Raw genomic sequence first — 57671 nt, 5'->3', positions numbered from 1 at the left:
AAAAATATCAAAAATTAAAAAAATGCTGCCACCTTTGGCCAATAAATTATTGCGCCAATAGCAACGGCCGCCATTGCTGCAAAAAACACAGCGCCGGAGGCAATATCTTTTATAAACCCTATTTTAGGATTAAAGTCGGGATGAATGAAGTCACAAATTTTTTCTACGGCAGTATTTGCGCCCTCTATAGCCATTACCAGGCCAATAGCCAGTATTTGCAGCATCCATTCGGTAGCCGAAATATCAAAATAAAATCCGGCTATGGTTACGGCTACTCCTAAAGAAAACTGCACCATAATGCTGTGCTCGCTGGTAAGCAGTTTCCAGGCCCCAATAACCGAATAGGTAACGCTTTTAATCCTGCCTTTTACAAACCTGTTGTCTTTCATTTACTTACGTAACTATTACAGGGCCGCAAGGGCATTATCATAATTAGGCTCGTCTTTAATATCGGCCACCTGCTCTGTGTAGGTAATGGTACCTTCTTGGTTTATAACCACAACAGCCCTTGAGTTAAGGCCTGCCAAAGGTCCGTCGGTAATATTAAGGCCGTAGCTGTCACCAAAACTTCCGTCTTTAAAATCAGAAAGTGTAACAACATTGGTTAAACCTTCGGCACCACAAAAACGGTTTTGAGCGAATGGAAGGTCGCGTGAAATACAAAGCACTTTAGTATTCTCTAAAGAAGATGCTTTTTGATTAAACGCACGTACTGATGCAGCACACGTACCGGTGTCTACACTTGGGAATATATTAAGGATTAGTTTACTGCCTTTAAAATCTGACAATGATACTGTAGATAAATCGCCTTTTACAAGAGTAAAATCCGGTGCTGTTGTGCCTGTTTGAGGCAGTTCGCCCGTTGTATGTACAGGGTTGCCCCCTAATAAGATATTAGCCATTATTTTGTGTTTTGTTATAAATAGCAAAAGTAACAAAATATATGGTATAGCATAGGGGGCAGTGGCTTTTTATAGGTACATAAACAGCATGGCAATGCTCATGGCAATCATAAGGCCATCTTCTATAATAGTTACAGTGCTCATAGGCAGGTTAAACACCGCGCCAAGGCATGCACACTGAATTTTCTTTTTGTTTAAAACGCTTTGTAAAACTCCAAGAAGGCTAACAAACATAAGTACTGCAGTAAAGGCATTTATAAATACGGGTTCAAAATTTAAGGCAAAACCAAGCCCCAGGGCTAACTCTAAAAAAGCATAGATGTAACCCCAAAACGGTAGTTTTTTAGCAACAACATCGTACATGGCATAGCTGTTGGCAAAACCTTTAAGGTCGAGCATTTTAAAGAACGAAAAAGTTAAGAAAAACCCTGCCATAAATATGCGCATAAACGTCATGCTGCTAAAGCCGCCGTTATATAAAGCTTCGATTGAAGAGATAACGGTTATGTACCCGAATATTAATAGTATAGGTTTGTAATTTTCAGCCCAACTTTTAGTAACTTCAGCGGTATTGCCAAATACATCTGCACCCGGTGCCGGGGTATGTGCATTATGCGAATGCTCTTCAGTCAGCTGATATTTAGGATAGTCTTTAAGTGCCTGTTGCAGGGCAGGGGTAGCTACGTGGCTATCCATAGTAACATCGGCCTGACCTTTCTCAAGGTTTATGGCAACATCGGTTACTTGTGGCAGTTGTTTTAGCAGGTAGCTTACTTTGGCTACACAACCCTCGCAGGTCATTCCGGTAATATTATAGGTGTGGGTCATAAAATTTGTTTCAGGTTTAAGGTTTCAGGTTTTTTTTTGACCATTCTGTATGTTTAGCAGCGGTGCTTCCTCTGTTTGTAAATTGTTATTTGGAATTTACAATGCAAAGTTCGCTAATTAAACCCTTTTAAGCCTTATGCAATTTTTAGAAATACCTATAACTTTTACAGTTCGTCTATATTACGGCGTTTGGTTTCTTTAATAGATTTGTAAAAAGTAGGGGTAAGGCCGGTTACTTTTTTAAACTGGCTGGATAGGTAGGCCGCGCTGCTGTAGCCCAGCATATTGGCTATTTGTGCCAAAGAAAGCTCATCATACACCAAAAGCTCTTTTACCTTTTCTATGCGCTGGACAATGTAATACTTCTCTATCGTGGTGCCTTCAACTTCCGAAAATAAATTGCTCAAATACGTATAATCATACTGTAGCTTATCAGCCAGTAAAAACGACAGGCTGGTGTTTAACACATCGCCACTATGATGCACTAAATAAACAATCTCATTTTTAACCTGTTCTATAATACGGCTCTTGCGATCTTCGATGAGTTCAAGACCCAGTTTTTTTAGAGATGCACCTATAGTTTTTAATTGATCGGCAGTTGGTTCAGTAATAATTTCGGCTTCACCCAAGTTTACTTCGCCTACGCTGTGCCCAAGTTGGGTAAGCTCGTTTCTAACAGCGGTAACGCAGCGGTTGCAAACCATGTTTTTTATATAGAGGTGCATTGTTTGTGTAGTATAATATATGGTTATTTATAACTTTCAAATATAAACAATAAAAAAAACGCCCCCTGTTAAGGAGGCGTAATTTAAACCATCGTAAAGATCTTAGTTTTTATCTATGGCACCAAGAACACGCATCATAAAAGTATTAAGTGCTGTTTTCTTGTCCATACCGTCTTTTATCATCTTGTTAACCTCAAGCGCGCCATACATGTTAGAGATAAGTTCGCCCACAACATCAAGCTCTTCGTCTTTTAAAGACGGAACTTCGGTTAGCGCCTCCAATACCTCAAGGGCCTCAATAACATAGTCCTGGTCATTATCCTCAATAAACTGAGTTAAATGCTTAATTACTGGTAACTTCATTTACAAGGTCGGTTAAAATTTCTACTTTATTTGTTTGAACCTGGTTAACCAGGATTCCGTTTCTAAATGTTGCAAAAGTGGGCAGGTTATTAACGTTGGCCAGCTTTCTCGATTCAGGGAAATTTTCTGCATCGGCAAGAATAAAGGTAATATTTTCATTCTCAGCAGCCATTTTTTTAAATTTAGGCTTCATGATCCTGCAATTACCGCACCATCCGGCCGAATACTGTACTACCACAACCGGCTCACCGGATACGATCTCTGCCAAATTATCTTTTTCAAGTTCCTGTAACATGATAAGGTGTGTGTTTAGTTGTTAATTAGTTTGTAGCTAAGTAAGAAGCTACACCGTTTCTGTCGGCAGTCATTGCTTCTTTACCTTCTTCCCAGTTAGCAGGGCAAACTTCGCCTTTAACCTGTACGTGAGTGTAAGCATCAACAAGCCTTAAATACTCGTTTACGTTACGGCCAAGAGGCATATCGTTAACACTTTCGTGGAAAATTTTACCATCTTCATCTACTAAAAATGTAGCCCTGTAGGTAACGTTAGAACCTTCTAAAATAACAGAATCGGTCTCGTCATCATAAACTGAAGACTGGATGTCTAAAATATCAAGAATATTAGCAAGGTTTCTGTTCGTATCGGCAAGGATAGGGTAGGTTACACCTTCTATACCACCTTTATCTTTTGGTGTGTTAAGCCATGCAAAGTGTACTTCGTTAGTATCGCAAGAAGCACCAATTACAATAGTATTTCTTTTTTCGAACTCACCAAGTGCAGCCTGGAAAGCGTGAAGTTCTGTAGGGCATACAAAAGTAAAATCTTTTGGGTACCAGAATAATAATACTTTCTTTTTATTGTTAACCGCTTCTTCGTAAATATTTATTTTAAGATTATCGCCCATTTCAGATATGGCGTCTACTGCAATGCTTGGAAATTTTTTACCTACTAATGACATAGTTATTAATTTATTGTGTTTATGAATTTTATTATTAATGCAAAAATACACACAAACTCAATTATTAAATTATGATAACTATCATAAATCTCTATTAAAGTATAGGGAAATTCTATATAACTTAATTTAAGATTTATTTATGAATTATCCAAATCAGTGGCACTATTTTAATTTACTTTTTTATATTTGTTAGCTACACGACTAAGCAAACTATAATGGCATTAAAGGATCTTTTCAGGAAGAAAAACGTTCAGGATATTTTAAACCAGGTTGAATTAAATAATGCCGATGGCCATGGCGCCTTAGGCAGGCACTTGGGGGTTAGAGATTTAGCCGCCTTTGGTATTGCCGCAATTATTGGTGCCGGTATTTTTAGTACCATTGGCAAAGCCAGTGCCGATGGTGGCCCTGCTGTAATTTTCCTTTTCCTGTTTACTGCCCTTGCCTGTAGTTTTGCCGCTTTTGCCTATGCCGAATTTGCCAGTATGGTACCGGTTTCGGGTAGTGCATACACCTATAGTTATGTAGCTTTTGGCGAGCTAATAGCCTGGATAATAGGGTGGGCGCTTATAATGGAATATGCTATTGGCAATATTACCGTTGCCATTTCCTGGAGCGATTATTTTACCGGCCTGTTAGATAGTGGCGGCATACACCTGCCACAATGGGTACAAATGGATTACCTTACTGCCTCTAACGGCTTTACCGAAGCTACTGCGCTTATGCAGGGTGGCAAAACCTTTGAGAATTTAGATGCAGGCCTGCAGGCTGCTTATACCGCCTGGACAACATCGCCTACGCTTGGGGCGTTTCATTTTGTAGCCGATTTACCGGCGCTGTTAATCATTATAATTATTACTGCCCTTGTTTACAGGGGTATGAAAGAGTCGCGCAATGCCAGCAACCTTATGGTTGTGGTTAAGCTGTGCATTATATTATTAGTAATAGCAGTTGGTGTATTTTATGTAGATACTGCCAACTGGGACCCGTTTGCGCCTAACGGAGCTGCCGGGGTGCTTAAAGGGGTGTCGGCGGTTTTCTTTGCCTACATTGGATTTGATGCTATTTCTACCACTGCCGAAGAGTGCAAGAACCCCCAACGCGACCTGCCAAGGGGTATGATGTGGGCTATTATTATATGTACCGTGCTTTATGTAATTATTGCTTTGGTGCTAACGGGAATGGTTAATTACAGCGAGCTTAACGTGGGCGATCCGCTGGCGTTTGTGTTCGAAAAACTCGACCTTAAATGGATGAGCGGTATTATAGCCGTGAGTGCTGTTATTGCTATGGCAAGTGTACTATTAGTGTTCCAGATGGGGCAGCCGCGTATTTGGATGAGCATGAGCCGCGACGGCCTGCTACCTAAGCGTTTTTCTAAAGTGCACCCTAAGTTTAAAACGCCATCGTACGCAACAATTGTAACGGGTTTTGTAGTCGCTGTACCGGCCCTGTTTTTAAACCTTACTATGGTAACCGACCTATGTAGTATTGGTACCCTGTTTGCCTTTGTATTAGTATGTGCGGGCGTATTGGTGCTGCAAAACAAACCTAATATACCGCGCGGCAAGTTTAAAACGCCGTACGTCAATGCCAAATTTATTATGCCTATAGGGCTTGTTTTGGGTGTTTTATTATGTGTTATGTATAATAAAGATGCTACGGTAGATTTTCTTACCAACGCCAAAGAGTTTAACAGCCCTAATACTATTGTTACATCTTTAACTAAAGAGCAAACTACCGAAGTTTACAACTCTTTACTGGCACGCGATGTTGCTACCGGAAGCCAGGATTTAGAGCACATATTAAGCAGCTACGAAAGCGAGCCTGCACAATACGAGCGTTTGGTAGCAGAACTGCCAATTGCTGATGATCTAAAATACGAGTCGGGTTTCCAATTGTTTAAGCATAAAATACCTATGTGGATATTTTTAATATCGCTGGTATTGCTATCAATTTGGGCATTCCGTAAAAACCTGTCGCTTATACCTTTGTTAGGCCTTATTTGCTGCCTTTATATGATGGCGCAGTTAAGTGTATGGAACTGGATTTACTTTTTTGTATGGCTGCTTATTGGCTTGCTTATTTATTTTGGCTTTAGCCGAAAAAACAGCAAACTGAATTTAAGCAGGCTGTAGTTTATAATGCTACAGATTGGTGTAAAAAAGAAAGCCCCGTTAACCTAATAGGGTAACGGGACTTAACAAACCAACCAACCAATTATTAACAAACCTCAAAATAAATCCTGAGATTCACAATACATATACAATAACAAGATGCGTGCCAAACTCTGTTTGTAATGTAATTTTATTTATTACAATTGGTTCTATTTCGTTGTAGTTTTAAATTTATTTTCGTGCTGCCAAAATCAATGTCTTATTTTGAAGCAAAGATGGCAGTGTCATATAAAATTTGTTCCAAAATTTTCCATTTAATATAAACGGACATTTTTAATTGGTTACTAATAAAGTTGTAAGTACTATGAGTAGTACTTCTACTATTATATAACTGCGGCTCTCTGTCACATTCCCATCTATTTTAAACTTGCGCCATTTCATAATATTATAGTATAGTGGCGCAAGTATAAAAAGTATGACGAATATTGCATACAACACATAGTCGGCAACAGAATAGTGCTCTGTATGTACCGATCCTTTCCCTGTAAAAAACAAGTATGCAACAAATACTACAAGTATGCCAGTACAATAAAGTAGTTCGATAATAAAAATGTTCCAGGTGTGCAGCAGGTTTATTTTCATGAAATGTGTGGCCTAATTTATAATAGAGTTATAAAAAAGGCTAAAAGATAATGATATCACATACATCTTTTAGCCCTGTTATCTTACAACTGACAACTTTTAACGTGTACCAATTTCAATTACCGAACTGCCATAAATTTTAATTGTCGATTTTATAAAGTCTTCTTCGTTAGCTTTATAAATGTTCTCCACGTATTTTTGAGGGTTACGGTCTATGTACGGAAACCATGTGCTGTGTATCTGTATCATAATACGGTGGCCTTTTTTAAAGGTATGTAAAATATCCTGTAATGGCACATTAACGCGGGTTACCTGATTTGGCGTAAAAGGCTCCGGCTTCTCAAAACTGTTCCTGAAACGGCCTCTAAACACTTCAGATCGTACCAATTGCTGGTAACCACCCATAATAATGTTTTTTGGATTGCCTTCATAATTAGGTTCATCATCAGGATAAACATCAATAATTTTAACCACAAAGTCGGCATCAGTACCCGTCATCGATACATCCAGTTTAGCAAGTATTTCTCCTGCAAGGGTCATATCCTCGGTTAATACATCGGTATCAAACGTAAGCACATCGGGCCTGCGCGATGCATTGCGCTGATCGTCGCTCATAAAATTACGGGGCGTAAAGGTTAGCCCTTCGGTTTGCGATGTATACGGAACCGGCTTGGCAGGGTCGCTAACATACTCAAAAGCTGCCTTATCGTTTAATGGAGTATTAACCGATAGCTTTTCTTTTTCGCCAAGGTATAATTTTACCTGAGGGTCTTTAGGTGGCCAAACGTCAAAAGTTTTCCATGATTTTTTGCCGGTATCAAACATATACGCTTCCGGCAGTTTTGGGTCGGCGCCATCTTTAAGAAAGTGCGAAAAGAATTTACGCTCTATAGTGCGCTGGTAAAAGGTAGCAATGCTATCGCCAAAGTAAATATGGTTATGGGTAGATTTTCCGCCCTCGTGTGCCCAAGCACCGTGCGACCACGGCCCCATAACTATGGTGTTATACGCTTTCGGTGTGCTTTTTTCGATAGCTTTATAAATGTTTAGCGGCCCGTAAAGGTCTTCGGCATCAAACCAGCCGCCAACCGTCATTACCGCAGGGGTAATCTTTTTAAGATGCGGCAGAATGCTGCGCTTTTGCCAAAAGGCATCGTAATTGGGATGGTCTGTTATTTCTTTCCAAAAAAAGTTATCGTAATGATACTTAGTGGTTATGTTTTTTAGCGGACCCATATCCAAATAAAATTGGTAACCATCGGGCACTTGCCTTGGTTTAAAGCGTTGCATCTCGTCAGAAAACCAACTTTCGTTGGTAAGCTTATTTTTTTGGTAGCCAAACAGCGCAAATACGGGTGTATAACTTTCTAAGTATGCCCCCTGATGGTGAAAATCATCAAAAAAGAAATCTGAAATAGGTGCCTGTGGCGAAACCGCTTTTAAGGCAGGGTGGGCATCGGGCAGGGCGGCAGCACTGTAAAAACCAGGGTACGAAACACCATAAATACCGGCTTTACCGTTGTTGCCTTTTACGTTTTTAAGAAGCCATTCGATAGTATCAAACGTATCAGAACTTTCGTCTATAGCGGTTTTGTTCTTAACATCGTTACCGGGAATATTAGGCGTCATGGTAGTAAACACACCTTCAGACATGTATCTGCCCCTTACATCCTGATACACCAGTATGTACTTGTCCTGAATAAGGTATTTAGAAGGGTAGTCGTAATTATCAAAACCCACGCTATTAGAGGCATTATAGCAGGTACGGTTAATAAGAAACGGGTATTTTACCGATTTATCTTTGGGTGTATAAACAACGGTAAACAATTTGGTGCCATCGCGCATGGGTATGCGGTACTGGGCCTCATCGTAGTTATTACGCAAAAAGAGCGAATCGGCGTTTTTTTGCTGCGCCCATGCGGTGGCCGATAGAAACAGCAATACAAGCAATAGTTGTAGTTTTTTCATTATGTTTATTTAGGTACTATAGTTGTGCTAATTTAACAAAACTTTGGGTGGTATTGAGTGCTGACTGAAAATCTTATTACAAACGGGTGCCTGCAACAACTATTAGTACAATAAAAAACAGCAGGAATACTACAAACATAATTACCGAAGCTTTGCTAAGCGATTCTTCATTACTGTTTGCGGTGGGTTTTATGGTTATGTAATCGGTTTGTTTGTTAAGCAGGGTTACTTTCTCGGTAAACCGAACATCTCCATTGGCCAGCTTTTTAAGTTTGATGTACAGGCTGGCTTTTAAGCTGCCCTCTAAAAAGATGCAGCATGTTAAAATCTCGTCGATAATAAGGTTGTTGGTGGCTATGTCCTGCACGCGGATGAGGAACCCGATAGTATCGTCGGTAAGCAAATCGTCTACTACTTTAAAGAGGTTGTTCTTGTCTACGTTGCCATTGGCATGCAGCACTTTGTCTTTAATGCGCTTAAACAGCAGGAGGTAGGTAATAGGCGTCGGCTTACCGGCCTCTATATTTTGCCCACGGTAGTTTTTTTGATGGCCGGCGGTATAATCGTAAGCGTTTCTTTTGGCAAAATCGCCAAGGATGATGTAGGATTCTGAAATCTCTTTAAACCGGTCTTCGCTTGCCTTGTCGCCGTTGTTTTTATCGGGGTGATAGGCAACAGCCAGCAGCCGGTATGCTTTTTTTATCTCGGCCTGCGAGGCACTGTGCTTTACCCCAAGTATTTTATAGTAGTCTTTCATTCATAAAATTGGAAAAGGCAATTTAAACAATTTTTCTTTTAGAAATTAAAGCAACAATAATTCCAAAAACTATTGTTGGTAGCCAGAATATAAACGAATACATTCCGATTTTGCTGATAATAGGGTTAACTTTTCCTGTAAATGAAAACATATACACAGCAAAGAAAAACATTACGATACCTAAGATAATTATTACGAGTCCGGTTTTACGATAGATGGTCATTATTGACATTTTTAATATAAGAATTTCGATTATAGAATATTATCCGTTCTCCCAATAATTAGCAGTATTTCCTGAGCCGATCGATGGTCTTCATCTTGATTAGCAAGTTCTAAATAGTGCCTGGCAGTTTTAATGGATTTTTCTACAACTTCTCCTTCTAAGTATAGCATTCCAAGCATATAATTGGCTTCATCTACTTCATATTGATTGTTTTGAGGAAATGTAATATTGTTTAATATATCAATGGCCTTACACTTATCTTTTTCAGTTCCAATTCCGTAATAATAGCATTTTGCTATTGTAAAATCTTCCGATTCGGAATTTATTGTTTTCGCTTTCTGATAATATCTGAAAGCACTCTCAAATTCTTGTTTGTTTCTGTGTTCTATTCCTAAATTAAATGTTGCTATGCTACAGCCTAATTTTGCACCTTTTTCATATAGCTGAATTGCTAACTCTAAGTTTTTTTCGCCATTATAGCCTGAACTTAAATAATCCGCATATCGAACCAGTGCATCTAAATTACCGTTTTCGTAAGCAATTTTTGTCCACTTAAAATCCTGCGCTGCATCTTTCTTTACAATTTCAAATCCGTTAATTTCAACTCCGTTTTCAAAGAGCACAGCCACTTCAAGCTGCAATAGATTGCTGCCGTTTTCAGCTTCAGTTAAAAGCTTTTTCCAGTCTTCTATATTGGATATTATAGTGGTCATATTATTATACTAACTTATTTAAGGGCTTAGAAACCTATAGATTTCTTTTCGATATTAAATAAAATATTTAATTCTTTCAGCAACTTATTAAATTCATCGCCACTAATTACATTGATTTTTTTTAGCCACTGTAAATTGTAAAATTGCGATTCGTAATCCATATTTTTATTTATAAATAGATATGTTTCTCTTAGATATCTCTCTCTTTGTGCAAAAAGATGGTCAATAAAATCATTTACCACTTCTTCGCTTGGGTCTTTTTTGTTGATAAAGATATAAGTACCTTTTTGAAGTTGGATTTTCCATACTTTTTCTTCAACCATTAACTGATATGCCAAAAGAAACACAAGTGCAATAGCAAATGGTATCCAGAGATTCTCCAAATAATCTACAAAATGCCTTATAAGAAGCGATGCTGCCATTAAAATATATAGCACTCGAAAGTATATCCTAATATGTTTAACCTGAGTAGTATGGTTTTCTTTAAAGGCTTTTAATTCCTCATAGGGAACGCTTACCTCGTTTCCATCTTTTAATGGTTGAACAACCAGTTTTGTATCATGAATTGTTATCTTTCTTTTGTAAAAAAGTCCTTTTTGAGAAAGTTCTGCTATCATTTTTTTGAGAAGGTTGATTATAGCAAATTAATGTAATTAATTGATAACAAAAAAGCGGAGCAAGAAACTAATCTTACTCCGCTTATAAATGTATATAATTTTTTGAATGCTTTGACAAGCATTGAACGACTAACCAGTTGCTCATCATTAATATGAAGATTTTTGAGATTACTCAACTCCGCTGCGCCTACCTACCGGCAGGCTTCGTTAGCAATGGAACTGCTCACAACACATATGAGTGATGCTCCCATCAACCAACAACCAACAACCCGCAACAACCAACTCTACAGCTTATCCCTCAAATACTCTCCTGTTACCGATTTGGGGTTTTTAGCCACTTCTTCGGGAGTGCCAAAGGCTACTAAATGCCCACCGTGCTCGCCACCTTCGGGGCCAATGTCTATAATATAGTCGGCGCACTTAATCATGTCCAGGTTGTGCTCTATAACAATAATGGAGTGGCCTTTTTCTATAAGGGCCTCAAACGATGCCAACAGCTTTTTAATGTCGTGAAAATGCAGCCCGGTTGTAGGCTCATCAAACACAAACAAGGCTTTTTCTTTAGTAGCGCCTTTTACAAGAAACGATGCCAGCTTGATACGCTGCGCCTCGCCACCTGAAAGGGTAGAAGAGCTCTGGCCCAGCTGTACATAGCCCAAACCAACATCCTGAAGCGGTTGCAGCTTGGTCATTATCTTGGTTTGCTTATGCTCGGTAAAAAAGGCAACGGCATCATCTACCGTCATGGTTAGCACATCGTCTATGTTCTTACCTTCAAAAGTAACCTCAAGTATCTCTTTTTTAAAGCGTTTGCCGTTACAGGTTTCGCACTCCAGGTGCACATCGGCCATAAATTGCATTTCTATGGTAACCTCGCCTTCGCCTTTGCAGGTTTCGCAACGGCCGCCATCTACGTTAAACGAGAAATGCTTGGTTTGGTAACCGCGAATGCCTGATAGTTTTTGCTTGGCAAAAAGGTCGCGGATATCATCATACGCTTTTATATATGTAACCGGATTAGAACGCGAGCTGCGCCCAATAGGGTTCTGGTCTACGTATTCTATATGTTTAATGTGTCCGTAACTGCCTTTAAGCTCAGTAAACTGGCCGGGTTTTTCGCCCACGCCCTCCAGTTGCTTTTGCATAGCGGGGAAGAGTATCTTTTTAACCAGCGTGCTCTTGCCGCTACCCGAAACGCCCGTTATTACCGTAAGGCAATCTAACGGAAAGGTAACGTCTATATTTTTAAGGTTATTCTCTCGTGCGCCAACAACATCTATATGGTTTTTAAACTTGCGGCGCTTTTTAGGCACACTGATTTCCAGATCTCCGTTAAGGTACCTTGCTGTAAGCGAATCTGACTTCAATATCTCATCATACGTGCCCTGTGCCACCAGTTCGCCACCAAGGGTACCGGCTTCGGGGCCAATATCTATAATCATGTCGGCCGCCTTCATAATATCTTCGTCGTGCTCAACCACAATAACGGTGTTGCCCAGGTTGCGCAGGCCTATAAGCACCTGTATAAGCCTCTCGGTGTCTTTTGGGTGAAGCCCGATACTGGGTTCATCTAAAATGTACATAGAGCCCACAAGGCTGCTGCCCATAGAGGTAGCAAGGTTAATACGCTGGCTTTCACCACCCGAAAGTGTGTTAGAACGACGGTTTAGTGTAAGGTAGTCAAGGCCAACTTCCTGAAGGAAACGTAGCCTGTTGTTAATCTCTACCAACAATCGCTTGGCAACCACCGTATCGTACTCGTTAAGTTTAAGGCCATCAAAAAACTCAGCGAGGTTTTTAATAGGCAGGTCAACCAGATCCGATATGGTGCGGTCGGCAATTTTAATATAATTGGTTTCCGGCCTAAGGCGTTTGCCCTTACACTCGGGGCATTTGGTTTTGCCGCGGTAACGCGACAGCATTACGCGGTTTTGTATTTTGTAGTTTTTTTCTTCCAGTTCTTTAAAAAAATCGTCTAAGCCGGTAAAATATTTGTTGCCTTTCCAGATCAGTGCCCTGTCTGATTCTGATAATTGAAAATAGGGTTTATGTACGGGGAAGTCGAATTTATGACTGTTATTAACAAGTTGGTTTCTGAACTCGCCCATGCTTTCGCCACGCCACGGATAAATGGCATTCTCAAACACCGAAAGTGAAGTATTAGGCACTACAAGCTCTTCATCTATACCAATAATGCTGCCGTAGCCTTCGCAGGCCGGGCACGCACCGTAGGGGTTGTTAAAGCTAAAAAGGTGCACATTTGGTTCCAGAAAGGTAACGCCATCTAACTCGAAATTGTTGCTGAATGGCAGGCGGTTACCGCTGCTAACTTCCTGTAAATAAGCTTCTCCCTTACCTTCGTAAAAGGCAGTCTGTACGGCATCGGCAAGGCGGTTAAAAAACTCTTCTTCATTTTTAACCACAATACGGTCTACTATAAGCAGTACCTCCTTGTTGGTAAAGTCGACATCGGTAATATCATCAAGCCTAAGCGTCTCGTTATCAACCAATATACGGGCGAAACCCTGTTGCAACAGCACACCCAGTTTCTCCTCTATAGTACGTCCCTTTTCGGTGTGTACAGGGGCAAGTAACAGCCAGCGGCTATCGGCCTCCAGTTGTTTAACCTCGTTAATAACATCGGTAACGGTATGCTTGCGCACCTCGCGCCCCGAAACAGGCGAATAGGTTCGCCCTACACGTGCAAAAAGCAGTTTAAGGTAATCGTAAATCTCTGTGCTGGTGCCTACTGTAGAGCGGGCGTTGGTGGTGTTAACCTTTTGCTCTATGGCAATGGCAGGGGCAATGCCCTTAATATATTCCACTTTGGGTTTGTCTAATCGGCCCAAAAACTGGCGAGCATAGCTGCTAAGGCTCTCTACATAGCGGCGCTGGCCTTCGGCATACAGGGTATCGAACGCAAGGCTCGACTTACCCGAACCCGATAAACCGGTAATAACCACCAGTTTGTTGCGGGGTATGGCAACATCAAGGTTTTTTAGGTTGTGCAGCTGCGCACCTTTTATAAGTATGTTTTTCTTGGGTTCGAGGGTAGAAAAATCGGTCTTTATCATGGCAAAAATTGAATAGCCAAAGATACGGTTTTAGTGCGACAATTTTGTTAAGGGAATTAGAAGATAAATAGATTGATAATAGTAAAATATGACTTAAAAAAATGTAAGAATTATTACATTTGGCTTTATGAAACAGACAGATATTCAATTTTATAAGATTACCAGATCTATGATATCCGGAGAAAAAGAGATAAAGGCTGTAATACCTTACGATAGTTATGCGGTATTTAAAAATCCGGCGTTGCTTGCAGATAACAACAAGTTTACCATGGTTAAGGGCAGAAACACTTATGATGTAGTGCCTTATCAGGATGTTTTTAATTTTGCAATTTCTGAAAAGCTAAAAATTGCCTTAGAGCAAAATGGTATAACAGGCTGGTTGTGTTACCCTATAATTATAGACGGAATTAAGGGTAATTATTTTGGTTTCTGGGTAACAGGCAAAGGGGGCAGGGTAACAAAGTTTGATAAAGATGGGGCTGTGCCAATGCTTAAGCCTTTAAAATGGGACCAGACCGCATGGGATGGTTCGGATATTTTTAATATAGAAGATACCGGCATTAAAGCCTGCACGCCCCGGGCTGCCGAAATTTTTCATCAATTTAATTGTAAGAGTATAATTGTAAAACCTTTATAATTAGAAATTCATTGAAGTCGGTAAATGATTATATTTGAGAAAACTGGGTTTAACATGAGGATATTTCTAATATTGTGTATAGCATTGTTTTTAAGCTGCATTAAAAACCAGCCGGTTGTGCCTAATCTGCCATCAGCCGACACAAATGTTACCAAGCCAATGCAGGTAAAAACCGACACAATAAATACAATTGAGGTAACATTAAACGATAGTGTACTGCTAAAATACCCTAAAATAGCTTACTTTGGTTTTGAGAGCTGGTTTAAAGATATGGTCCGTGTAAAAGTTTTACCACCCAATGATGCGTGGCGAAATTTTACATCTTTAGATCAGTACAATGACATAAAGATTTATTTTTCAAGCGAAATTGGGCAAGATGATTTCTGCCTGCTTTACGCTTATTTTTTGCAACAGCTTAATGGTGTAGAAAAATATCAAAAAGAAAGGTTGGCTTTATTTTCTGCTTATCGTAAAATCAATAAACTTAAGTGGTATTATCAGCATGGGGGTACTTACTTTGGGCATATGCACGACAGGATATATGGTTATGCCGAATTTAGTGTGTACGCTTTTGATAAAGATTTAGTAAATAATACAAATATCAGCAAAGAAAAAAGTGTATTCATTTCGCAACTTAAAAAAACATTCATCCAAAAACTTAAAGAAGATGCTGATACAATGCCTAAAGACAGACTTGAGCATGAGAAAGAAATGATTAAAATAATTGATGAGATGAGTACTGATATTACAAATGCCTATCTGTTAAAGGAGTTAAAACAATTTTATGCAGATAACTATGATTATTGGATGTAAGTAATACTATTATCATGAAAAAAATAGAAAACTATCAACTGCATATCGAAAATTTTAAGATACTGTCAAACGGTGCCGATGGTGGCCATAGATATATTGTTACAGAAATGCAATATAAAGGAAGCCTAAAAAGGGTATCGGTTTTTTTAAACGATAAGACAGATGAAAATAGATTGGTTGAAAATGCACCTGTAACTGTTGTTGGTCAATTTACCGATGATGGCAATACCGATTTGCTTATTTCGCGAGCTAAAATAATTTAATAAATTATTGAAAACCAAAATATATAGCGTGAGTCTATTTAAAAATATTTTTAGTTCTTCAAATAAAAAATCAAATCCATCTAATATGGAACAAAAAATAAAAGCTGCTCTTTTTGGTGTGGCTGTGGGTGATGCGTTGGGTGTACCCGTAGAATTTATGGATAAGGAAGAGCTGCAACGGGATCCGGTAATAGATATGAGGGCTTTTGGTACGCATAACCAGCCGGCAGGTACATTTTCTGATGATGCTTCACTAACTTTTTGTCTTGCCGAGGCGCTAACTTACGATTTCGACATTGATACAGTTGCAAACAACTTTGTAAGGTGGGCTTATCATGGCTATTGGTCGGCACATGGCAATGTGTTTGATATTGGCATTGCCACGCAGCAGGCTATAGAAAAACTGGCAAGAGGTGTAGAGCCTGAACTTGCGGGAGGTACCGGTGTGGCATCTAACGGTAATGGGTCGCTTATGCGAATACTACCGCTTGTATTTTATATTAAAGATATGCCTATTGAAGAACGTTTCAGGACAACTAAACAAGTATCGGCGGTTACGCATGGGCATATAAGATCTGTTATTGCGTGTTTTTACTATTTAGAATTTGCACGATATATAATAAAAGGCCTGCGCAGACTGGATATTTACGACAAACTTAAAACAGAAATAGGCTTATATTTAAAGTTGTTAGATATTGAAAATGATGAAATTGCGCTGTTTGACAGGTTGCTAATAGGGGATATTTATAATTTACAGGAAGAACAAATACAAAGCAGTGGTTATGTGCTGCACACACTGGAGGCTGCCATCTGGTGTATGTTTAATAGTGTTAATTACAAGGAGGCTGTTTTAAAAGCGGTTAACTTAGGTAGCGATACCGATACTACTGCTGCTGTAACCGGTGGCTTAGCGGGGCTGTATTATGGCTTTAATAATATTCCGCAGCAATGGCTACACCTGCTTGCAAAGCATAATGATATAGGAAGCCTTGCCGAAAGAATGAGTGAAAGGTATGATATTATGAAGTACGATTTTATTGCTACTTTAAAATTTGACACAGCACCTCAGGCGGCTATTATGCATCCTGTAACAACAGGTAATTGGCAAAATATAACATTTGATTTTGAGAAAAGTTTCTTTGGTGCCAGACGATACTTTATGGGCAAAGAAGAAATATATCCCGGAGAAACGGTTCGTGCGCATCTGCATCTGGCTCTTTCAGATTATTTTAAAAATCGTCTTGATATAGGTATGGCATTTACGTTTTATGATGGAAGTGGTCTGAAAGGTTCAGGAATCATTGAAAAAATAACTAATCCGAAACTCAAAATACCTGAAAACCCATAAAAACCATTTCGATTTTATAATAATAAACCTGTATTAAAGGTTATATTTGGTGTAGTAAAACAGATTTAACATGGATGATGATAGTAATGAGCTGCACGATGCACTGCAAAATATAAAATCGAGGTCGGATTTTGAGGCTTTTATGAATGCACTGGTAAAAGACTATACCGAGAATAAGGAAACGTGGGATAATGATACGCTAAAATCGTTTTTAGAAGCCCTGCACGGCTTTAATTATAACAGCGAGAACGACAGGCCTTCCTGGAAAGCTTTTGGCGAAATGCTATACGCAGCCCGCCTTTATGAATAGACTATGCAGCCGTTAACCGATAAACAATACCAGTTAGAGCGTTTTCCAGGAAAGGGAGGGTGGACCTACATTTCTTTACCCGAAATACCCAAAGATAAAGAGGCGCCTTTTGGCCTTGTAAAAGTGCATGGCACAATAAATGGCTACGATATAAGTGGTTGTACCTTAATGCCGTATGTCAATGGCAACCTTTTAATGGCTGTTAAAGCCGAAATTAGAAAGGCAATAGGCAAGGAGGAAGGCGACTATGTGCATGTGACATTGTATCACGATACATCTGTATTCGAAATCCCTGATGTTTTTAAGTTGCGACTGCAGCAAGAACCCGGCGCTTATGAGGCTTTTTTGCGCCATAAAAAGTGGGAGCAAAAAATGTGCGTGCAATGGATATATTCCGCAAAACGGCCCGAAACTACCAACGAGCGTATCATAAAAACCTTATTCAGGCTCAGGAACCGTTTAAAAATTGTTTAGCTTTTTAATAATTTTACTTAAAGATTGTCAAAATCAGCATATTTAAAATTTAGCTGTTTTTAAACGTTAAAGCTTTAAATTACTAACGTTGTAGTGCCTTTTTTGTAAGTTGATTTTTAATAATTACACTGCTGAAATAATTTAAATGTTGCAGCGTTGCTACTGGTTTACCTATAAAAATGAGGGGTTTACCGGCAAAATGTATACTTATTGTTCAAAATATGTTAAAATTTATTTTAGTATTTGTTTTTTATAATTTTATTATGTTATATTTGGCATATAATTAATTCAAAATTAACAAAGCCTATACAAAAAACTACTTTTTAGAACCCGCTTACCAACGGGGTTTTATCGAAACCAAATTCAAAAAACGCTAAAAAGTTATTGCTATGGCTAATGTTGTAATCCCTGACGCTGAGTTAGTGCACAGTTACATAAACGGAGACGAAAATGCTCTGTCTATACTAATTAAGAGGCACCAATCTAAAATTTACGGTTTTATCTATTCTAAAGTTACCGATAGGGATATCTCTGATGATATCTTTCAGGATACCTTTATTAAAGTAATAAAAACGTTGAAATCTAACTCGTATAACGAAGAAGGTAAGTTTCTTCCGTGGGTTATGCGTATATCGCACAATCTTATTGTAGACCACTTTAGGAAAAACAAAAAGATGCCAATGTACCGCGAAACCGAAGAGTTTTCTATATTTTCTATAATGACCGATAATAGCCCTAACATAGAGAGCAGGATTATTACAGACCAGGTAGAGAACGATTTACAGCGCCTTATAGAAGAGCTTCCGGACGACCAGAAAGAGGTACTGCAAATGCGTATTTACCAGGACCTGAGCTTTAAAGAAATAGCCGACCTTACAGGTGTAAGCATCAATACAGCCCTTGGCCGCATGCGCTATGCGCTTATGAACTTAAGAAAAGTAATAGATAAAAATAAAATAATTTTAACCAATTAGGCAATATTGGGTTTTAGTTTGCGTTCTTGTAGTATAATAACAAATAATTATATCGCTACATGGCTAAACTTTACTCTAAAAAACCAATAGCAACGCCTACAATGCTACCTAAACAAGAAACAATAGATTTTTTGCTTAACTATTCTAAAGCACTTAAAATAGTTAAAACTCAAAACGGTACGTACGAAAACATTGCTAATTAAGGTATTACAAAAAGCCTCTGCTATTTTTTAGCAGAGGCTTTTTTATAATATTCTTCCAGTACTGATTTTCGGCCAATTGTAGCCGTAATAATATCCTTGTCTAAACTCCAGCCACGCGCCGGCGAATATTGCCTTCCGTACCATATAATCTGCAGGTGTAAATCGTTCCATAATGCTTTAGGGAACAGCTTTTTAGCATCGTTTTCTGTCTGCACCACATTCTTGCCGTCGGTCAGTCCCCAGCGGTACATAAGCCTGTGTATGTGCGTATCTACCGGAAAGGTAGGCATGCCAAAGGCCTGTGCCAGCACCACACTTGCGGTTTTATGGCCCACACCGGGCAGTGCCTCCAGGTCTTCAAAATTATCGGGCACTTCGCCATTGTGTTTCTCCAGTAAAATTTCAGATAAACCGTGTATTGCCTTAGCCTTTGCAGGCGATAACCCTACAGGGCGAATAATATCCTGAATTTCATCAATGCGTAGTTTTACCATCATTTTAGGGTTATCGGCACGTTCAAATAATAGTGGCGTAATTTGGTTTACGCGCACATCGGTACTTTGGGCGCTCATTAACACTGCTATTAGCAGGGTATAGGGGTCTTTATGGTCTAACGGTATGGGTATGGTGGGGTAAATTTCCTGTAGTGTTTTTATCACAAACTTTGCCTTTTGTGCTTTGGTCATTTTGTTTACTTTTATACAAACAAATATACAGCTATGACAACACTTACCAAAGGCGATAAAGCACCAGATTTTACAGGAACAGACGAAGCAGGAAAAACACACTCGTTATCTGATTATGCCGGCAAAAAACTGGTGGTATTTTTTTATCCAAAGGCAGATACTCCGGGCTGTACTGCAGAGGCTTGCGACCTTAGGGATAACTTTCATTACCTTAAGGCACAGGGCTATGAATTGCTGGGTGTAAGTGCCGACAGCCAGAAAGAACAGGCTAAATTTAAAGAGAAATACCAGTTACCTTTTCCGCTTTTGGCCGATGAAGATAAAAGCTTTATTAATGCTTTTGGCGTATGGGGACCTAAAAAGTTTATGGGCCGTGTGTTTGATGGTATTCATCGCAGCACTTTTATTATTGACGAAAATGGTGTGTTAGAAGATGTTATAACCGATGTTAAAACCAAAGCGCATGCCGCACAGATATTAAAGTAAGCTAAAAGTGTAGGAAATTGCTTTTAAATTTTAATATTTTCGCGCAACAAACATAATGGGTTCTAAACATGGATGTTTATAAAGAATTACGCAAAATCTGGGATGCAATAAGCACCGATTACGAAGGTAAAAATGCTACTTTTGATATTAGGGTACATAAAAAACTGCTCGATATTTTTCAGGTGGGCGATTACTTTTACTATATAGTTAACGTGCGTAAGTCTGTTTTAGAGATGGTTAGCCATGAAATGGAATTGGTGTTGGGTTATCCGCAGGAAACCATCACCCTGGATTTTTTAGTGGGTTTGATCCATCCGGATGACCTTCCGTTTTTCCTCAATTTTGAAGTGGCAGTGGGCAAATTTATGGCAGCATTAAGTGGCGAACGCCTCTTTAAATATAAAGTACAATACGACTTTAGGGCTAAAAAAGCCAATGGCGAGTACATAAAGATACTTCACCAGTACGTTGTAATTCAGAAAGATATAGATAATGTACTGACATTTGCGGTTGATACTGATATTACCAATTTAAAGAAAGAGCACAAGCCTGCCTTATCTTTTATAGGAATGGATGGCGAACCCAGTTACCTTAATGTAGATGTAGATAATGTGTTTAAGCCTACAAAACACATTTTTACAAAGAGAGAACGCGAAATTGTAAAGGCGCTTGCCAGCGGAATGAGCAGCGTTGAGATTGCCGAAACCCTAAGCATTAGCCGCCACACGGTAGATTCGCACCGCAAAAACATGATTAAAAAAACCGAAGCAAAATCTACTAACGAGGTTATACAGATAGCTTTTAACAACGGTTGGGTATAAGCCTGTTAGCATCCGCATTCGCCGTAAAAAGCTTTCTCTAAAGTCTTGCCGTTTTTATCAGTTAGCTTAATAGTACCGGTTTTTATAGAACTTTCCGGGCCATGTTTGCCTTTGTCTTCCATTTCAATAATCATCTCATAATCAGCATTATTGTAGGTGGAAATTACATTAATGCTATCAACATCTTTACGGCTGGTTTCGGTAAATTTGGTAAGCACACCATTAACTTTTATAAAAGATGTCTGTTTAAAATCATTCATATAAATAAACTTTTGGGCGCTGTAATCTAAAGAATCGTTAGAAAAATTACATGAACAGCCCTCTATCTCGGCAGGAAATTCAGAAAAGGCACTGATGTACAGCATAGAGGCCTGCGCCGTTTTGGGAGCCTGGTTTAGTGGCGCGACGGGTGTCGGTTCTTCCTTCTTGCAGGCAATCAAAATGGATAGTACTGATATATAGAGTAGAGTTCTGAATTTAAAGCCCATATAAAATAATTTTTGTAATTTTTTTGTAAGACAAAATAAATCACGAATATAAATTATTGTTGGCTTCAAACAAAAAGTAAAGCAATAAAAAACAGGATGGTATACAATAAAGGCAGCATTTTAATATAAATGCTGCCTTTATTGTATTGTTTATATAATAGGCGAGGGTTATTCCTGCTCTGCCAACAGTTTTTTAGGATCGTAGCCAAACAGCTGATTGTGCTTAATAACCTCGGCAATACCCGGTGGTAGCATTGGTTCCCAGCCGGTTTTACCTTTGTTTATCATTTTAAGCACTTCGCGCGAGAAGATATCCAGGTTGTTGGTATCTACATCGCTAATATCTATAACCTTACCGTTAAATTTAAAGAATTTGTACAGCTCCTTCATGCGCGGGTGTACCTTCAGGTTCTCTGAATCGATAACCACGCCGTGCTCATCTTTCATAGGGTATAAGTACACCTTAAGGTCGCGATAAAACAGTTTACCAAAGGCCTCAAGAATACCACCACTTAGGTGGCGGTAGTACTTCTCATCAAAAATATCAATAAGGTTGCTAACGCCCATAGCAAGGCCCATACGGGCTTTTGTGTAGCTGCTAAAGTACTCTACCACCTTATAGTATTCCTGAAAGTTAGATATCATAACGTGCTGGCCAAGAGAACATAAAAGTTCGGCCCTGTCCATAAAATCGCGCTCATCAATCTCGCCTTCAGATCGAAGGTTAGACAATGTAATCTCAAAAACCACAAGGGTTTTTTCGCGGTCTACCTTATTTTCTTCTAAAAACATTTTGTACGATTTTTCATACATATCCATGTTTACCTTAGTAACCGGCCTAAAGCTGCCCCTAAGTGCTAAAATGTTTTTTTTGTAAAGTATGGCTGCCGGCAGTACATTATGCCCCTGCGGGTCGAACATTACGGCATCGGTCATTCCGTTCTTAACCAGTTGCAGGCTCATAAGCCTGTTATCTACATCGGCAAAACGGGGTCCGGCAAAGTTAATGGTGTCAATTTCCAGCTGGTCTTTATCCAGGTGGTCGTACAGGTAACGCAATAACTTTTTAGGGTCGTTGTACTTATAAAATGCACCGTAAATAAGGTTTACACCAAGAATACCAAGGGTTTCCTGTTGTAATTTGGCATCGTTCTCTTTAAAGCGTATGTGCAGTGTAATTTCGTTGTAATCTTCATCAGGCTCAACCTGATAGCGAATACCCACCCAGCCGTGGCCTTTAAATTGCTTGGCAAAATCGATGGTGGCAACAGTGTTGGCATAGCTAAAAAACACCTTGCTTGGGTGCTTTTCGCGCTTAAGCCTCTCTTCCATAATGCTAACCTCGTGACCCAGCATTGTTTTAAGGCGGCTTTCGGTAACGTAGCGGCCATCTTCCTCGGTACCATAAATGGCATCGCTAAAATCTTTATCGTAGGCTGACATCGCCTTGGCAATGGTGCCCGATGAACCACCCGACCTAAAAAAGTGGCGTACGGTTTCCTGCCCGGCACCAATTTCGGCAAAAGTACCGTAAATGTTCTCGTTCAGGTTAATGCGCAGGGCCTTGTCTTTAATAGAGGGTACGTGTGCAATTATTCGGTCGCCCTTAAGGGTTATGTCGTCATCGTTTAATTTCATAGCGGTGAAAGATATGTTGCAAAGTTAGGCAAACACTGCATTTTATAAAACAAATAATGCTATTTTTGTGTAAAAAATAAACAATTTTGAAGGTTTGGTTTTTAGGTACAGGAACATCTCAGGGAATACCGGTTATTGGTAGCACTCACCCTGTGTGCCTTAGTACCGATATGCGCGATAAAAGGCTCAGGGTATCGGTATGGATACACTGGGCAAATTACTCGTATGTAATAGATTGCGGCCCCGATTTCAGGCAGCAGATGCTTACCTCCAAATGCCCAAAAATTGATGGCATAATTTATACGCACGAACACGCCGACCACACCGCGGGACTGGATGATATTCGTCCGTTTTTCTTCCGTCAGGGCGATATTCCCATTTTTGCGCACAAAAGGGTAATAGATAGCCTTAAAAAACGTTTTGATTATGTTTTTGAGGAAGAGAACAAATACCCGGGAGCACCATCGGTTAAGGTTATAGAAGTGGTTAATAATCAGCCCTTCTTAATTGGCGATAAAACCGCAATACCTATTAGCACCCTGCATGGCAGGCTGCCTATTTTTGGTTACCGCATAGACGATTTTGCCTACCTAACCGATGTTAAAACAGTAGCACCGGAAGAGCGAGAAAAACTTAGGGGGCTTAGTGTTTTGGTAGTGAGTGCCTTACGCCATGAGCCGCACAACTCGCACTTTAACCTTGAGGAAGCATTGGAGTTTATTGCCGATATTGCACCCGAAAAGACTTACCTGACGCATATTAGCCACATGATGGGTTTTCATGCCGAAGTAGAGAAGATATTGCCAAAAAATGTATTTTTGGCCTACGATAATTTAGAAATAACCATATAGCTACTAACTAATGAAAAAAAGCCTCTTTTTATACCTCTTTATTTTTGCATTGCTTATAAATGTATTCACTTATATGTATTTTACGAACGCCCAAAAGTATGAGGCTGAACGTGTTATAAAAATGCAGGAAAAAGTAAAAAAGGTTAGGGATAGTATTAAGGTTGCAGGTAACGAACGCAAGATAAGCGATTATTTTTCGATTGAGAATGATAACAATGCCCGCGATTACTTTAAGGATCAGGATATTGACGCTCTTGCCATTAGGGTTAGAGATGGCCTTTATGCACAAAACGCCAACCCAAAGGGAAACCCGTTAGTAGGGTATCCTGCTATGGATGGCAGGCCGTTTACCATTGCGAAAATTAAGATACTGAACCACAGATGGATAATAGTAGATTTTTCTAACGGCATACGCTGGGGCGAGGCCGTAATTAAATATTTTGTGGAAGATGACGGCAAAATTACCTACGAGCCAGTGGAAACTACCTTGTTTAATTTTGTACCTTATTAATTTTTTGTACTTTAGTTTACCGTAATTACTACTACTCCTGGTTATGAAAAAACTTGTATTGCTCTTTGCTGCAGCCAGTTGCATTGTTTCGTGCGACTTTATTCTTAAAAAGACTGATGACACACAAAGCGAAACCAAGACCGGCAAAAAAGTGGTTATAGGTAACGATAAAGATGAGATGGGCTGCGTAACATCAGCAGGTTACCGCTGGTCGTACATTACTAAAGAATGCATCCGCCCGATAGAGGAAGGCTACAGGCTTAACTCGATACAGCAGCTTGCCGGAGAGAGCAGCCAGCAGAGCGTATTTGTTGTTTTTGAGGAAGATGGCGACCGCGCCGAACTCTATTTCCCTAACCAGACGCACTCTATAATGCTTACACGAGAGTCTAAGAACGGGCCTTTTAAAGATGCCCACTGGCAGTTACAATCGCTAAATGGGTATAAGCTTAAAAAGGACGGATTGCTACTGTTTGCAGGGGCTGCCGCCATTCAGGAGGGCCAGGTTACCGGAGATTATAAAGAAGAAAGCTAATAAGCCAATAGATATAAAATCAAAAATCCCGATCGTTTAATATGCGATCGGGATTTTTTTATTTATGGAGTTTTTTGGGTGGAATAACTAAATTGAAGCTCATGTAAAATATTAAGCTAAATTCTTACAAATTTTATATTTTAAATACCCTCTTATTTTGCAATTTTTGCTAAAAACAGCTATTTTGTTAAGTTGTTGATTATCAGCATAAGTCGATTTTGATATTTCACTTTCGGACTTGGAGTTACGCTACTTTTGCAATAATTTATTTTAATGGCTCAAATTTTGGTTGAGCATGTTTATTTCAATCTTTATAAAAGCGCACCTTTACAAAATTTTTAGTTACGCAGTACTGCACAACTGCCTTCAGTACTGCCGGTAAATAACCGCCGTAACTTTGCAGAAGAAATTAGGGGTTAGGGGTAAGTATAAGTAAGGTGTTATTTAATATTCAATTGAAAAGTTAAATATATTGCCTGCTTCGACAAGCTCAGCATGACAAAATCTTCTAACCTCTCGCAAAGTATTCAACAAAAAAAGGCTAAAGTAATGCGCTGCTTAAAAAAGCCATACACCACTTTAACCCTTTAAATATTTGCTTGTAATTAATAACTATGGCATTAATGCATCAAGAATATCAGGATATACTACCTCTCCGGTGTTACGGTTAAACAGGGCCATGGTGTGGTTACCTATAAAGCCGTTATCCCAATAAACAGGAACCAATCCGTGGGTTCTTGCCGAGTTGGCTACATAGTTAAGGTAATAGATCCTGAAGGTTTCGCTTCCAGGTACATCGGTACGAACAATAGCGCCAAACTCGCCTAAAATTACGCCTACGCCATTATCTACAAATTTGGTTTTCATTTTCTGGAACTGTGCATCTACAAAAGCTTCATTAGCCCAGGTTTCAGTTTGTGCAGGGTCGGTAGCAATAGATCCCCATTGTGTAATGGTGCTGTTTTCGTTCAGGGTAAAGTTGTAAGGGTCGTAGTAGTGTACCTCCATTAACAAGCGGGTAGGGGTAACATCTACCGGTATTGCTGCAAAAGCAAAAGTGTGGTCTATGTTAGTGTTAAAGCCCTGCACGGCAAGGTAGCGGTAAGCGTTGCGCCCGCCGGTAGCGCGCACAGCGGTAACAAATGTTTGGTTAAAGCTATTTTGTACGGTGTAGTATTCAGATGTTGGCGTGCCATAATCGCCGTCTACCATAACCTCGTTGCTTCCTGCAAAAATCAGGTGGTAGTCGTAATCGCGAAAATGTGTGGCAACTTGTTTCCACATAATGGCAAGGCGGTTGTTAACATAAGCCTGCTGCGCGTTGGTTGGCTGCATCCATCCGCCATCCCAATGCTCGTTCATTATCACATACATATCGTTATCGCGTGCATAGTTTACAACCTCTTCTACACGGGCAAGCCAGGCAGGGTTAATGGTAAAGGTAGCATCGTCAGAAAAATTGCTCCACGATACCGGTATGCGTATGGTTTTAAAACCGGCCGCTTTTACAGCATCAACAAGCTGCTTGCTGGCCATTGGGTTGCCCCATGCGGTTTCTCCGCCAATAGCTTCAAGGGTATTGCCCAGGTTCCAGCCCGTGCCCATTTCGGCGGTAAGCTGCACGCTGGTCATGGTGCTCATGTTGCTTGGGTCGGGTGCAATGTCATAAGTAATGGTACTGCTGTTCTCGTTAGCCGATTGCTCAATTTGCACCATCCTTGTTTCAGATCCTGATGCTACAGTAATAGTAGCAGTACGGGCCTCTTCGGTATCATTTTCAGCTATTACCAGCGAAACATAGCCCATGCCGGTGCCCGATGTGCCCGAAACAGTAAGCCAGTCGGCAGAATTGGTCAGTGTCCACATAGCATCTTTTTCAAGGTGAATGTTCATAACGGCATTGCCGTTTTTGGCGCTAAACAGCATGGTTTCCGGAGTGATGGAAAATGCAATTGGGTCTTTGGTGGTCTTGGTGTCATCGTCTGAGCAAGACATACTGCCCACAAATAAGCACAGGAGCAGCACCGTTTTTAAAAGGTAACTTTTTTTCATGGTTTGGTTTTTTGAGTAAAAATTATTGTGTAGTAGGAATGCGATTTATAAATTAACTATAACGTTTTATTAATTGGTCAAAATGACTACAAGTGTAAAACTTATTTTTTGTATTAGCAAAATATTTAGCTTATTATTTTTTATATCGCAATTTTAAAATTAAAAATGTAGGATATACGTAAACATCGGCGTTTGTAAGAATACAGTCCGATATTGTCTGAAAATAATATATTTGCTAATATCTAAAGGTGTTTATACTGCCCTGATTAGAAAATATTTGTACTTTGCTTAGCATTACATATTGCATTTTCTTGATAACTTTTGCCTTGCGGGTGCTTATGCAAGCTTTGAAATCGCAGGGTTTTGCTTAGATTTGAAATGTAGAAAATTTGCAAAAAATAGAGATAGATTATGGGGATGTTTGTAATTAGCAAACGGGCTAACGGAGATTTTAAATTTGTTTTTACATCCAGAAAGGGTAAAATTATTTTTACCAGCATTGGCTGTAAACATAAATCGGATTGCGAATTGATGATTGCCGGGATTAAAGATAATATTACATTGTTTGCCTTTACAAAAAATACCACTGCCAGTGGCAAGCATTTTTTCAGGTTGTCTAAGGGCGGACTCGTTTTGGCTACCAGCCGAAAATATTCGACAGAGCTAAGTATTAAAAAGGGCATTACCGAGATTATGAAGTACGTTCCGCTTTCTGAAACCCTTGATTTTTCTGAAACCGATGCTATATTTGCTCCTGCCGAAGATGTTTTTGCAGAGGCTACCGAATAACTAAAACCCATGCAAAAAATAGATTCTCACCAGCATTTTTGGAAATTCGATCCCGTAAGGGATGCCTGGATTGGCGATGCAATGCACAAGATAAGGAGGGATTTTTTGCCGGAGGATTTGTTTCCGCTACTAAAACAAAGCGGCATTGCCGGCTGCGTTGCCGTGCAGGCTGACCAGAGTGAAGTGGAAACCAATTTTTTACTCGGCTTAGCCGAAAAAAATAGCTTTATTAAAGGCGTGGTAGGGTGGATAGGCCTTACCGATAATAACATTGCCGAACGGCTTGAATATTTTTCATCGTACAAAAAACTTAAAGGGTTCAGGCATATAGTAGAGGGCGAGGCTCCCGGTTTTATGCTGCGGCCCGATTTTGTAAATGGCATTAGTGCCCTAAAGCCATACAATTATACCTATGATATTTTGGTGCGCCCGCATCAGTTGCAGGATGCTATTGCCCTTGTAAACCAATTTCCTAACCAACCGTTTGTGTTAGACCATAGCGCCAAACCCGACCTTAAAACGGGTGACATAGCTACCTGGAAAGCACAAATTAAAGAGCTGGCTAAAGCTGATAATGTACTGTGCAAAGTATCAGGATTAGTAACCGAAGCACATTGGGATGATTGGTCGGCGCACGATTTAAAACCCTGCCTTGATACGGTTTTTGAATGCTTTACACCCAAAAGGATATTGTTTGGATCTGACTGGCCGGTGTGTAACCTGGCGGCTAATTATGCCACTGTTGTAAGAACGCTGGAGGATTATACTGCACAGTTAAGCGAAACAGAACGGGAGCAGGTGTGGCATAAAAACGCCCAAACGTTTTACAATTTAGATAGTTAGCCTATAACATAGGTCATTACTTTATAATCAAGCATTAACTTAATCAGGCTAAAAATATTTTTAGTAAATTTGGGTTCTTCTATGATTATGAAAGACTTTACAACCGCGACTTTTAATCACAGATATGGAACCCTCTATATCTTTACAATTATAAGATTACGCTTATTTTTACTTCTTGCCTTATTGTCTCTCTCGGCAAAAGCACAGCAACTTTTGCCTTTTGTAGAAAACTTTACCAAGTCTGAATATACCGGCGATAACCAGGTGTGGAATGTTACACAGGGCACCGATAACGCCATGTATTTTGCCAATAACCACTTTTTTTTGCGCTACAACGGTGTGGTTTGGGAAAAATATACCCTGCCCAATAAAACCATTATACGATCGGTTTTTGCCGATGGCGATAAAATATACTGCGGGTCGTATAAAGAGTTTGGCTACTGGAAAAGGAGCAACGGAAAAATGCTTTACTATTCGCTCTCAAAAGATAAAAAGCTGTTTTCCGGTAATGCCGATAACGAAGAGATCTGGAAGATATTTAAGCACAGGGGCGTATTGTATTTTCAGTCGTTTAACGAGCTGTATATAGTTAATGGCAACACTACAGAGAAAGTCAAATTCCCAACCCAGATATCCTATTGCTATGTTATTGATGATAAAGTTTATGTGGCATCTGTAAACGATGGTGTGTATATTTTAAAAGACAAGACATTTGCTAAAAATGCCGCATGGGCCCCACAGTTAACCAATACTATTATTCACGGTATCGAAAAGCATGGTGGGCAGTTGTACATTTTTACAAAAAACAATGGGGTTTTTGTTGGTAATGATGCTGCAATTAAGCCGTGGGATAGCCCGCTTAACACCATAGTGAAAGAGGAAGTTATACTCTCGGCAAAGTTTATAAACAATAGCCTGCTGGCCATCGGCACATCGCGGCAGGGACTATACATTATAAATACCCTAACGGGCGAATACAAGAACATCAACCGTAATAACTCGCTAAAAAACAACACGGTACTCTCCATAACCCTTGATAACGAGAACGATTTGTGGCTGGGGCTGGATAATGGCATCTCGCATGTAGAGATCAACTCGCCGGTATCGCTGTTTACAGATAATTCCGGTGCACTGGGGTCGGTTTACTCGCTGGCCACTATGAGCAATGGCTATCTTGTGGTAACCAACCACGGTATATTTACCTATAGCAATAATATGTTAAAAGGGGTGCCTAATTCTCAGGGGCAGGTTTGGGATATTTATAAACACGATAATAAGTTTGTAGTAGGCCATAACGATGGTACCTACCTTTTTGATGGCACTACCCTTAAAAGGCAAAGCACGGTTAACGGCGGGTGGAAGTTTTTAAAGAGCACTTATGATAATGCTTACTTTCTGACCAACTACTCGGGTATTGCGGTCTATAAAGATATTAACAACCTTACGGAGTGGAAGATACTCGACAGTATTAAAAAGCCCATACGCAACATTGTACAAAACAGGGCAGGGGAATTGTGGGGCGCCGATAACTACCGCAGCCTGTACCGCATTACTTATGACGCCGATTTTAATGTAAAAAGGGTACAGAACATATCGGCAGAAAATAATATTAAAAGCGACTTTGGGGTTAAGATATTCAACTTCAGGAACCAGATACTTTTCCTTATCAACAACACCTGGTATACCTACAATAGCGTAACCAACAGGCTCGAAAAAGATAAGATATTCAACGCATCGTTTAGCAATATCTCTGATATTATACTTATAGACGATGACAATTTTATGGTTATCAAAGAGGGTTTGCTGTATGTGGTTACACAAACGGCCGATACCTTTTCGTGGCAGCTCTTGCCCGAGAAATACTACCAGGGCAGGCTTATATTAGAAAATACCCAAATATACCGCGATGGCAAAAAGCTGCTCATTAACCTTGATGATGGCTTTATAGCCTTCGAACCCTCAAAAAATAAGGCTACTCAACCTAAAGTAGTTATAGAGGGCTTTTACAATAACGCCTTTATTACCGATGCCACCGATATTAAGTACAACCAGTCGGTCGAAATTCATTCTATTACCTCATGTTTTGGCTACAACAGGCCTGCCCTGTATTATAAGCTAAATGGCAATGGCAAGTTTATTCCGGTAAAAAATGGTAGCATAATTTTAAACAACTTAACCAGCGGTACACAGCAGGTAGAGGTATATTACAACAATGGCACACAAAATATAAAAGTCGGCGAATACAATTTTGATGTAGACAAGCCGTGGTACTTTTCGTTCTGGATGATAATGGTTTACATTGTAACCGTATCTTTAGTGCTATTTCTGTACTATAGGTGGAACAAAGTAAAATATACGCAAAAAATACGCCTTAATGAAGAAGAGCTTAGGCACCGCACCCAAATACTGCAATTAGAATTGGAGGCAGAAAACCAACTAAGGCAGCAGGAGCACGAAAAGCACATGCTTGAGATGGAAGTGCAAAACAAAGCCAGCGAGGTGGCCGGTAAATCGTTCTCCATAGCCAAGCACAGCGAAATGATAGAGAGCATCCAGGCTGTTTTAGAGGCCGAAGAAGATGGCGAGCAGCTAAAATCTAAGGTTAAAAAGATAATCAAAACAAATGCCATCAATAAAAACGAGTGGCAGAGTTTCGAAAAGAACCTGCTTAAAAGCCATGAGGAATTTGTAGCCGCATTATCTAAAAAATATCCACTCTTGACCCCAAAAGATATTAAGCTTTCCATCTACTTAAAGATGAATTTATCCTCTAAAGAAATAGCCCCACTAATGAATATTTCTTTCCGTGGCGTAGAGTTGCACCGTTATCGTTTGCGTAAAAAGTTGGGCATTGGTCAGGAAGAAAGCCTTTACAAGTTTATGATATCTATATAAAACCCCTGTATTTTTATTATATCCTCATAAAACTAAGTATTCGGCTACATACTCAATACTACATCACTACTACATCATCACTAATTATTTAAGTTTGATATTTTGTATCTAAATATTTGAATATTAAATGTTTAATAATATGAAATAGCTGTATGATGTAGTTAAGAGCAGCTGCTCTTAACATTACTATAACGTTATCGTGTTGTAGTTTTGCTTCACTAACCTTTAAATATCATTTTTATATGAAAAACATTATTCTTGGATGTTTGTTGCTGTTGTGTGGTGCAAGCTACGCGCAACAAATTACAGGGCAGGTGCTGGATGCAACAGGGCTACCCGTGCCCGATGTTTACATTACTGCCGATGGTTCTAAAACCAACACGACTGCCGACATTGATGGTAATTTTACCATACAGGCAGCCGAGGGAGAAATGCTTACATTTTCGATGCTTGGGTTCGACAAACTATCGGTTCCGGCAACAGCAGGGCCAATGAAAGTTGTACTGCAGGAAAGCGCCTCTACAACATTGGAAGAAGTTGTGGTAGTGGGCTACGGTACCCAAAAAAGATCTAACCTTACAGGTGCGATTGGTACAGTAAAGGCAGACCAGTTTACCAAACAGCCTGCATTTAATGCTATGCAGTCTATACAAGGTAAAGTAGCGGGTGTGCAAATTATTAATAACGATGCGCCTGGCGCAGCTCCTACGGTAAGAATCAGGGGTTTAGGTACAGCATCGGCAGGTACACAGCCACTGTATGTAGTTGATGGTATTGTAACCACAGATATTAAAAACATCAACCCGTCTGATATCGAAACAATGGACGTTTTAAAAGATGCCTCGTCTGCCGCTATTTACGGTTCGAGTGCAGCTAACGGTGTAGTTTTAATTACTACTAAAAAAGGTAAGGCCGGTAAAATGAACATTCAGTTAAGTTCGTCTTACGCAACCAAATCGATCCTTAACCAGGTAAAAATGGCTAATGCAAGCCAGTACATTACTTATTATAACGAAAACAATGCTGCGCAAGGCAACACAACCGGGTTTTTATCGGCTAACCAGCCTTATAATACCGATTGGTTCGATGCCGTTTCGCGCATTGGTAGTACACAACAAAATAACATAGCCCTTTCTGGAGGTGGCGATGTTGCACAGTATTATTTTAGCTACAACAATTATACTGAGGATGGTATACTTGCAGGCCAGGGCCTAAACAGGAACACCATACGTATGAACAATACATTCAAATTTTTTGACAACAGGTTAAAAATTACGCAAAGTGGTAGTATGGCGTTTACTAAAAGTACGCCTAAACCGTTTAGTGCTTTTGATGAAGCTTACAGGCAGGCACCAATTGCCCCAACATACTATCCTAATGGTGCCTTTGGCCAAAACTTTTACAACACTACTACAGGTGTTATAGGTTACACAGGTGCAGCAGGCGAAAACATTGGGCGTTTAAACTCTACAGGTAACCCATTGGCAAGTGTTTACTACACCAACCAGGAAACTAACACCACTGCTTTACAGGGTATGTTTGATGCAGAATTGCGCTTAACCGACTGGTTAAAAGTTAACTCAAGGGTTGGTCTTAATAAATCGTACGGTAAAACAAGAAATTTTAACGACATAAGGGGCCGTTGGCTAACCGCCGACCCAACAAGAACCTCTGCTGCTTTTGACGATCTTCAGGCTCAAAACGAAACATCTACAGAGTATGCAAATAACTCTCTTGCTTATACCAATGATGAATCTTTCCGTTACAACTGGGATACGTTCTTAACCTTCAACAAACAGGTAGACAAGCACGACATTACTGTAATTGCAGGTATAACTAAAGACAGAAGGAACGATAATTATACACAAACCACTACAGGATACAATGTACCTGTACAAAAACAATACTGGAATCTAAAAGAGGCTTCTATGTTTAGTGCAACGGGCTTTTACAGTACTCCAACTCAAATTCTGTCTTATTTTGGTCGTTTACAGTATAATTTCGACGAAAAATACTTTTTTACTGCCAACGTAAGGAGAGATGGTAACAGTAACTTTAAAAACAGCGAGAAATACTGGGGTACATTCCCATCGTTCTCTGCAGGTTGGGTTTTAACTAAAGAAAACTTTTTAAGCGACGTTAAAGGCCTTGATTTCTTAAAAATACGTGCCGGTTATGGCGAACTTGGTAATGCCGATGTTCCTTTTAACCAAACGCAAATTTACACTGGCGGAGATAGTGGTAACTACAACTATGTTCTTGGTCCTGATCAGCAATTAGTACAGGGTGCTTACTTAGGTTCTCCTGCACAACCCTTAAGTTGGGAAGTAACCAAAGAGGTAAACGCCGGATTGGATTTCGAATTTCTGGACAGAAGGTTAGGTGGTAGCGTAGATTATTACAACAGGCGCACTACCAATGCAATTTTACTGGTAACCCCACTTTTAAACTCACCTAACATTGACAATTATTATGATCATGGAGCCGAGATTAAAAATGAAGGATTTGAAATAGGCCTGAACTGGAAGGATAAAATTGGCGAAGACTTTAATTACTTTATTGGCGGTACACTTACACAAAATAAAAATAGTGTAACTAATGTAAAACAGGCTTATGATGGTAACATTGGTGGTAGCCTTGGTAATGGCCAGATAACTAAAAGATTGCAAAATGGTCAGCCAATTTATTCATGGTGGATGTATGAAGCCGAGGGGGTTTGGCAAACTCAGGAAGAAATTGATAACAATGCCCACCTTGCAACAGCACAACCGGGCCAGTTAAAATACAAAGACCAAAATGGCGATGGTAAGATAGACGATGCCGATAAGAGTTTTTACGGTAACTCTATGCCTAAGTTTAATTATGGCCTTAACATTGGGTTTACATACAAAAACTTTGATTTTTCTGCCGATGGTTACGGTGCAGGAGGTAACAAAATTTACAACGGTTTAAAAGGTACACGTATTAACGGTGGAGAGAATTTTGCTGCCGATATGTTTAACGGCCGTTGGACGGGGCCCGGAACATCTAACACCAAACCGGGTGCTAACAGAGATGCAATTGCATCTACCTACTATCTTGAAAAAGCAGATTATTTCAGGATCAACAACATAACCGTTGGTTATACTTTTAGGGATATCATTAAAGAGATACCTCAAATAAGAATTTATGCAACTGCCATGAACCCGTTCTTATTTACTAAATACACAGGGTTTACCCCAGAGCTTAATACTCCTAATGCCGATGGTAGCGTAACAGCAGGCGGTGTATCGGGTATAGAGCTTGCGGCTTATCCTAATGTAAAAACATTCTTGTTTGGTGTTACTGTAGACCTTTAATATAAAAAGTTATGAAAAAACAATATAAAAAAATAATATGCCTGTTTTTTGGTGCGGCTATACTGGCAGGCTGTAGCGAAGATTTTCTTGAAGTAGATTCAAGGCAATACATAGATGTTGAAGATCAGGGTATTATTACCCCGGAGCAATATGTAAATGGTATTTATGGTATGCTTACCGAGTGGGATTATGCTTTCTCTTACCTTGGTATTACCGAAATGCTATCTGATAATGCCGATAAAGGCAGTTCGCCGTCTGATACGGGGGGCGATAAAAAAGAGCTCGACGATTTGGTTTTTACCAGCAGCTCTGGTTCTTTTGGTGCCATGTGGACCAACTGGTACAAGGCTATTGGCCGTGCCACCAATGCCATAGAATATACCGAAGGTTACGGTATTACCGATGAAGCTTATAAAAACCGCCTTATTGGCGAAGCTAAATTTTTAAGGGCATTCAACTACTTTTACCTTGTAAGAGGTTTTGGCGATGTGCCATTACAGCACATTAGCCTTGTAGAGCGTGCCCCTAAAGCTGATGTTTATGCTTACATTGAGGCCGATTTATTAGATGCCATAGATAAATTACCTTTAAAAAGCGATTATACAAGTGCTAATCTTGGCCGTGCTACCAAAGGCGCAGCTCAGGCATTGCTTGCTAAAGTATACATGTACGAGCAAAAATGGCAGCAAAGCTATGATATGGCTACTACAGTAATCTCATCGGGCCAGTATGGCTTAGAGTCAGATTACGCAGTGCTGTGGAGGGCATCGAGCGAAAACGGAACTGAGTCAATTTTTGAGGTTCAGGCACGTGGCGAGGTTGTAGCACATGGTGTACAACAATATTCTGAAACACAAGGCGCCCGTGGTACCAGCGGATGGGGTTGGGGCTTTAACACACCATCTCAAAACCTGTTAGATGCTTATAATGCAGAGGGCGATGTAGTTAGGAGAGATGCTACCATAATATTTGCAGGCGAAACCCTTTGGGATGGCCGAGAGGTTAGCGCCTCTGTAGAGAACCCAATGTATAACGAAAAAGCCTACTCAAGCGCCAATGCTGGTGCAGGCGATGGCGATAAAAACATCCGCGTGCTTAGGCTGGCAGAGATTTATCTTATTCAGGCTGAAGCTGCTAACGCTTTGGGTAACGATGCTACGGCTCTTGCTTCTTTAAACCTTGTAAGGGAAAGGGTTAACCTACCGGCTGCCACAGGTGGCGGTACAGATCTTAGAAACCTTATCTGGAAAGAAAGAAGGCTGGAACTGGCCTTTGAGCACGACCGTTGGTTCGACCTTGTTAGAACAGGGCAGGCACAGGCTGCAATGGCCGCTGCCGGTAAAACCTTTATTGTGGGCACACAAGAGCTTTTCCCGATACCTTACAACCAGTTAATTCAAACTCCGGAAATGACACAAAACCCGGGGTACTAATAATAAAACACAAGCTATTCTTTCCCCGCAAGGGGAAAGAATTTTTTATATGATGCTAAAAATCAAATCAATGTACAAAATATTACTTGCACTGCCACTGGCGCTTTTACTGCAATGCGGTTCAGATGCTACACCATCTCAGGATGCTGCTGCGCCTCAACAGCCGGCTGCGCTAAGCAACGATGAGTTGCTGGATCTGGCTGAAAAAGATGCACTTAAGTATTTTTGGGACTATGCCGAAACCAACTCCAAACTGGCAAGGGAAAGGTATCATACCGATGATCCTGCGCTGGAGGCCAATGTAGTAACCACAGGTGGTTCGGGTTTTGGTCTTATGACCATTTTAGTAGGCATAGAGCGTGGTTTTGTGCCTCGTGGCCAAGCAGTTGCACGTTTACAAACATCGCTTAACTTTTTGCAAAATGCGCAAAGGTTTCACGGTGCATGGCCCCATTGGATGGACGGCAATACCGGCAACGTAATACCCTTTGGCACAAAGGATAACGGGGGAGACCTTGTAGAAACGTCTTTTATCTGCCAAAGCCTTATCTGCATCCGCGAGTACTTTAAAAATGGGTCGGCCGAAGAGCAGGCGCTTGCCCAACAGGCTGATAACCTGTGGAAAGGCGTAGAATGGAACTGGTACACCAAGGGTGGCGAGAACGCTTTATACTGGCACTGGTCGCCTAACTATGGTTGGGATATGAATTTTAAGTTAGAGGGCTATAACGAATGCCTTATTACCTATGTAATGGCGGCAGCATCGCCAACGCATACTATTGGTGCAGAGGCGTATAAGCAAGGTTGGGCCAGGAGCGGCGGCATAACCAACGGCGGCAGCATGTACAATTTGCCGGTTGTATTTAATTACAACGGAGCTACAGGCAATGTAGGGCCAATGTTCTGGTCGCATTACTCGTATATGGGTCTGGACCCTAGAGGTTTATCAGATGCGTATGCCAACTATTGGACGCTTACCCAAAACCATGCTAAGATAATGCACGCCTATAGTGTAGACAATCCTAAAAAATTCAATGGCTATAGCGATGCCTGTTGGGGGCTTACTGCCAGCTACACCCGAAACCCCGATGGTTCAACGGGTTACACGGCACATTCGCCTACTAATGATACCGGCGTGATATCGCCAACGGCCGCTTTATCGTCTTTTCCTTACACTCCGGAAGAATCTATGAAGGCACTGCGCTTTTTTTACGAAGATATCACCTGGAAATCAAGGATTATTGGCGTAGCGGGCCCTTATGATGCCTTTAGCGTTCATTATAACTGGGTTACACCGCGTTACCTGGCTATAGACCAGGGCACCATTGCACCCATGATAGAAAATTACCGTACCGGCATGCTCTGGAACCTGTTTATGCAGGCACCCGAAGTGCAACAGGGTTTACTCAAATTAGGGTATCATTCTTCACAACATGCGTTTTAGTTTCGCAAGTAAATGCAGGCAAATTGCTGGTGTAAATTAGTTCGATCATCGGTCAAAAAGCCGCTATAATATACCTATCGGTATATAATTTTGGGCTTAGTTAACCAAAAATATAAAATATACCAGTTGGTATATTCGGCAATCTAAACAGGTTGCAAAAGCATACAAAATCATCAATAAAAATAGTACTATGAAATTAAACAAAGCCTTACTTTTATTATTAGCCTTTTCGCTTTCGGCGCATGCGCAAAAAGCCAAGACCAGCAAAAAAATTAAGCCCCGCAACGAGTTTGTAACAGAACTTATGGGTAAGATGACCATCGACGAAAAAATTGCCCAGTTGGTGCAATACACTGCCGATGGGACCATTACCGGACCCAAGAGTGGCGATAATTTTGTGGCAGAAATAAAAAAAGGCAATGTAGGGTCTATACTTAATGCTACTAACGTTAAGTATACCCGCGAGATACAGGAGCTTAACCTTAAAAATTCGAGGTTAAAAATTCCGTTGCTTTTTGGTTATGATGTTATTCACGGTTACAAAACCATTTTTCCTATAACGCTTGGCGAAACCGCTTCTTGGGACCTTGAGGCTGCTAAGCTATCGTCTCAGGTGGCTGCGGCCGAGGCTGCTGCATCGGGCGTGCACTGGACGTTTGCGCCAATGGTAGATATTAGCCGCGACCCGCGCTGGGGCCGTGTGTCTGAAGGTGCCGGAGAAGATACCTATCTGGGTTCTAAAATGGCCTTTGCCCGTGTAAAAGGCTTTCAGGGCGATAACCTGTACGATATTAACACCATACTTGCCTGTACCAAGCACTTTGCTGCTTATGGTGCTGCCGAGGCCGGCCGTGATTACAACACGGTTGATATGAGCGAGCGCGTATTGCGCGAAACCTACCTGCCGCCATTTAAAGCTACTGTAGATGCGGGTGTGGCTACGTTTATGACATCGTTTAACGAAATTGCAGGCGTACCCTCTACAGGCAATAAATTTTTGGTAAACGGCATCCTTAAAGGCGAATGGGATTTTAAAGGCTTTGTGGTTACCGATTATACCGGTATTAACGAAATGGTGCCGCACGGCTATGCTAAAGACGATGCCCATGCCGGCGAGCTTGCCCTTACCGCAGGTGTAGACATGGACATGGTAGGCGGCGTGTTTTTAAAACATACAAAAAAATCGTTGGCAGAGGGTAAGGTTACCGAAGAGCAGATTAACGATGCCTGCCGCAGGATACTGGAAGCTAAATACGACCTGGGCCTTTTTGAAGACCCGTACCGTTACAACGATGAAAAGCGCGAAGCGTCAACCATCTATAGAAAAGAGCACCTGGATGCTGCCCTAAAAGTAGCCAACAAATCGATGGTGCTGCTTAAAAATAACAACAGCGTGCTGCCATTGCGCAAAGAGCAAAAAGTAGCGTTTGTGGGTCCGCTTGTTAGCGATGAGGCCAACATTATAGGCTCATGGGCTGCCGTAGGCGACCGTACCGGCTATGCTGTAAGTGTAGAGGAAGGCGTTAAAAAACTAATTACCGATAAAAGCAAGGTAAGCTTTGCTAAAGGTGTTGAGATTAAAGACACTAAAAAGGATCTTATGAAGGCAGCGCTGGATAATGCCCGCAATGCCGATGTTATTGTTGCCGTAATGGGCGAGTTCGAAAACCAGACGGGTGAGGCTGCATCGCAAACCGATATTAACCTGCCGGGCATACAAAAAGAGTTTTTGGCCGAGCTTAAAAAATTGGGCAAACCCGTTGTTTTGGTGCTGCTTAACGGCCGCCCGCTTACCCTTAACTGGGAAAACGAAAACATGGATGCCATTCTTGAGGCATGGTTTCCGGGTACTATGGGTGGCGATGCCATTGCACAAACCCTGTATGGCGTAAACAACCCAGGCGGTAAACTGCCAATGACGTTTCCGCGCAGCGTAGGGCAGGTGCCAATTTACTATAACCACAAAAACACAGGCAGGCCGTACCTTGGTGCTAAAGATGCCGAACAAAAATATAAATCGCGATACACCGATTCAGATAACAGTCCGCTATTTGCATTTGGTTACGGCTTAAGCTATACTAAATTCGACTATTCTAACCTTAAAATATCATCTAAAACCTTAAATGCCAACGGCACTGTTAAAGTAAGTGTAGATGTTGCCAACACCGGTAATTATGATGGCGAAGAGGTAGTACAGCTGTATATTAAAGATGTGGTAGGATCTGTTACAAGACCGGTTAGGGAGCTTAAAGGCTTTAATAAGATACTGCTTAAAAAAGGCGAAAAGAAAACCGTAACGTTTGATATTACTGCCACCGACCTTAAATTTTATACTCTTGATATGAAGTTTGCCGCTGAACCGGGCGACTTTGAGGTATTTGTAGGGGGTAGCTCTAATGCTGAACTGACTGAAAAATTTGTTCTCGTTAATTAATTTACTTTGTTAATTTTGGAAAATAGCTGCCTGTAATGGGCAGCTATTTTAATATAATATGATTAGGTTTATTGATTTCAGTATCAATTAAGTTGAATTAGTAGGCACAGTATCGCGTAGCGATTTAATTTAGGTAGAGAAAGATACAGCCCCAGGCTAATTTCCCGTAAGGAATCAATTTTTCCATTTCCGGATTCAAATAATAAAATTATCATGAAAAAAATCCTCATCCTTCTATTATTACTACTTGTTGCACAAGGGTATAGCCAGCAAAAAACCTACTGTAACCCTATAAATATAGATTACGGCTATTGCCCCATACCCAATTTTGTAACACATGGCAAGCACCGCGCTACGGCCGACCCGGTTATTACTTTTTTTAAAGGCGAATACTACCTGTTTAGCACCAACCAATGGGGTTATTGGCACAGTACCGATATGGTAGACTGGAAATTTATTCCGCGTAAATTTTTAAGGCCGGAGCATAAAGTGTACGATGAATTGTGCGCGCCATCGGTATCGTTTGTAAATGATACGCTTTTGGTTCTGGGCTCTACACATACCAAAGAATTCCCTATCTGGATGAGCACCAAGCCCAATGGCGACAACTGGAAAGAGCTGGTGCATAAATTTGAGGCCGGTGCGTGGGACCCTTCCATATTTTGGGATAAAGAAAAAGACGAAGTGTACCTGTACTACGGTTCCAGCAACCTGTACCCATTGTATGGCGTTAAGCTGAACAGGAAGACGTTTCAGCCGGAAGGCGAGGTAATTCCCGTGCTGGCATTAAACGACGATGAGCACGGCTGGGAACGCTTTGGCGAGCATAACGATAATACGTTTATGCAACCCTTTACAGAGGGGGCTTTTGTAACAAAGCACAACAACAAATACTACCTGCAATATGGCGCACCGGGCACCGAGTTTAGCGGCTATGCCGATGGCGTGTACACCAGCAGCAACCCGTTGGGCCCGTTTGAGTACCAGTCGTTCAACCCATTTTCGTACAAGCCGGGCGGCTTTGCAAGAGGGGCAGGGCATGGGGCTACCTATCAGGATGTTAATAATGCCTACTGGCATGTATCTACCATTGTAATTTCTACCAAAAATAATTTTGAAAGGCGTCTGGGCATCTGGCCTGCCGGTTTTGATGCCGATGGCGTTATGTATTCTAATACCGCCTATGGCGATTATCCTACCTTCCTTCCGGCGGCAGGTAAAGGCCATACGGGGCTTGCTTCATTTTCGGGGTGGATGCTGCTTAACTACAACAAGCCGGTGCAGGTATCGTCTACATTAGGCGGGTTTCAGGCCAATTACAGTACCGATGAAGATATTAAAACCTATTGGAGTGCCAAAACAGGCAATAAGGGCGAGTATTTAATATCCGACCTTGGCGAGGTAAGTACCATTAATGCCATCCAGATTAATTACGCCGACCAGGATGCTGATATTATGGGTAAACCCGAAACCACTACGGGGCATAAATACATTATTTATCAGTCTAACGATGGCAAAAAATGGTCGGTTTTGGTAGATAAAAGCAAGAATACTAAAGATGTACCGCACGATTACATAGAGCTTGCAAAGCCTGCAAATGCGCGCTACCTAAAGCTGGAAAACCTGCAAATGCCAACGGGTAAATTTGCCATAAGCGGTTTAAGGGTATTTGGCAAGGGGGCAGGGGTTAAACCTGCGGCAGTACAAAACTTTGTACCCCTGCGTGCCGAACCCCGCAAAAAAGGCGAGCGCCGCAACGTTTGGTTCAAGTGGCAGCAGGAGCCGCAGGCCGACGGTTATGTTATTTACTTTGGTAAAGATCCTAACAAAATGTACGGCTCGATAATGGTGTACGGCAAAAACGAATATTATTTTAATGGCCTGGACAGGACCGATGCTTATTACTTTAAGATAGAAGCCTTTAATGCCAACGGTATAGGCCCGGCATCTGACATTAAAAAATCAGAATAGGTTTGTAGTTAGAGTTTTAGATATAATATAAATTCCATACAGGAAATAGTTATTGCTACCGAAATTGATTGCTTGCGGCAAAGTAACCGGCTATATGATGTAATAAATATATCAGATGTGATGTCTGATATTTACATTATAGGCAAAAGCAATACAGATATATCCCGTAGGGATTATATTTCGGTAGAAAATAAAATCGTGCGTGAGTAAGTTTTCCCGTTAGGGAATCAGTTAATAAAACAATTAATTTGCGGCCTTAAGCAGTTGCGCCTTATTGGTTATGGTTATTTTTTTACCAGATAGTTCTATAACCCCCAGTTTATTAAATTCAGATAATAGCCTTATGCAGCTTTCGGTTGCGGTGCCCACCATTCCGGCCAGCTCCTCGCGCGAAAGTTTAACCTTAAGGCTGTTATCTGGGTTTATGCCAAACGTATCCTGCAAATAAACCAGCGTTTCGGCCAGGCGTTGTTTTACTGATTTTTGCGCCATAGTAACCAAATGCTCATCGGCCTCTTTAAGGTCGCCGCAAATGGCGCGCATCATATTCATAGAAAATTGGTTGTTTTGGTTAAACAGCCCCATAATCTCTGTTTTGGGTATAAAGCATACCTCCATATCTTCTAATGCTACGGCGCTAAGGTTAACCGGCTCATCGCTAATCATAGAGCGCTGGCCCAGTAATTCGCCTTTAGATATTAGCTTAACAATCTGGTCGTTACCGTTAGCGCTAAGTTTAGTAAGCTTGCAAACCCCGTCTTTAATACAAAAAATGCCGTTTACATTTTCGCCTTCGGTAAAAATGGGTTCGCCTTTTTTAATAGTGTAAGATGATTTGCAGTCGGCAATTTTAAGCAGCTCTTCTTTGTTTAGCGCCTTTAACGAGCTAAACTCCCTTACTATACATTGTTCGCACTTACTCATAACTACTTACCCTATTGGTTGTGCAAATTTACTGAAGTTGTATGACAAATATCATATTTTATTGCTTGTTGTTGCAACAACTTTGCATCAGGTAAAATGAGCATAGTATGAACACGCACAATTGTTTTCACTGCGGGTTGATAATCGAAAAAAAAGAGGAGATAGTTTTTGAACAAAAATCGTTTTGTTGCAACGGCTGCAAAACCGTGTACGAGATTTTTAGCCTAAACGGCCTTACCGATTATTACAACTTTGAGAAAGCGCCCGGCGCCACTCCGCAGGACATTAAGGGCAAGTACGATTTTTTAGAGAACGAGGCTATTGTAAACCGCCTGCTGGACTTTAAAGAAGAGCACACCCACATTATATCACTCTACATTCCGCATATCCATTGCAGTTCCTGCATCTGGATACTCGAAAACCTGCACCGGCTTTGCCCCGGTATAAGCAGCTCTCAGGTAAACTTTCACGAAAAAAAGGCCCGTATACTATTTAATCCACAGGTAGTATCGCTTACGCAGATAGTATACCTGCTTAACTCCATTGGCTACGAGCCATACATAAGCCTTGATAATTACGACAGCCAGAAAAAAAACGTAGACCGCTCTTTAATTTACAAGCTTGGGGTAGCCTTTTTTTGCTTTGGCAACATCATGCTGTTATCCTTCCCCGAATATTTTGAGGTAGAAGAGTACTGGCTGGACAATTACCGTGGTTTTTTCCGATGGCTGATATTTGCACTGGCGCTGCCATCTTTTATCTACGCAGCAAGCGGGTATTATGTGTCGGCATTTAAAAGCATCAGGGCGGGCATGCTTAATATAGATATTCCCATAGCGTTGGGTTTGGTGGTAATGTTCGTCCGCAGTACGGTAGACATTGTTTTTGGGTACGGGTCGGGATTTTTCGATAGCCTTGCGGGACTGGTATTTTTTATGCTGCTGGGCAGGCTGTTTCAGCAAAAAACGTATAACTTTTTATCGTTCGAACGCGATTTTAAGTCCTATTTCCCCATAGCAGTCACTAAAATTGTAGGTGGACAGGAAATCGCCATTCCGGTTTATGATGTTGTAATGGGCGACAGGCTGCTTATCCGCAACAGCGAGCTTATTCCGGTAGACGGTATATTAATGAGCGATACCACCAGCATAGATTACAGTTTTGTAACCGGCGAAGCCGAGCCAATTACCAAAAAAAGCGGCGACAAAATTTATGCCGGCGGCAGGCAAATGGGCCCGGTGGTAGAAATGCAGGTGTTAAGTTCGGTATCGCAAAGCTACCTTACCCAATTGTGGAGTAACGAAGTGTTTGCCAAAAAAGACAACCGTACCTACAAAACCCTTACCGATACCATTAGCCGCTATTTTACGCCGGTGCTGTTGTTAATAGCTGTAGTGTCGTTTAGCATCTGGATATTTATAGATACCACCACCGCCTTTAATGTGTTTACTGCCGTGCTAATTGTGGCCTGCCCGTGTGCACTGGCATTAAGCGCGCCTTTTACCGTTGGCAATGTGCTGCGCATTATGGGCAATAGAAAGCTGTACCTTAAAAACGCCACGGTTATAGAGCAAATGGCAAAGGTAGATACCATTGTTTTTGATAAAACGGGCACCATTACTACCAATAAAAAATCAGAGATTACCTATCAGGGCGAGTATATCGATAATAAGGAGCGTGCCTTTATAAAATCGCTGCTGCGGGGGTCTAACCACCCACTTAGCAGGAGGCTGTACGAATTTTTACCAGCATCGCAGCTATTGCCCGTAGACGATTTTAAAGAAGTTACCGGCAAAGGTATACAGGGCACAATCGACGGTTTTTATATACGAATAGGGTCGGCGGCCTTTGTAGGCGAAGAGCCTGATACCGTACTACAAACCAATGTACATATTTCCATTAACCGAAATTACCAGGGCAAATATGTGTTTGATAACCAGTACCGCGATGGCCTTGGCGAGTTGTTTGCCCAATTAGGCAAAGGGTATGAACTCAAGATACTATCGGGCGATAACGAGGGCGAGCGCGAAATACTACAAAGCCTGCTGCCAAAGGGCACAGAGCTGATATTCAATCAAAAGCCGGAACAAAAACTGGCTTATATAGAGCAGTTGCAACAGCAGGGCAAAAACGTAATGATGGTGGGCGATGGCCTTAACGATGCCGGTGCACTGGCGCAGAGCAATGTAGGTATATCGATATCTGAGAATGTAAATGTATTTTCGCCCGCGTGCGATGGTATTTTAGATGCCTCGCAGTTTAAAAAACTGGGGTGGTTCCTTAAATTTTCTAAAAATACTATAACTACCATAAAGCTGAGTTTTACACTCTCGCTGCTCTACAATGTGGTAGGATTGTCTTTTGCCGTTACCGGAAAGCTACAGCCCCTTACCGCTGCCATTATTATGCCGCTTAGCACCATAACCATTGTAAGTTTTGTAACGCTAATGAGTAATTATTTTGCACGGCGCAGGTAGCCACACAATGCCTTGCGTCTTACCAACCTGCAAGGTTTCTAAAACCTTGTAGGTTTAAAATAGCAACCTGTAATATATACCTACAAGGTCTTAAAGACCTTGCAGGAACGCCGAAAACACCTTAAAAACATCACAAGGCATGACAAATATCATGTTTTATCCCATCCCTCAAAAGTAACTTTGTTAACATAAAATTAAGACGTATGAGCGTAATCTATTTACTAATAACCATAAGCATTATAGTGGCACTGCTGTTTTTGTATGCCTTTATAAAAGCCGTAAAACAAGGGCAGTTTGACGATGACTACACACCATCGGTACGGATGCTTTTTGATGATGAAACCAAACCAAACGACAACAAAACTAACAAGGACTGATTATTATGGAAATGCAGCAATTTTATTACGACAATAAAATAGTCAAAAAATTTCTCTATGCCACCATAGTGTTTGGCGTAGTGGGCATGGTAGTAGGGCTGCTTATAGCCTCTATGTACATGTTTCCTGGGTTAACCGATGGTATTTCGTGGCTGAGCTTCGGCAGGCTCAGGCCGCTGCATACCAATGCAGTAATATTTGCCTTTGTGGGCAATGCCACTTTTGCAGGGGTGTATTATTCGCTGCAAAGGCTGCTTAAAACCCGTATGTTTAGCAATGCCCTCAGCAACATTAACTTTTGGGGCTGGCAGCTAATAATTGTTGCCGCCGCCATATCGTTACCCCTGGGCTATACATCATCTAAAGAATATGCCGAGCTGGAATGGCCCATAGACATTGCCATTGCAGTAATATGGGTGGTGTTTGGCATCAACATGATAGGCACCATTTTAAAGAGGAGGGAACGCCACTTGTATGTAGCCGTATGGTTTTACCTGGCTACGTTTATAACGGTAGCTATACTGCACATTTTCAATAGTCTGGCACTTCCGGTAAACGGATTAAAAAGCTACTCGGTGTATGCCGGCGTGCAAGATGCTCTGGTGCAATGGTGGTACGGGCACAACGCCGTAGCCTTCTTTTTAACCACACCGTTTTTAGGACTAATGTACTATTTTGTGCCTAAGGCCGCCAACAGGCCGGTGTATTCGTACAGGCTGTCAATAATTCACTTTTGGAGTTTAATATTCATATACATCTGGGCGGGTCCGCACCATTTATTGTATACCGCGTTGCCCGACTGGGCGCAAAACCTGGGTGTGGTGTTTTCTATCATGCTAATTGCACCATCCTGGGGTGGTATGATAAACGGTTTGCTAACCCTTCGCGGCGCATGGGATAAAGTACGTACCGAACCGGTTCTTAAATTCTTTGTGGTAGCCATTACCGGCTACGGTATGGCAACGTTTGAAGGCCCTATGCTGGCACTTAAAAATGTAAATGCCATAGCGCATTATACCGACTGGATCGTGGCACACGTACACGTGGGTGCCCTGGCATGGAACGGTTTCTTAACCTTTGGTATGATCTACTGGCTTATACCCCGAATGACAAAAACAACACTATACTCTACTAAGCTGGCTAACTTTCACTTTTGGGTAGGTACGCTGGGCATCATTATGTACACCCTGCCATTGTATGTTGCCGGTTTTACACAGGCAAGTATGTGGAAACAATTTAACCCCGATGGTACCCTTAAATACGGTAACTTTTTAGAGACGGTTAAAGAAATTATACCCATGTACTGGATGCGTGCCATTGGTGGAACACTTTACCTAATAGGTATGATAGTGTTGGTTTACAACATTATACAAACCATCCGTCAGGGTCAAAACATTGAAGATGAGTATGCCGAAGCACCGGCACTTCAAAAAATAACTACAAAAAGGCTTAGCGGAGAGAAATTTCACCCGTGGCTGGAACGCAGGCCTATACAGCTTACCATACTGGCGACTATTGCGGTGCTGATTGGCGGGGTTATCCAGATTGTGCCTACCATAATGGTTAAAAGCAACATACCTACCATATCAACCGTAAAACCCTATTCGCCATTGGAGTTGGAAGGCCGCGACCTGTACATACGCGAAGGGTGCGTGGGCTGCCACTCGCAAATGATACGCCCTTTCCGTAGCGAGGTAGAACGCTATGGCGAATACTCCAAATCGGGAGAATATGTGTACGATCACCCGTTTTTATGGGGCTCTAAACGTACAGGCCCCGATTTAATGAGGGTAGGCGGCAAGTACAGCGACAACTGGCACTTTAACCACATGTGGGACCCGCAAAGTGTCTCAGAAGGTTCGATAATGCCGGCGTATAAATGGCTGTTCGATAACAAAAAAGCCGATTATACCGAGACCCGGAAAAAGATGGAGGTTATGGAGCAATTGGGTGTGCCCTACACCAAACAGGATATTGCCCATGCCTCTAAAAACATGGCTGCACAGGCTGATAAGATTGAAAAGAGCCTGTATGCCGACCCTGATTTTGTAAAGAGTTATGAGGCCAGTAAAAAGGCTGCCCTCGCCAGGGGAGAACTGTTTGTGCCCATGAGCGACCGCGAGATCATTCCGCTAATTGCTTATTTGCAACGCCTTGGCACCGATATTAAAATAAAAAACGCAACTGCCCAACCTAAAAAATAAAGCCATGCTAAAGTTTGTACAACATAACCTGGAAACCATAGCCGGGGTAGCCATATACCCCATCATATCACTACTTATATTCTTCTTCTTTTTTGTAGGGCTGTACACCTGGACTTTCACATATAAGAAAGAAAAAATAGACGAGATGAGCAACCTGCCGTTTAGCGACGAAGACAACCAAAACTAACTGAGGATTAAAAAATTAGAGGATCATGAAAAAATACATTCCCGTATATGTTAGGGTGCCCGTGCTGTTTGCTCTTGTTTTTATGGCGCTTGAATATTTTATAGACTCGGGCGACAGGCCTGCCTTTATAAAATACCCGTTGGTATCGATATTCCTGGCTGTATTCCTGTTTTTGCAAATAGCCATAGAAATTGTGGTGCTGGCCATAGACAGGGTTACCTACAGCATTTTAACCGATGCCCAGCGTAAGCAACTGGATGATGCCGAAGCCCTTGATTTTAGGGAAAGCGCCTGGTACAAAAAGCTGAGCAACTTCTTTAATAAATCAAAACCTATCGAAGAAGAAGGAACTATATTAATGAACCATGATTATGATGGTATTAAAGAGCTGGATAATGTGCTGCCGCCGTGGTGGGTAAACCTTTTTTACGCCTGCATTGTGTTTGCGCTAATCTATTTGGTACGCTTTCATATTTTGGAAGGAAAAGACCAGAAAGCCGAATTTGATACCGAAATGGCCGAAGCCAGGCTGGCAGTAGAAGAATACAAAAAAACAGCCAAAGACCTTATCGACGAAAATACCGTGGCGCAGCTTACAGAGCCGGCCGAAATTGCTGAGGGTAAAGCGGTTTTTCAGGCTAATTGTATACCCTGTCACCGCCCCGATGCGGGTGGTGCTATTGGCCCTAACCTTACCGATGAGTATTGGCTGTTGGGTGGGGGTATTAAAAATGTTTTCCACACCATTACAGAAGGTGGGCGCGATGGCAAAGGCATGGTAGCCTGGAAGGGTATGCTAAAACCATCTGAAATACAGTTAGTTGCCAGTTATGTGCTATCGTTAAAAGGCTCTAACCCCAAAGACCCAAAAGAACCGCAGGGCGATGTGTGGGTTGATGATGTAAAGGCGCCCCAAACCGCTAAATAAACAACAATGTTACCAACGCATAATGATGAGGAGTTCCGCGACAGGATAGGAACAATAGATGATGATGGCAAAAGGGCCTGGGTTTTTCCTAAAAAACCATCGGGCAAGTTTTACAGGTACCGCAAAATTGTAAGCTGGTTTTTGCTGCTTTTTTTAGTTGCAGCACCGTTTGTAAAAATTAACGGCAACCAGTTTTTGCTCTTTAATGTGCTGGAACGCAGGTTTAATATCTTCGGGTTTCCGTTCTGGCCGCAGGATTTTCATCTTATAGTTATTACCATGATAATAGGGGTGGTGTTTGTAGCCCTGTTTACGGTGGTATTTGGCCGTATTTTTTGCGGATGGATATGCCCGCAAACCATATTTATGGAGATGGTTTTTCGGCGCATCGAATACTGGATAGAAGGCGACCGCGGTGCACAGATAAAACTCGCCAAACAGCAGTGGGATACCGAAAAGATAAAGAAACGTGCCCTTAAATGGTTCATATTCTTCATCATATCCTTTGCTATAGCCAACGTGTTCCTGGCTTATGTTACGGGTAGCGATAAGCTGATACAAATGGTAGAGCAGGGCCCGGCAGATAATCTGGGTACGCTTATAGCACTGCTTATTTTTACAGGGGTATTCTATTTTATATATGCCCAGTTCAGGGAGCAGGTGTGCATAATTGCGTGTCCGTACGGCAGGTTACAGGGCGCATTGCTGGATAATAAATCGATTATTGTAGCGTACGACCATAAGCGCGGCGAGAAAGAAGCCGGCCGTGGCAAAATGGTTAAGAACGAGAACCGCGCTGCCATTGGCAAAGGCGATTGTATAGACTGCAAGCTTTGCGTGGCCGTTTGCCCTACGGGGATAGACATTCGCAACGGCACGCAGCTGGAGTGCATTAACTGCACCGCCTGTATAGACGAGTGCAATACCGTTATGGATAAGGTGGGCCTGCCGCAGGGGCTTATCCGCTATGCAAGCGAAGACGAGATTACCAAAAAACAAAAGTTTGTGTTTACCGCCCGTATGAAGGGCTACACGGCTGTACTTTTTATACTTACCGGTATATTTATTGGCATGCTGTTTTTACGTAATGAGGTTGAGGCTACCGTGCTGCGCCTGCCGGGGCAATTGTTTGAACATAAAGGCGATAACATTAGCAATGTGTTTACCTATAAGGTAATCAATAAAACGGCTAAGGATTTTAATAACGTTCATTTTGAGCTTAAAGGCCTACAGGGCGAGGTTAAAATGGTGGGAGCATCAACCTTTAAAATTAAACGCGAGGGCATAGCACAGGGCACCCTGTTTGTAGAGATTAACCCTGCCTTTTTAAAGAGTGATAAAACAAAAATTACCCTTGGCGTGTATGAGGGCGACAAACTTATAGAAACCGAAACCACCAACTTTTTAGCGCCAAGAAGTTTTAACTAATACATTAATTATCATGAAAATAAATTGGGGTACGGGTATTGTAATAGCATTTGCCCTGTTTATGGGCTTTATACTGTTTTTTGTTTTTAAAGTGCAAAGCGACCATAAATATGATAACGAACTGGTTGTAGAAGAATACTACAAACAGGAGCGTGTGCTGCAGGCCGAACTGGATAAGGAGCAAAATGCTGCATTGTTAAGCCAGAAGCTGCAAATAGAAACCAACACTACAGCAATTAAGATAATCTTCCCGCAAGGGTTTGACTACAGTAAAATAAAAGGAAAAGTGTCCCTTTACAGGCCGTCTGACGGAGGATTGGATTTTGATATGCCCATTTCATTATCTGCTCCATACATGCTCATACCTAAAAGTAACCTGGCAGGCGGCCGCTGGGACATTACCATTGCCTGGCAATACAACGGCAAAGGCTATGTTAATAAACAAATGCTTAATTTATAGTTATTGGTTATTGGTTGTCAGTTGCCAGTTGTTGGGAGCTACACTGAATGAGTTGTTGTTTTGTTAGGAGCTACACAGTAACAAACCATCAACAATAACCAACAACCAACAACCATCAACTGACAACCAACAACCAGCTTATGCTCTACTCCGCACTACTTCTCGGCCTTATATCAAGCCTGCACTGCATGGGCATGTGCGGGCCAATTGCCATGATGCTGCCGGTGGACCATAACAACCCGGCGAAAAAAGCATCGCAAATTTTACTGTATCATTTAGGCAGGCTTACGGCGTATGGCACATTAGGCCTGGCATTAGGCATATTAGGGCGTGGTTTTTACCTTGCCGGGATGCAGCAGCAACTCTCCATTATTGCAGGTATACTGATGATTGCCATTGTAATGATTCCTGAGAAGGTATTCTCTAACTACAACTTCTCTAAACCTGTTTACCGTATTATCTCTAAAGTAAAAACCAGTCTTGGCAGCCAGTTTAAAAAGCGGACCTATAAAGCCCTTTTTGTTACCGGCTTGCTCAACGGCTTTTTGCCCTGCGGGTTGGTGTATGCTGCCCTGTTTGGCGCCATTGCCATGCAAAATGTACCGTTAGGTATGCTGTATATGCTGCTGTATGGAGTGGGTACCATCCCGCTTATGAGTGTGGTGGTATATGCATCAGCGTTCCTTACCAACCCTATGCGTAATACAATGGTAAAAATAGTGCCCTATGTTGCCGTTTTTATAGGCATGCTCTTTATTGTAAGAGGATTAGGGCTTAGCATTCCATACCTGTCTCCGGGAACAATAAGCCTGTTTGTACAGCAGGCACCGCATTGCAGGTAATGTCTAAAAGATGTAAAAAAGACGTTGCAGTGCAACGTCTAAAACATAAGTCATTCCATAAAAAAACACATTGTATTGCAATGTGTTTTTTTATAAGACGTTGCATTGCAACGTCTCTACGATTTAATCATTATATAACCTGATGTTTTAGACAACCATAGAAAACAATTCTGTTTGTGGTGCTTTGCGTTTTAGCCTCAAATCAAACGCCATACAAATGTTGCGCACAAAAGGTTTGCCTTTTTCGGTCACTTTAATAGAGTGTGTGCCAAACTCCAAAAGCTCGTCATACTCCATTTCTCCAAGGCTTACCAGCACACTGTGCAACTCCGGGAAACGCCCGTTAACTTCATCCCAATGCGTTTCGAATTTACACATAAGGTTGAGTATGTGCTGCCTGATTATCAGGTCTTCATCGGTAAGCAAATGCCCCCTGAAGATGGGCAGTTCGTTGTTTTCAATACGCCTGTAGTAGTCCTCTAAAGTCTTTTCATTCTGGGCAAAACTGTACCAGCTATCGCTAATGGAAGATACACCTAACCCAATCATTAACTGTGTTTTAGAGCTGCTGTAGCCCATAAAATTTCTATGTAACTTGCCATTTTTAAAGGCATCAAATAAGCTATCACTTTCCAGTGCAAAATGGTCCATCCCAATTTCAAAAAAGCCCTTTTGCGATAGTATTTGCTTGCCAATCTCATATAGTTGCCTCTTTTCCTGGTCTTTAGGCAGGTTGTCTTCGCTGTAACCGCGCTGGCCGTTACCTTTAATCCACGGGGTGTGGGCATAGCTGTAAAACGCCAGCCTATCGGGGTTGAGTGCCTTGGTTTTTTCGATTGTATCTACCATGCTATCAACCGTTTGATAAGGCAGCCCAAACACCAGGTCGTGGCTAATAGAGGTATAGCCAATTTCGCGCGCCCATAAAGTTACCTTAGCTACGTTATGAAAAGGCTGTATGCGGTTAATGGCCTTTTGTACCGTTTCGTTATAATCCTGAACGCCAAAGCTTACCCGCCTGAAACCCAAGTTATATAGCTTTTGCAAATGCTCCCGTGTGGTATTGTTAGGGTGGCCCTCAAAACTAAATTCGTACTCAGGTGCTTTTACAGCCCTGTCAAAAATGCCGTTTACCAGCACTTCAAGACTTTCCGGACTAAAAAAGGTAGGGGTGCCGCCACCTAAGTGTAGTTCTTTTACTAGAGGTGTTTGCGGCAGCACATCGCAATACAAAGCCCATTCGTTAAGTACGGAGGTAATGTATTGCGTTTCAACCTCGTGACGCCTGGTAATACGCTTGTTGCACCCGCAAAAGGTACACATGCTCTCGCAAAACGGCAGGTGGATATAGATGCTTATCCCTTCGGTAGCATTGCTTTGTTTAAAGGTTTTTAAGAACGATTGCTGCCATTTATCGCTTGTAAATTCGCCGTTATCCCAGTAAGGTACAGTGGGGTAGCTTGTGTAGCGGGGTCCCGGTACGTTATATTTTTGCACTATAGAAGTTTCCATGCCTATTAATTTATGCATCAAAAGTAGGGGGGATGCCGTGCCTAAAAAATGATAATTATCAGGTACAGAAATATTTAGGCACAAAAAAACTGCTGTAAATTAGTACAACAGTTTTTTTAATACATTTGATTATCAGACAATTAAACTCTCGTGCCTGCCATCCTGCCGTGTTGCTGATCGGTTTCCGCGCCGTGGCGCGCCGACGTTAGTTTATAGACCCTGCACGAACGGGTGGAAAGTGCAGGGCACCGTTACAGCCTCCTCGACAAGCTGGCTACCCGTCATCTTTGTTTTGGCAGGCAGGTAATTATCAATAAATCAAGGTATTAAGTGTATAGTTAGAGCTATTATAATGTAAAGTTGCTCTCGCTATAGTATAAAGTTATTCATTAATTATTAGCACAATCATAAAATATATAACAGGAAAATGCTTATAGTATATATAAGTGTTTGATTGTTTGATGTTTATGGTTTTGTATTCTTAACATTATCAAAAATTACCGGTAGTTTGCAGCCAACTTTAATATATATTTAGGTTTTAACGACAAGTAGCGATGGCAAAAATAAATTTAGAGTAAATTCTTACTTTATGAATTCAAAAAAGGCTTAATATTTTACTTTCGGACTTCGAGTTACGCTAATTTGTACCCTAATTTAAAGCATAAACTAATTTCAATTTTCGAATCTAATTTTACCTCCCTAATTAATTTACTGCAACAATCACTTCAGTACTGGGCATGCGGGTTCTGCTTAACTTTGCATCCTGATACTTCTCACATCCACCTCCTAAAATTATTTTAACCACATGCTCACGAAAAATACACCTACAAAAAATTTCGCAGAAAATATTTTGCTTAAACGTTTAACTGTATTATATTTGCCTATCAGAAATCGATATAGTGAAAAAAGTATCCATAAAAGATGTAGCGTTAAAAGCAGGGGTGTCCATTGCCTCGGTGTCGTACGTGCTTAATAACAAGATCGATAGCCGTATTGGCAAAGACACCGTAGACAAGGTTAGAAAAGCTGCGGAAGAATTAAACTACCGCCCCAATAACGCTGCTAAGAGCCTAAAAACACAGCGTACCCATATTATTGGGCTTATAGTGGCCGATATAGCCAACCCGTACTTTTCGCAAATTGCCAGGATCATAGAAAACGAGGCGAACAAAAAGGGGTATACGGTTATTATTGGAAGTTCTGACGAGAATAAAGAAAAATTCGAGGGCCTTATTAATATGTTCTGCGACCGCCAGGCCGACGGCCTAATCATTGCCCCGGTAGAGGGCGCCGAAGACTGCCTGCAAAAATTGCAAAGGCAAAACATGCCGTTTGTGTTTATAGACCGTTACCTGCCACAGGTGTTGGCCGATAGTATCCAGATCAATAACTACGACATTAGCTATGAGGTAACAGAGCACCTTATACAAAACGGGCGGAAAAATATAGTGCTTGTGGCATACACCACAACACTGCACCACCTTTTACAAAGAACGCAGGGTTTTACCGATGCGCTTCAACAACATTCGCTGGAATGCAACGCCCAATCGATACTTAGCATTGATAAAGATGCTATAGACGCCGATGTTGATGCCGGGTTTACTAACCTGTTTAACAGCAGCACTGTGCCCGATGCTGTATTTTTTACCAGCAACAAACTGGCAGTGGCAGGCTTAAAAAAACTTATGAAGTTAGGTATAGACATTCCGAAAGATCTTGCTGTGGTAGCGTTTGACGAGACCGAAGCGTATGAGCTGTTTAGCGTTCCGCTATCGTTTGTAAGGCAGCCGCTTGCCGGTATTGGTACCACTGCGGTTACGTTGCTGCACAATAAAATTACCGACCATTTGCTGCCGGTACAAAATATTATCCTGGAAGCCGAGCTGCACGTTAGCCGGTCTTCTGAACTTATTATCAACTAATTTTTTTTATTTATCAATTTGCTTAAACGTTTAATCAAATATAATTATGATACAGTCAATAAATAAACCCTCTGTATTCTGTTACGGAGAAGTGCTTTGGGATATTTTTCCTGAAGGGGCACGTGCGGGTGGGGCGCCATTTAATGTGGCCTATAACCTAATGAGAATGGGGGTAGATGCCCACATGATAAGCCGCACCGGCAAGGATAAACTGGGTAACGACCTTATGGCGCAGGTGGTCGATTGGGGTATCTCGGTACAGGATAGCCAGATTGATGGCACGCATGCAACAGGTACGGTAATAGCTCATATAGACGAGCATAACGAGGCACATTACGATATTATTCAGCCCGTGGCTTGGGATTTTATAGAATTCAGGAACGATTATATTGAGAAGGTAAGCACCGCCGAAGCCTTTGTTTTTGGCAGCCTTATTACCCGAAACGAAACATCGCGCAACACGCTTTTCCAACTTTTGGAAATTGCAAAATTCAAGGTGTTCGATGTAAATATCCGTCCGCCTTTCTTCTCGGTCCCCGTAATTACAGATCTGCTTCATAAAGCCGATGTGGTTAAGATGAACAAAGCCGAACTGCGCATGATTCTCGACTTTTTAGGCAAAGCCTATGTAAGCGAAGATGATAGCATTAGTTTTATTCAGGATAAATTTAGCATCAGCGAAATCCTTGTTAGCAAAGGCAGCAAAGGCGCTTTGTATTATAACGGTAACACCCGTTATGAGGCTCCTGCCGTGCCGGTTACGGTACAGGATACCGTGGGTAGTGGCGATGCCTTTCTGGCGGGTTTCCTGTCTAAAAGAATAACAGATGCAGCCCCGCAGGATATTATGGCACAGGCCACGGCCCTTGGTGCTTTTATAACGTCTAAAGAGGGTGCCTGCCCAACCTACAGCCTTACCGATTTTCAAGCTTTTTGTGCAGCCAATAATGTGGTGCGCCAAAATATTATAACCAACACCCTATAATCTGCTGTTATGTCTCAGGCTAAATTCACCGAAAAAAAATACACCATCACGTTTATTTTTGTAACCTCTCTGTTCCTGTTCTGGGCCATTGCCATTACTATGGGCGATGTACTTAACAAGCACTTTCAGAATGTGTTGCACATAACAAAATCAGAGTCGGGCTTAGTACAACTGTCCATTTTTGGCGCCTATGCTGTTATGGGCATACCTGCGGGTTTGTTCATGAAAAAGTACGGCTACAAAAAAGGCGTGCTTTTAGGGCTGGCACTGTATGCACTTGGCGCATTTTTGTTTGTTCCGGCAGCACAAAACGAATCGTTTGCCTACTTTAGGGTGGCGCTGTTTATACTGGCATCGGGCCTTGCAACCTTAGAAACCGTGGCACACCCCTTTGTGGCTGCCCTGGGAGACGAGCGCACCAGCGACCAGCGTATCAACTTTGCACAATCATTCAACGGCCTTGGGGCTATCATCGGCCCGCTTTTAGGAGGGTTCTTTATTTTAGATACCGAAGGCGCGGCAGGGTTAGCATCGGTTAAAAGCCTGTACATGATAATTGGCGGGGTAATATTGCTAATAGGCATTGCCTTTTGGTTTGTAAAAGTACCCACGCTAAAAGACCCGCATGCCGAACATGGCAATAGCACACAAGATGCAGAATGTGCCGATGTGGTAGCCAACGCACCATTATACCGCCAGCGCCATTTTATGTGGGCGGTACTGGCGCAGTTTTTTAATATTGGTGCACAGGGCGGCACATGGGCTTACTTTATAAACTACGGGGTAGAAAAAACCGGCCTTGCCGACAACCAGGTGGCCTATTACTTTTCGTTAAGCATGGCCATGATGATGATTGGCCGTTTTATAGGCACGTTTTTAATGCGCTATGTAGCACCCAACAAGCTGCTTGCCATATACAGCATTTGTAATATGGTGCTGTGCGTAGTTATATCGCAAAGCTTTGGGTGGGTATCGTTTGCAGCACTAATTATGCTTAACTTCTTTTTAAGTGTAATGTATCCTACCATCTTTAGCCTTGGCTTAAAAAAGCTGGGCAACAAAACAGAGCAGGCATCATCATTTCTGGTAATGGCCATGTTTGGCGGGGCAGTGTTTCCGCCCATAATGGGGCTTGTAGCCAATACCAATATTGCTTATGCCTATTTATTGCCAATTGTATGCTACGTAGTAATACTGTTGTTTGCGGTAAGATATTACAAGCCTAAAACATTGGGCACCGCTGCCGTTGTTGTAAAGAACAGCAGTATATGATACCCGGTTTTATTTACAGGCTTATTAT

At 41.4% G+C, this 57671-nt stretch carries 52 protein-coding genes (1 of these 52 only partly in view); 34 read left to right on the top strand and 18 right to left on the bottom strand.

What is annotated here, in order from left to right; all coding sequences use genetic code 11:
* Positions 1–14 precede the first annotated feature (14 nt).
* The 7 genes from G509_RS0115470 to G509_RS0115440 form a co-directional block, all read right to left on the bottom strand.
* Positions 15–389, bottom strand: coding sequence for a diacylglycerol kinase family protein (locus G509_RS0115470; RefSeq protein WP_026992373.1), 375 nt, complete (start codon positions 387–389; stop codon positions 15–17).
* A 15-nt stretch (positions 390–404) separates the two neighbouring features.
* On the bottom strand, positions 405–902 hold the full coding sequence (gene tpx / locus G509_RS0115465) for a thiol peroxidase (RefSeq protein WP_026992372.1): 498 nt from the start codon (positions 900–902) through the stop codon (positions 405–407).
* A gap of 69 nt (positions 903–971) precedes the next feature.
* Positions 972–1730: a heavy-metal-associated domain-containing protein gene (locus G509_RS0115460; protein ID WP_026992371.1), complete on the bottom strand. Its 759-nt coding sequence runs from the start codon at positions 1728–1730 to the stop codon at positions 972–974.
* A gap of 164 nt (positions 1731–1894) precedes the next feature.
* On the bottom strand, positions 1895–2455 hold the full coding sequence (locus G509_RS0115455; protein ID WP_026992370.1) for a helix-turn-helix domain-containing protein: 561 nt from the start codon (positions 2453–2455) through the stop codon (positions 1895–1897).
* Between the two features lie 102 nt (positions 2456–2557).
* Positions 2558–2818 (bottom strand): DUF6952 family protein, encoded by a 261-nt coding sequence (locus G509_RS0115450; RefSeq protein ID WP_026992369.1) that lies wholly within the window; start codon positions 2816–2818, stop codon positions 2558–2560.
* Positions 2799–3113, bottom strand: coding sequence for a thioredoxin family protein (locus tag G509_RS0115445; protein WP_026992368.1), 315 nt, complete (start codon positions 3111–3113; stop codon positions 2799–2801). The genes G509_RS0115450 and G509_RS0115445 overlap by 20 nt, the downstream gene beginning before the upstream one ends.
* A 25-nt stretch (positions 3114–3138) precedes the next feature.
* A complete protein-coding gene (locus G509_RS0115440; protein ID WP_026992367.1) occupies positions 3139–3777 on the bottom strand; it encodes a peroxiredoxin in 639 nt (212 codons plus the stop codon).
* Between the two features lie 215 nt (positions 3778–3992).
* Between G509_RS0115440 and G509_RS0115435 the strand changes: the two genes are divergently transcribed.
* Positions 3993–5915: an amino acid permease gene (locus G509_RS0115435; RefSeq protein WP_026992366.1), complete on the top strand. Its 1923-nt coding sequence runs from the start codon at positions 3993–3995 to the stop codon at positions 5913–5915.
* Positions 5916–6635: 720 nt separating this feature from the next.
* Here the strand turns inward: G509_RS0115435 and G509_RS0115425 are convergent.
* From G509_RS0115425 to uvrA, 5 genes are all read right to left on the bottom strand, one after another.
* The gene (locus G509_RS0115425) at positions 6636–8504 is read right to left on the bottom strand and encodes a CocE/NonD family hydrolase (protein ID WP_026992364.1); all 1869 of its coding nucleotides are present in this window, start codon (positions 8502–8504) and stop codon (positions 6636–6638) included.
* Positions 8505–8580: 76 nt separating this feature from the next.
* Positions 8581–9261, bottom strand: a complete 681-nt coding sequence (locus G509_RS0115420; RefSeq protein WP_026992363.1) for a DnaJ domain-containing protein — start codon at positions 9259–9261, stop codon at positions 8581–8583.
* 252 nt (positions 9262–9513) lie between these two features.
* On the bottom strand, positions 9514–10197 hold the full coding sequence (locus tag G509_RS0115410; protein WP_026992362.1) for a tetratricopeptide repeat protein: 684 nt from the start codon (positions 10195–10197) through the stop codon (positions 9514–9516).
* A gap of 26 nt (positions 10198–10223) precedes the next feature.
* Positions 10224–10814, bottom strand: coding sequence for a hypothetical protein (locus G509_RS0115405; protein WP_026992361.1), 591 nt, complete (start codon positions 10812–10814; stop codon positions 10224–10226).
* Between the two features lie 284 nt (positions 10815–11098).
* Complete coding sequence (gene uvrA, locus G509_RS0115400) at positions 11099–13888, bottom strand: excinuclease ABC subunit UvrA (protein ID WP_026992360.1); 2790 nt, start codon at positions 13886–13888, stop codon at positions 11099–11101.
* A gap of 127 nt (positions 13889–14015) precedes the next feature.
* Here uvrA and G509_RS0115395 point away from each other — a divergent pair, with 127 nt between their 5' ends.
* The 8 genes from G509_RS0115395 (at position 14016) to G509_RS23575 (ending at position 18910) form a co-directional block, all read left to right on the top strand.
* Entirely contained in the window at positions 14016–14525 is a 510-nt protein-coding gene (locus tag G509_RS0115395) for a hypothetical protein (RefSeq protein ID WP_026992359.1), read from the top strand.
* 54 nt (positions 14526–14579) lie between these two features.
* Positions 14580–15338, top strand: a complete 759-nt coding sequence (locus G509_RS0115390; protein WP_131450690.1) for a hypothetical protein — start codon at positions 14580–14582, stop codon at positions 15336–15338.
* 14 nt (positions 15339–15352) lie between these two features.
* Positions 15353–15601 (top strand): hypothetical protein, encoded by a 249-nt coding sequence (locus G509_RS0115385; RefSeq protein ID WP_035739019.1) that lies wholly within the window; start codon positions 15353–15355, stop codon positions 15599–15601.
* Between the two features lie 85 nt (positions 15602–15686).
* Complete coding sequence (locus tag G509_RS22230; protein WP_081663322.1) at positions 15687–16949, top strand: ADP-ribosylglycohydrolase family protein; 1263 nt, start codon at positions 15687–15689, stop codon at positions 16947–16949.
* Between the two features lie 70 nt (positions 16950–17019).
* A complete protein-coding gene (locus G509_RS0115375) occupies positions 17020–17259 on the top strand; it encodes a DUF7660 family protein (RefSeq protein WP_026992356.1) in 240 nt (79 codons plus the stop codon).
* Between the two features lie 3 nt (positions 17260–17262).
* Positions 17263–17733, top strand: coding sequence for a DUF1905 domain-containing protein (locus G509_RS0115370; RefSeq protein WP_026992355.1), 471 nt, complete (start codon positions 17263–17265; stop codon positions 17731–17733).
* A gap of 389 nt (positions 17734–18122) precedes the next feature.
* Positions 18123–18707 (top strand): RNA polymerase sigma factor, encoded by a 585-nt coding sequence (locus tag G509_RS0115360; RefSeq protein ID WP_026992354.1) that lies wholly within the window; start codon positions 18123–18125, stop codon positions 18705–18707.
* A gap of 59 nt (positions 18708–18766) precedes the next feature.
* Positions 18767–18910, top strand: coding sequence for a hypothetical protein (locus tag G509_RS23575; RefSeq protein ID WP_165571289.1), 144 nt, complete (start codon positions 18767–18769; stop codon positions 18908–18910).
* Between the two features lie 20 nt (positions 18911–18930).
* Here G509_RS23575 and G509_RS0115350 read toward each other — a convergent pair whose 3' ends face one another.
* Positions 18931–19596, bottom strand: a complete 666-nt coding sequence (locus tag G509_RS0115350; protein ID WP_026992353.1) for an endonuclease III domain-containing protein — start codon at positions 19594–19596, stop codon at positions 18931–18933.
* 33 nt (positions 19597–19629) lie between these two features.
* On the opposite strand from G509_RS0115350, the gene bcp reads away from it, so the two are divergent.
* The gene (bcp, locus tag G509_RS0115345; protein ID WP_026992352.1) at positions 19630–20082 is read left to right on the top strand and encodes a thioredoxin-dependent thiol peroxidase; all 453 of its coding nucleotides are present in this window, start codon (positions 19630–19632) and stop codon (positions 20080–20082) included.
* A 68-nt stretch (positions 20083–20150) separates the two neighbouring features.
* A complete protein-coding gene (locus G509_RS0115340; protein ID WP_051200252.1) occupies positions 20151–20903 on the top strand; it encodes a LuxR C-terminal-related transcriptional regulator in 753 nt (250 codons plus the stop codon).
* Between the two features lie 5 nt (positions 20904–20908).
* Here the strand turns inward: G509_RS0115340 and G509_RS0115335 are convergent, their stop codons facing one another.
* Entirely contained in the window at positions 20909–21391 is a 483-nt protein-coding gene (locus G509_RS0115335; protein ID WP_026992350.1) for a hypothetical protein, read from the bottom strand.
* Positions 21392–21559: 168 nt separating this feature from the next.
* A complete protein-coding gene (locus G509_RS0115330) occupies positions 21560–23029 on the bottom strand; it encodes a hypothetical protein (protein ID WP_026992349.1) in 1470 nt (489 codons plus the stop codon).
* Between the two features lie 86 nt (positions 23030–23115).
* On the opposite strand from G509_RS0115330, the gene G509_RS0115325 reads away from it, so the two are divergent.
* Genes G509_RS0115325 through G509_RS22965 form a run of 3 tightly spaced genes read left to right on the top strand, consistent with a single transcriptional unit; the run spans position 23116 to position 24926 of the window.
* A complete protein-coding gene (locus G509_RS0115325; protein ID WP_026992348.1) occupies positions 23116–23880 on the top strand; it encodes an MBL fold metallo-hydrolase in 765 nt (254 codons plus the stop codon).
* Positions 23881–23890: 10 nt separating this feature from the next.
* Positions 23891–24391: a hypothetical protein gene (locus G509_RS0115320; RefSeq protein WP_026992347.1), complete on the top strand. Its 501-nt coding sequence runs from the start codon at positions 23891–23893 to the stop codon at positions 24389–24391.
* A gap of 43 nt (positions 24392–24434) precedes the next feature.
* Positions 24435–24926, top strand: a complete 492-nt coding sequence (locus G509_RS22965) for a hypothetical protein (RefSeq protein WP_051200250.1) — start codon at positions 24435–24437, stop codon at positions 24924–24926.
* A 612-nt stretch (positions 24927–25538) separates the two neighbouring features.
* Here G509_RS22965 and G509_RS0115310 read toward each other — a convergent pair.
* Positions 25539–26978: a cellulase family glycosylhydrolase gene (locus G509_RS0115310; protein ID WP_026992346.1), complete on the bottom strand. Its 1440-nt coding sequence runs from the start codon at positions 26976–26978 to the stop codon at positions 25539–25541.
* Between the two features lie 411 nt (positions 26979–27389).
* Between G509_RS0115310 and G509_RS0115305 the strand changes: the two genes are divergently transcribed.
* The 8 genes from G509_RS0115305 to G509_RS0115270 all read left to right on the top strand — a co-directional run bounded on the left by G509_RS0115305 (position 27390) and on the right by G509_RS0115270 (position 42125).
* A complete protein-coding gene (locus tag G509_RS0115305) occupies positions 27390–27767 on the top strand; it encodes a YegP family protein (RefSeq protein WP_026992345.1) in 378 nt (125 codons plus the stop codon).
* A 9-nt stretch (positions 27768–27776) separates the two neighbouring features.
* Positions 27777–28610 (top strand): amidohydrolase family protein, encoded by an 834-nt coding sequence (locus G509_RS0115300; RefSeq protein WP_026992344.1) that lies wholly within the window; start codon positions 27777–27779, stop codon positions 28608–28610.
* 213 nt (positions 28611–28823) lie between these two features.
* Complete coding sequence (locus G509_RS0115295; RefSeq protein WP_242604842.1) at positions 28824–31505, top strand: helix-turn-helix and ligand-binding sensor domain-containing protein; 2682 nt, start codon at positions 28824–28826, stop codon at positions 31503–31505.
* 242 nt (positions 31506–31747) lie between these two features.
* Positions 31748–34843, top strand: coding sequence for a SusC/RagA family TonB-linked outer membrane protein (locus G509_RS0115290; protein ID WP_026992342.1), 3096 nt, complete (start codon positions 31748–31750; stop codon positions 34841–34843).
* 11 nt (positions 34844–34854) lie between these two features.
* Positions 34855–36276 carry a RagB/SusD family nutrient uptake outer membrane protein gene (locus G509_RS0115285; RefSeq protein WP_026992341.1) on the top strand — a complete coding sequence of 474 codons (1422 nt, stop codon included), beginning with the start codon at positions 34855–34857 and terminating at the stop codon, positions 36274–36276.
* A 70-nt stretch (positions 36277–36346) separates the two neighbouring features.
* Positions 36347–37720, top strand: a complete 1374-nt coding sequence (locus G509_RS0115280) for a glucoamylase family protein (RefSeq protein ID WP_026992340.1) — start codon at positions 36347–36349, stop codon at positions 37718–37720.
* Positions 37721–37910: 190 nt separating this feature from the next.
* Complete coding sequence (locus G509_RS0115275; RefSeq protein WP_026992339.1) at positions 37911–40154, top strand: glycoside hydrolase family 3 N-terminal domain-containing protein; 2244 nt, start codon at positions 37911–37913, stop codon at positions 40152–40154.
* 213 nt (positions 40155–40367) lie between these two features.
* Entirely contained in the window at positions 40368–42125 is a 1758-nt protein-coding gene (locus tag G509_RS0115270) for a family 43 glycosylhydrolase (RefSeq protein WP_026992338.1), read from the top strand.
* 243 nt (positions 42126–42368) lie between these two features.
* Here G509_RS0115270 and G509_RS0115265 read toward each other — a convergent pair whose 3' ends face one another.
* Complete coding sequence (locus tag G509_RS0115265; RefSeq protein ID WP_026992337.1) at positions 42369–43049, bottom strand: Crp/Fnr family transcriptional regulator; 681 nt, start codon at positions 43047–43049, stop codon at positions 42369–42371.
* Between the two features lie 107 nt (positions 43050–43156).
* On the opposite strand from G509_RS0115265, the gene G509_RS0115260 reads away from it, so the two are divergent.
* The 8 genes from G509_RS0115260 (at position 43157) to G509_RS0115225 (ending at position 51952) form a co-directional block, all read left to right on the top strand.
* Positions 43157–45526, top strand: coding sequence for a heavy metal translocating P-type ATPase (locus tag G509_RS0115260; RefSeq protein WP_026992336.1), 2370 nt, complete (start codon positions 43157–43159; stop codon positions 45524–45526).
* 203 nt (positions 45527–45729) lie between these two features.
* Positions 45730–45903 (top strand): cbb3-type cytochrome oxidase assembly protein CcoS, encoded by a 174-nt coding sequence (gene ccoS, locus G509_RS0115255; RefSeq protein ID WP_026992335.1) that lies wholly within the window; start codon positions 45730–45732, stop codon positions 45901–45903.
* 5 nt (positions 45904–45908) lie between these two features.
* Positions 45909–48107 (top strand): cytochrome-c oxidase, cbb3-type subunit I, encoded by a 2199-nt coding sequence (gene ccoN / locus G509_RS0115250; RefSeq protein ID WP_026992334.1) that lies wholly within the window; start codon positions 45909–45911, stop codon positions 48105–48107.
* Between the two features lie 4 nt (positions 48108–48111).
* On the top strand, positions 48112–48294 hold the full coding sequence (locus G509_RS0115245) for a CcoQ/FixQ family Cbb3-type cytochrome c oxidase assembly chaperone (protein WP_026992333.1): 183 nt from the start codon (positions 48112–48114) through the stop codon (positions 48292–48294).
* A 25-nt stretch (positions 48295–48319) separates the two neighbouring features.
* Positions 48320–49222 (top strand): cbb3-type cytochrome c oxidase N-terminal domain-containing protein, encoded by a 903-nt coding sequence (locus G509_RS0115240; protein WP_026992332.1) that lies wholly within the window; start codon positions 48320–48322, stop codon positions 49220–49222.
* Positions 49223–49228: 6 nt separating this feature from the next.
* Complete coding sequence (gene ccoG / locus G509_RS0115235; RefSeq protein WP_026992331.1) at positions 49229–50650, top strand: cytochrome c oxidase accessory protein CcoG; 1422 nt, start codon at positions 49229–49231, stop codon at positions 50648–50650.
* Positions 50651–50663: 13 nt separating this feature from the next.
* Positions 50664–51110, top strand: coding sequence for a FixH family protein (locus G509_RS0115230; protein WP_026992330.1), 447 nt, complete (start codon positions 50664–50666; stop codon positions 51108–51110).
* Positions 51111–51250: 140 nt separating this feature from the next.
* A complete protein-coding gene (locus G509_RS0115225) occupies positions 51251–51952 on the top strand; it encodes a sulfite exporter TauE/SafE family protein (RefSeq protein WP_026992329.1) in 702 nt (233 codons plus the stop codon).
* Positions 51953–52099: 147 nt separating this feature from the next.
* Here G509_RS0115225 and hemN read toward each other — a convergent pair whose 3' ends face one another.
* Complete coding sequence (hemN, locus tag G509_RS0115220) at positions 52100–53464, bottom strand: oxygen-independent coproporphyrinogen III oxidase (RefSeq protein WP_026992328.1); 1365 nt, start codon at positions 53462–53464, stop codon at positions 52100–52102.
* A gap of 899 nt (positions 53465–54363) precedes the next feature.
* On the opposite strand from hemN, the gene G509_RS0115215 reads away from it, so the two are divergent.
* The 4 genes in view from G509_RS0115215 to G509_RS0115200 are tightly spaced (at most 46 nt apart) and all read left to right on the top strand, a layout consistent with a single transcriptional unit that may run on beyond the window.
* Positions 54364–55386, top strand: coding sequence for a LacI family DNA-binding transcriptional regulator (locus tag G509_RS0115215; RefSeq protein WP_035739016.1), 1023 nt, complete (start codon positions 54364–54366; stop codon positions 55384–55386).
* 46 nt (positions 55387–55432) lie between these two features.
* Positions 55433–56371: a carbohydrate kinase family protein gene (locus tag G509_RS0115210; RefSeq protein WP_026992326.1), complete on the top strand. Its 939-nt coding sequence runs from the start codon at positions 55433–55435 to the stop codon at positions 56369–56371.
* A 9-nt stretch (positions 56372–56380) separates the two neighbouring features.
* Positions 56381–57643 carry a sugar MFS transporter gene (locus tag G509_RS0115205; protein ID WP_026992325.1) on the top strand — a complete coding sequence of 421 codons (1263 nt, stop codon included), beginning with the start codon at positions 56381–56383 and terminating at the stop codon, positions 57641–57643.
* Positions 57640–57671: the 5' portion of a carbohydrate porin gene (locus G509_RS0115200; protein ID WP_026992324.1), read on the top strand. Its footprint extends 1372 nt past the window's final position; the window shows 32 of its 1404 coding nt (coding positions 1–32); the start codon lies at positions 57640–57642; its stop codon lies beyond the right edge, outside the window. Before G509_RS0115205 ends, G509_RS0115200 begins: the two co-directional genes overlap by 4 nt.

Source organism: Flavobacterium subsaxonicum WB 4.1-42 = DSM 21790 (genome assembly GCF_000422725.1).
Classification (GTDB): domain Bacteria; phylum Bacteroidota; class Bacteroidia; order Flavobacteriales; family Flavobacteriaceae; genus Flavobacterium; species Flavobacterium subsaxonicum.
This window is presented reverse-complemented; position numbering and strand designations above follow the sequence as displayed.

Bases quoted from the DNA above. Each gene is read 5' to 3' on its own strand.
- G509_RS22965 (WP_051200250.1), top strand. From the start codon at position 24,435: ATGAAAAAACTTGTATTGCTCTTTGCTGCAGCCAGTTGCATTGTTTCG.
- G509_RS0115290 (WP_026992342.1), top strand. From the start codon at position 31,748: ATGAAAAACATTATTCTTGGATGTTTGTTGCTGTTGTGTGGTGCAAGC.
- G509_RS0115330 (WP_026992349.1), bottom strand. From the start codon at position 23,029: ATGAAATTAAACGATGACGACATAACCCTTAAGGGCGACCGAATAATT.
- G509_RS0115240 (WP_026992332.1), top strand. From the start codon at position 48,320: ATGAAAAAATACATTCCCGTATATGTTAGGGTGCCCGTGCTGTTTGCT.
- G509_RS0115210 (WP_026992326.1), top strand. From the start codon at position 55,433: ATGATACAGTCAATAAATAAACCCTCTGTATTCTGTTACGGAGAAGTG.
- G509_RS0115225 (WP_026992329.1), top strand. From the start codon at position 51,251: ATGCTCTACTCCGCACTACTTCTCGGCCTTATATCAAGCCTGCACTGC.
- G509_RS0115265 (WP_026992337.1), bottom strand. From the start codon at position 43,049: ATGAGTAAGTGCGAACAATGTATAGTAAGGGAGTTTAGCTCGTTAAAG.
- G509_RS0115260 (WP_026992336.1), top strand. From the start codon at position 43,157: ATGAACACGCACAATTGTTTTCACTGCGGGTTGATAATCGAAAAAAAA.
- G509_RS0115310 (WP_026992346.1), bottom strand. From the start codon at position 26,978: ATGAAAAAAAGTTACCTTTTAAAAACGGTGCTGCTCCTGTGCTTATTT.
- bcp (WP_026992352.1), top strand. From the start codon at position 19,630: ATGACAACACTTACCAAAGGCGATAAAGCACCAGATTTTACAGGAACA.
- G509_RS0115320 (WP_026992347.1), top strand. From the start codon at position 23,891: ATGAAAAAAAGCCTCTTTTTATACCTCTTTATTTTTGCATTGCTTATA.
- G509_RS0115305 (WP_026992345.1), top strand. From the start codon at position 27,390: ATGGGGATGTTTGTAATTAGCAAACGGGCTAACGGAGATTTTAAATTT.
- G509_RS22230 (WP_081663322.1), top strand. From the start codon at position 15,687: ATGGAACAAAAAATAAAAGCTGCTCTTTTTGGTGTGGCTGTGGGTGAT.
- G509_RS0115420 (WP_026992363.1), bottom strand. From the start codon at position 9,261: ATGAAAGACTACTATAAAATACTTGGGGTAAAGCACAGTGCCTCGCAG.
- G509_RS0115425 (WP_026992364.1), bottom strand. From the start codon at position 8,504: ATGAAAAAACTACAACTATTGCTTGTATTGCTGTTTCTATCGGCCACC.
- tpx (WP_026992372.1), bottom strand. From the start codon at position 902: ATGGCTAATATCTTATTAGGGGGCAACCCTGTACATACAACGGGCGAA.
- G509_RS0115410 (WP_026992362.1), bottom strand. From the start codon at position 10,197: ATGACCACTATAATATCCAATATAGAAGACTGGAAAAAGCTTTTAACT.
- G509_RS0115455 (WP_026992370.1), bottom strand. From the start codon at position 2,455: ATGCACCTCTATATAAAAAACATGGTTTGCAACCGCTGCGTTACCGCT.
- G509_RS0115445 (WP_026992368.1), bottom strand. From the start codon at position 3,113: ATGTTACAGGAACTTGAAAAAGATAATTTGGCAGAGATCGTATCCGGT.
- G509_RS0115360 (WP_026992354.1), top strand. From the start codon at position 18,123: ATGGCTAATGTTGTAATCCCTGACGCTGAGTTAGTGCACAGTTACATA.
- ccoG (WP_026992331.1), top strand. From the start codon at position 49,229: ATGTTACCAACGCATAATGATGAGGAGTTCCGCGACAGGATAGGAACA.
- G509_RS0115230 (WP_026992330.1), top strand. From the start codon at position 50,664: ATGAAAATAAATTGGGGTACGGGTATTGTAATAGCATTTGCCCTGTTT.
- hemN (WP_026992328.1), bottom strand. From the start codon at position 53,464: ATGGAAACTTCTATAGTGCAAAAATATAACGTACCGGGACCCCGCTAC.
- G509_RS0115440 (WP_026992367.1), bottom strand. From the start codon at position 3,777: ATGTCATTAGTAGGTAAAAAATTTCCAAGCATTGCAGTAGACGCCATA.
- G509_RS0115335 (WP_026992350.1), bottom strand. From the start codon at position 21,391: ATGGGCTTTAAATTCAGAACTCTACTCTATATATCAGTACTATCCATT.
- G509_RS0115385 (WP_035739019.1), top strand. From the start codon at position 15,353: ATGAAAAAAATAGAAAACTATCAACTGCATATCGAAAATTTTAAGATA.
- ccoS (WP_026992335.1), top strand. From the start codon at position 45,730: ATGAGCGTAATCTATTTACTAATAACCATAAGCATTATAGTGGCACTG.
- G509_RS0115350 (WP_026992353.1), bottom strand. From the start codon at position 19,596: ATGACCAAAGCACAAAAGGCAAAGTTTGTGATAAAAACACTACAGGAA.
- uvrA (WP_026992360.1), bottom strand. From the start codon at position 13,888: ATGATAAAGACCGATTTTTCTACCCTCGAACCCAAGAAAAACATACTT.
- G509_RS0115405 (WP_026992361.1), bottom strand. From the start codon at position 10,814: ATGATAGCAGAACTTTCTCAAAAAGGACTTTTTTACAAAAGAAAGATA.
- G509_RS0115285 (WP_026992341.1), top strand. From the start codon at position 34,855: ATGAAAAAACAATATAAAAAAATAATATGCCTGTTTTTTGGTGCGGCT.
- G509_RS0115470 (WP_026992373.1), bottom strand. From the start codon at position 389: ATGAAAGACAACAGGTTTGTAAAAGGCAGGATTAAAAGCGTTACCTAT.
- G509_RS0115460 (WP_026992371.1), bottom strand. From the start codon at position 1,730: ATGACCCACACCTATAATATTACCGGAATGACCTGCGAGGGTTGTGTA.
- G509_RS0115375 (WP_026992356.1), top strand. From the start codon at position 17,020: ATGGATGATGATAGTAATGAGCTGCACGATGCACTGCAAAATATAAAA.
- G509_RS0115205 (WP_026992325.1), top strand. From the start codon at position 56,381: ATGTCTCAGGCTAAATTCACCGAAAAAAAATACACCATCACGTTTATT.
- G509_RS0115435 (WP_026992366.1), top strand. From the start codon at position 3,993: ATGGCATTAAAGGATCTTTTCAGGAAGAAAAACGTTCAGGATATTTTA.
- G509_RS0115275 (WP_026992339.1), top strand. From the start codon at position 37,911: ATGAAATTAAACAAAGCCTTACTTTTATTATTAGCCTTTTCGCTTTCG.
- ccoN (WP_026992334.1), top strand. From the start codon at position 45,909: ATGGAAATGCAGCAATTTTATTACGACAATAAAATAGTCAAAAAATTT.
- G509_RS23575 (WP_165571289.1), top strand. From the start codon at position 18,767: ATGGCTAAACTTTACTCTAAAAAACCAATAGCAACGCCTACAATGCTA.
- G509_RS0115390 (WP_131450690.1), top strand. From the start codon at position 14,580: ATGAGGATATTTCTAATATTGTGTATAGCATTGTTTTTAAGCTGCATT.
- G509_RS0115245 (WP_026992333.1), top strand. From the start codon at position 48,112: ATGCTAAAGTTTGTACAACATAACCTGGAAACCATAGCCGGGGTAGCC.
- G509_RS0115300 (WP_026992344.1), top strand. From the start codon at position 27,777: ATGCAAAAAATAGATTCTCACCAGCATTTTTGGAAATTCGATCCCGTA.
- G509_RS0115395 (WP_026992359.1), top strand. From the start codon at position 14,016: ATGAAACAGACAGATATTCAATTTTATAAGATTACCAGATCTATGATA.
- G509_RS0115370 (WP_026992355.1), top strand. From the start codon at position 17,263: ATGCAGCCGTTAACCGATAAACAATACCAGTTAGAGCGTTTTCCAGGA.
- G509_RS0115340 (WP_051200252.1), top strand. From the start codon at position 20,151: ATGGATGTTTATAAAGAATTACGCAAAATCTGGGATGCAATAAGCACC.
- G509_RS0115450 (WP_026992369.1), bottom strand. From the start codon at position 2,818: ATGAAGTTACCAGTAATTAAGCATTTAACTCAGTTTATTGAGGATAAT.
- G509_RS0115280 (WP_026992340.1), top strand. From the start codon at position 36,347: ATGTACAAAATATTACTTGCACTGCCACTGGCGCTTTTACTGCAATGC.
- G509_RS0115270 (WP_026992338.1), top strand. From the start codon at position 40,368: ATGAAAAAAATCCTCATCCTTCTATTATTACTACTTGTTGCACAAGGG.